The organism is Bacillus sp. RCC_6_1, from assembly GCF_041360755.1.
GTDB classification, from domain to species: Bacteria; Bacillota; Bacilli; order Bacillales; family Bacillaceae_G; genus Bacillus_A; species Bacillus_A cereus.
In genome coordinates this window covers 556806-614476 of record NZ_JBFUPV010000001.1, presented here as the reverse complement: position 1 = coordinate 614476, position 57671 = coordinate 556806, and the positions used below count along the sequence as shown (strand labels likewise).

Genomic DNA, 57671 nt, shown 5'->3' with positions numbered 1-57671 from the left:
AATTTTGATTTGAGAAAAAATAAATAGAATGAATTTTGATTTTTTTGAGAAAACATGTTGACAACGAAAAGAACAACGTCCTATAATACGTGTAACAAATAAAAGTTAATTAAGAATTTTCTAACTTTATATGTTGTATATGCAAAGAAGAGGAAAGTAGATGATTATGATCGTTTCAGAGAGCTACTCCAAGGCTGTGAGGGTAGTAACAATCGAATCATTGAAGATCACCTCGGAGCATCGCTTGCGAAAGGGAAACTGAGTAGAGGGCGGCGGCATCGTCTCCGGTAAAAGGACGGAGGTCTGATTGGACCTACAAAGCTTATATTTCGTGAGAAGTATAAGGAAGCTGAGTGGTAACGCGAAACTCTCGCCTCAGCAATCAAAGCTACTAAATTGTAGTAGTTGATTGCTGAGGCGAGAGTTTTTATTTTTAAAAATAGAAGAAGAGAATGCGTAGAAGAGGAGAGTAAATGATAAAGATTGTTTCAGAGAGCTGCCCCGAGGCTGTGAGGGTGGTAACAATTCACTCATTGAAAATCACCTTGGAGCACTACTTTTGAAAACTAGTAAAAAGTAGCGGGGTTGTTCCCGATAGAAAAACAAAAGTCTAATTGGACTTGCAGAGCTTATATTTCGTGAGAAGTATAAGGAAGCTGAGTGGTACCACGATTCCCTCGTCTCAGCAATGGATTGCTACAAGTATGTAAGTAATCGATTGTTGAGACGAGTATATTTTTAAGGTTTATATACTGAATATTCTGTTAAAATTACTCATCTCAGCAATCGATGTAGAAATAGATTGCAAAAATAGAGAAAAAAGAGGAGCGATGTGAGATGGGAAACCAGTACATTTACATGAATGGGGAATTTGTAGAAAAAGAAAAGGCAGTTGTTTCAGTGTATGATCACGGTTTTTTATACGGAGACGGTGTATTTGAAGGGATTCGTAGTTACGGAGGAAATGTATTTTGTTTAAAAGAACATGTGAAACGATTGTATGAATCAGCGAAATCTATTTTACTAACAATTCCAATGACGGTAGAAGAAATGGAAGAAGCAGTTTTACATACACTCCAAAAAAATGAATACGCTGATGCTTATATTCGCTTAATTGTCTCAAGAGGAAAAGGTGACTTAGGACTCGATCCGAGAAGTTGTGTGAAGCCGAGCGTAATTATCATTGCAGAACAATTAAAGTTATTCCCACAAGAATTTTATGATAATGGGCTAAGCGTTGTATCTGTTGCATCAAGACGTAATACGCCAGACGCGTTAGATCCACGTATTAAGTCAATGAATTATTTAAATAACGTACTTGTAAAAATTGAGGCGGCACAAGCAGGAGTGTTAGAGGCTCTTATGTTAAATCAACAAGGATATGTTTGTGAAGGTTCTGGCGATAATGTTTTCGTTGTGAAAGATGGAAAAGTATTAACCCCGCCATCCTATTTAGGGGCATTAGAAGGTATTACGAGAAATAGTGTTATCGAGCTATGTGAACGACTGAGTATTCCGTGTGAGGAAAGACCATTCACTCGCCATGACGTATATGTAGCGGATGAAGTATTTTTAACAGGAACAGCAGCGGAGTTAATTCCAGTTGTAAAAGTTGATTCGAGAGAAATTGGAGATGGGAAACCAGGAAGTGTAACGAAACAATTGACCGAAGAATTTAAAAAATTAACGAGAGAAAGAGGAGTACGTGTTCCCGGGCTGACGGAAAGCTTAGCATAAATAAGGAGAGGAGTTAATTGAAATGAAGCAGCAGTATACAGCGTATGAGAAGTTACAGTGTGAAGAAATGACAGGCGCTGGGCACGTGATTCAAGGTTTGAAGAAATTGGGTGTAACGACCGTTTTCGGCTATCCAGGCGGAGCGATTTTACCAGTATACGATGCGTTATACGAAAGTGGTTTGAAACATGTTTTAACTCGTCATGAACAAGCTGCCATTCATGCGGCTGAAGGATATGCGAGAGCTTCTGGGAAGGTCGGGGTAGTCTTTGCTACCTCTGGCCCAGGGGCGACAAATTTAGTTACGGGCTTAGCAGACGCTTATATGGATTCGATTCCTTTAGTTGTCATTACCGGCCAAGTTGCAACGCCTTTAATTGGTAAAGATGGATTTCAAGAAGCGGATGTTGTCGGAATTACAGTACCTGTTACGAAGCATAATTACCAAGTTCGTGATGTAAATCATGTATCACGAATTGTGCAAGAAGCTTTTTACATCGCCAAAAGCGGACGACCGGGACCAGTATTAATCGATATTCCAAAAGATGTTCAAAATGCAAAAGTCACCAGTTTCTTTAATGAAGAAGTTGATATTCCGGGGTACAAACCAGAACTTGTACCAGACAGCATGAAACTTAGAGAGGTGGCTAAAGCAATTTCAAAATCAAAGCGTCCACTTCTTTATATTGGAGGAGGTGTCATTCATTCAGGTGGATCCGATGAACTCTTCGAATTCGCAAGGGAGAACCGTATTCCAGTCGTTTCAACTTTAATGGGACTTGGTGCATATCCACCGGGAGATCCATTGTTTCTAGGGATGCTTGGTATGCATGGGACATACGCTGCTAATATGGCGGTAACAGAATGTGATTTACTACTTGCATTAGGTGTTCGCTTCGATGATCGTGTAACAGGGAAATTAGAACTTTTTTCTCCGCACTCGAAAAAAGTACATATTGATATTGATCCTTCTGAGTTTCATAAAAATGTAACTGTAGAGCATCCGATTGTTGGTGATGTGAAAAAAGCGTTACACATGTTGTTACATATGTCTATTTATACACAAACAGATGAATGGCTTCAGAAAGTAAAGGCATGGAAAGAAGAATATCCACTTTCTTATAAGCAAAAAGAATCTGAGTTAAAACCACAGCATGTGATCAACTTAGTAAGTGAATTAACGAATGGTGAAGCGATTGTCACAACAGAAGTAGGACAGCATCAAATGTGGGCTGCTCACTTCTATAAAGCAAGAAAACCTCGGACGTTCCTTACCTCTGGAGGATTAGGAACAATGGGGTTTGGGTTCCCAGCGGCAATTGGTGCTCAGCTTGCAAAAGAAGAAGAACTCGTCGTTTGTATTGCAGGTGATGCTTCTTTTCAAATGAACATTCAAGAACTACAAACAATTGCTGAAAATAACATCCCTGTAAAAGTATTTATTATAAATAACAGATTTTTAGGGATGGTAAGGCAATGGCAAGAAATGTTTTATGAAAATCGTTTATCAGAGTCAAAAATTGGCTCACCAGATTTTGTGAAAGTGGCAGAAGCTTATGGAGTGAAGGGATTAAGGGCGACAAATTCAACAGAGGCGAAACAAGTGGTGTTAGAAGCATTTGCTCACGAAGGTCCTGTCGTAGTTGATTTTTGTGTAGAAGAAGGTGAAAACGTATTTCCGATGGTTCCGCCAAACAAAGGGAATAACGAAATGATTATGAAGAGGTGGGAAGAATGAGTCATACTTTTTCACTCGTTATTCATAACGAGCCAAGTGTCTTATTACGTATAAGTGGAATTTTTGCTCGGCGTGGCTATTATATTTCTTCTTTACATTTAAACGAAAGAGATACGAGTGGCGTTTCTGAAATGAAACTCACAGCAGTTTGTACTGAAAATGAAGCGACATTACTTGTTAGTCAGTTGAAAAAATTAATTGATGTACTGCAAGTAAATAAATTATAAGGGGTGTATGGAGTATGAAAACGTATTATGAGAAAGATGCAAATGTAGAGTTATTACAAGGGAAAACAGTTGCGGTAATTGGTTATGGATCTCAAGGGCATGCGCAGGCACAAAATTTACGTGATTCAGGTGTGGAAGTTGTAGTTGGTGTTAGACCTGGTAAATCGTATGAAGTAGCAAAAGCAGATGGATTTGAAGTAATGTCTGTTTCAGAAGCGGTTCGAACCGCACAAGTTGTACAAATGTTATTGCCAGATGAACAGCAAGCACATGTATATAAATCAGAAGTAGAAGAGAATCTCCGTGAAGGACAAATGTTACTTTTCTCACATGGATTTAACATTCACTTCGGCCAAATTAATCCGCCAAGTTACGTAGATGTAGCAATGGTTGCGCCAAAAAGTCCAGGTCATCTCGTTCGCCGTGTATATCAAGAAGGAAATGGTGTTCCGGCATTAGTCGCAGTGCATCAAGATGCGACGGGAACAGCGCTACATGTAGCATTAGCGTATGCAAAAGGTGTAGGTTGTACACGTGCGGGTGTAATTGAAACGACATTCCAAGAAGAAACCGAAACGGATTTATTCGGTGAGCAAGCTGTACTTTGCGGCGGGGTAACTGCACTTGTGAAGGCCGGGTTCGAAACGTTAACGGAAGGTGGATATCGTCCTGAAATTGCATACTTTGAATGTTTGCATGAATTAAAGCTAATTGTTGACTTAATGTACGAAGGTGGATTAACGAATATGCGCCATTCTATTTCAGATACGGCAGAATTTGGAGATTATGTAACAGGATCGAGAATTGTTACAGATGAAACGAAGAAGGAAATGAAGCGTGTTCTGACAGAAATTCAGCAAGGTAAATTTGCGAAGAAATGGATTTTAGAAAATCAAGCAGGGCGTCCGACGTATAACGCAATGAAAAAAGCAGAACAAAATCATCAATTAGAAAAAGTGGGAGCAGAGCTTCGTGAAATGATGAGTTGGATTCATGCACCGAAAGAATTAGTAAAGAAATAGAGTAAGAGAGTATAAATGAAAAATATGTAAGAGGGGATTTGACAAGATGAGAAGTGACATGATTAAAAAAGGTTTTGATAAAGCGCCGCACCGTAGTTTATTAAAAGCAACTGGTTTGAAAGATGAAGATTTTGATAAACCTTTCATAGCGATTTGTAATTCTTTTATTGAAATTATTCCAGGGCATAAACACTTGAACGAGTTTGGGAAACTTGTAAAAGAGGCAGTTCGTGCGGCAGGTATGGTACCATTCGAATTCAATACAATTGGAGTTGACGATGGTATTGCGATGGGACATATCGGTATGCGTTATTCTCTTCCGAGTCGTGAAATAATTGCAGATTCAGTAGAAACGGTTGTAAATGCACACTGGTTTGACGGCATGATTTGTATCCCAAACTGTGACAAAATTACACCAGGTATGATGATGGCTGCACTACGTATTAATATTCCGACTGTGTTTGTTTCAGGCGGCCCAATGGCAGCAGGAAAAACATCTAAAGGAGAAGTTGTTGATCTGAGTTCCGTTTTTGAAGGAGTAGGAGCTTATCAATCTGGGAAAATTTCAGAAGAAGAATTAAAAGATATTGAAGATCATGGCTGTCCATCTTGTGGCTCTTGTTCGGGTATGTTTACCGCGAACTCTATGAATTGTTTATGTGAAGTGTTAGGTTTAGCTCTTCCTGGTAACGGGAGTATTTTAGCAATTGATCCAAGACGTGAAGAGTTAATTAAACAAGCAGCAGAGAAATTGAAAATTTTAATTGAAAGAGATATTAAACCAAGAGACATTGTAACGGAAGAAGCAATTGATGATGCGTTTGCGCTTGATATGGCGATGGGCGGTTCAACAAATACAGTGTTGCATACATTGGCGCTCGCGCAAGAGGCTGGATTAGATTACGATATGAACCGTATTGATGCCGTTTCAAGACGTGTACCACATTTATGTAAAGTAAGCCCTGCTTCCAATTGGCATATGGAAGATATTGATCGTGCGGGCGGGATTAGTGCAATTTTGAAAGAGATGAGCCGGAAAGAAGGAGTACTTCATCTTGATCGAATAACTGCTACTGGGCAAACATTAAGAGAAAATATTGCTGAGGCAGAGATTAAAGATAAGGAAGTTATTCACTCTCTTGAAAACCCTCATAGTGAGGAAGGAGGATTGCGTATATTAAAAGGCAACCTTGCGAAAGATGGAGCGGTTATTAAAAGCGGTGCAACAGAGGTAAAGCGTTTTGAAGGACCTTGCGTTATTTTTAATTCACAAGATGAGGCACTTGCTGGCATTATGCTTGGGAAAGTGAAAAAAGGAGATGTAGTTGTCATTCGTTATGAAGGACCAAGAGGTGGCCCTGGTATGCCAGAAATGTTAGCACCAACATCAGCAATTGCTGGAATGGGATTAGGTGCTGAGGTTGCATTATTAACGGATGGACGTTTCTCTGGAGCTTCACGTGGAATTTCAGTAGGACATATTTCACCAGAGGCAGCAGCTGGTGGAACGATCGCACTTCTTGAACAAGGGGATATTGTATGTATTGATGTTGAAGAACGCTTGCTAGAAGTAAGAGTGAGTAATGAAGAATTAGATAAGCGTAAAAAAGAATGGAAACGACCAGAACCGAAAGTGAAAGCTGGCTGGCTTGGACGTTATGCACAAATGGTAACATCGGCGAATACAGGGGCTGTTCTGAAAATCCCACATTTTGATTGAGCCAATTTAAAAAAGATAAGGATGATATATAATGGTGCAAAAGGTAAAGGAGAGAGTGAAAATTGAAGATATCTTAATGGCTCATAATTGCATGAAAGATATCGTTATTAAAACACCGTTACAACGTGATACAGTTTTATCTGAGAAATATGATTGTGACGTTTATGTAAAACGAGAAGATTTACAATTAATTCGCTCTTTCAAAATTCGTGGTGCATACAATTTGATTCAAAGTTTACCGAAAGAAAAGTTACAAAACGGTGTTGTTTGTGCAAGTGCTGGTAATCATGCGCAAGGAGTTGCTTATACATGTAATTTATTGAAGATTCCGTCGAAAATATTTATGCCCACAACAACACCGAAACAAAAAGTATCACAAGTACAATTTTTCGGTGGTGATTTCGCAGAGATTGTATTAGTTGGTGATACATTCGATAGCTCTTTCCAAGAAGCACAGTGTTATTGTGAAGAAAATAGAATGACATTTGTTCATCCGTTTGATGATCCGTATGTAGTTGCTGGTCAAGGGACAGTGGCAGTTGAAATTATGCATGATATGGAGAAACCGGTTGATTATATCTTTACGGCAATCGGCGGTGGTGGATTAGCATCAGGTGTTGGTACATATGTAAAAGGTGTTAGTCCTACTACAAAGGTTATTGGTGTAGAACCGATGGGAGCTGCCTCTATGAAAGAGGCTTTTCTTCAAAATGATAATGTCGCATTAGAGAAAATAGATAGTTTTGTTGATGGGGCAGCGGTTAAAAAGGTAGGAAAGTTAACTTTTGAAACTTGTAAAGATGTAATTGATGACATCGTTTTAGTACCAGAGGGGAAAGTTTGTACGACGATTTTAGAACTGTATAAGAAAAATGCGATTGTAGCTGAACCGGCTGGTGCACTCTCTATTGCAGCACTTGATTTATACAGGGATGAAATAAAAGGTAAAACAGTTGTATGTACGCTAAGTGGTGGAAATAATGATATTGATAGAATGCAAGAAATGAAAGAACGTTCTCTCATTTACGAAGGGTTAAAGCATTATTTTATCATTGAATTTCCACAGCGTTCAGGTGCGCTAAGAGAATTTCTTGATAAAGGATTAGGACCAGAAGATGACATTACGCGCTTTGAGTATATTAAGAAACATAATAAAGAAAATGGTCCAGCATTAGTCGGAGTAGAGTTAAAACATAAAGAAGATTATGAGCAATTAATTACTCGCTTTAAAGAAAATAATATTCAATTTATGGAGCTTAATAAAAACCCTGTTTTGTTTGATTTGCTTATTTAATAGAAGGGAAGAATAAGCATCTAAATAAAAAAGATAGATACAAGCAAAGAAATATAGTGCTTGTTCTATCTTTTTTATAGTTAAACTAGATACTCATTAAATTCAAGAAGAATAAAGCTAGTTAACCAAAAAAATATCGCAATGCGAATAATTACATACATAGTAAATTCAAAGGTAGTAAGTTTTCGTTCGCGTTTTATTTTTTTTAGAAATCTAACAGAAAAAACTGAACATAAAAGTAGAACGGCTATAGACATTTTATAAATATTTTCTAACAAACTTACATTTTCTAATAAGTTTTTCAGCATGTTTATCACCTATTCTGTAAAGTAGATTACAGAGAAATAGATCTTGAGCTGTCTAGTTTCGTTTATTTTTTATTTTCCCTGTATCATCAATTTCTACATCAGTTGAAATTGTTTGTAAATATTGAAGAGCTTTTTTCTTTTCTTCCTCATTTACAGGGGAAACTTGGTTGTTGCGAATGATATAAGGATTGAATGACATTTGGACATCCTTTCCTTTAAAAGTTAAAGTTAATACGCCAGTTTCGGCGCTTTTTCCATTCACATAACTTGGGAATAAAAAGTTACCTAATGAGTAAGCGATAGGAACTTTATTATAATACTCAAACCCTTGTAACCAATGTGGATGGCTTCCGACAATCGCGTTAGCTCCTGCTTCAACCATTTTAGGTACATATTGCTTTTGGTATTCTACCGGACGGTTTGATTTTTCAACGCCCCAATGCATATAGACGATTAAATAGTCTGCATCTTGTTTTTGTTCTTTAATTGTTTTTGTTACAAGATTTAAATCATAGCCATTCGCAACGCCAGGTTTATTCTCACCAGCTACCCAATTAGAATCAGGCATAAATCGAACGAAGGAAAGAAATTTAAACTTTTTCCCTTTTACGGTCATTTCTCGTGCTGTATATGTATCTTTCGCATTTTTTCCGGCTCCAATGTAAGGGAACTTTAATTTTTCTACGTGAGAAATCGTATCTAATAATCCATCTTGCCCATAATCAAGTGTGTGGTTATTCCCAATATTTACGATGTCATATCCAGTGTTTTTAATAGCTTGTAGTGTAGATGGATCACTTTTAATCCAAAACAGTTGCCCAGGTGCTTTCTTTTCTTTCGTTGTAAATGCCGATTCTAAATTCACAAAAGAAATATCAGCTTTTTTTATTTCTTCTTTTACATGTTGGAATGGGTAATCAGCCCCATTCTTTTCGATTATAGGACGTAATTGCCAATCAAACATTGTATCACCAGAGAAGGTGAGTGTGATTTCTTGGTCTTCTATTTTCTTTTCGCTTTTTGAAGCGGTTTTACTAGATTTATTTTGTAAATCGGGCTTGTCTTTTGCTTTTGAAATAAAAGAGTAATTGATTAATAAAACAATCGGTGTAATGAAAAAGGCTATTAACAAAAATCGTTTTAGTAAAGTTTTCATATATACCTTCCCTTTTAATATTATCCCGCAATTAAATTAACAATGAATCTATTAAAGGTAATTAAAGTTACAAAAAAACAGCGGGTTATGTAGTGGAAAACATTTGTTAATATTCTCAATATTAAGTTAACATATAGATAACCTGTAAATCAATGTATAAACCAAAATATAGAAATAAAGAATTCGAAGGGTGAAGAATGAGAAATGGTTATATTAGGAGCAGTTGTAAATGGAATTTGCATTATATTTGGTTCTTTACTTGGTAAATTATTTAGTAGGATTCCAGAAAGTATGAAAGGAACGATAATGCATGCAATCGGTTTAGCGGTTACTGTGCTTGGGCTTCAAATGGCATTAAAAAGTGAAAACTTTCTTGTTGTCATACTGAGTTTAGTGATTGGTACGGTAATTGGAGAATGGTTACAATTAGAAGAAAAGTTAAAAAATTTAGGGGATTGGCTAGAAAATAAAGTTGGATCGAAGGGGAAAGGAAGCATATCAGAAGGTTTTGTAACAGCTACTTTAATTTTTGCAATTGGTGCGATGGGGATACTTGGTGCACTTGACAGTGGGATTCGCGGAAATCATAATATTTTATTTACAAAGGCAATTATCGATGGATTTATTTCTATTATATTAACGACAACTCTAGGAATTGGCGTAGTATTTTCGGCGATTCCAGTTGTTTTATATGAAGGTGGTATTGCAGTTTTTGCAACACAAATTAATAGTTTTGTCCCAAAAGAATTAATGAACCAATTTATAGTCGAGATGACGGCTACGGGTGGCATTATGATATCTGCTATCGGATTAAACTTACTCGGATTTATTAAAATTAAAGTGGCAAATTTACTTCCAGGTATATTGGTAGTAGGTGTAATTGTTTCAATTATTTATGGTTACGGTTTGTTAGTAAATTAGTAGAGGGTGGAAACACATATGGAGGAATTTCAATTTACAAAACGTGTGCATAAAATATTGGAGATTGCAGCAGAAGAGAGTGAGTATAACATAATTCAACCAGTCCATCTGTTCATAGGTATGTGTAAAGAAGGTACAGGAGTTTGCGCTGAGTTATTTATGTATTTGTTTCATAAAGTCGGTCCAGATTTTTTAGAAAAACTTTCGTTACGAAAACGATTCGATTTACATCATCAAGAGTATAAAAAAATAGGGCAATATAAACTATCTTATAAGGCGATAGAAATTTTACAAATAGCGAAGCAACGTATGGAACGCTTTCAGCAAGTAGTAATCAATGAAGGACATGTTATGTATGCATTATTTCGTGTAGATACAGATATTGGTGAATTTATACATACACAAATGCAAAAAGATATATTACGTATTACAGCTGCACCGAGAGACTTAGCGGTTGATTTAAATAGTTTTAAATCTATTTATAATACATTATTTTGTCATGTAAGAAGAGCTAGTCCTTCTGATTTTGATAAGTTATCACGATTTGTGGCGGCTGAATTTGGTGAACGGTGGTTACAGTCGGTTGATTACGGATTTCGGACATATAATGAAAAGTTACCTATCTATATTGCACAGCAGGAGGAAGTAATAGTTGGTTTCGCCTGTTACGATGTAGTGAGAGGAAAGAAAGGATTGTTTGGTCCAATGGGCATAGCGAAACAAAATCGTGTGAAAGGTGTAGGAAAAGAATTATTGTATCATTGTTTATATAATATGAAGCAAGATGGATATGAATATGCGATTATTGGACAAGCAGGTCCCATTGAGTTTTACGAGAGAAATTGTAATGCTCGTTTAATACCGATAGATAATAAGTAACCAACTTCATATAGAGGAGTTAGTTTTATTATGAAAATGATGTAGAGATGTAGTGGTTTTTACTAGAAAATAGCGGGTTTTGTAGTAAATCTTGCATAAAAAGCAAATTACTAAACTTTTTACAAGAAAGGGTGTAGAATGGGTATCTAAAGAAAGAAGGTGTGAAAATGGCCAGCTGGAAACGAAATTTAATGATTTGTTGGCTAGGTTGTTTTACCACTGCAGCCGGTATGAGTTTAGTAATTCCTTTCTTATCTTTTTATATTGAGGAATTAGGAGTAACTGGCACTTCAAGTATTGCACAGTGGTCGGGACTTGCATTTGGTGTAACATTTTTAATGGGTGCGATCGTATCGCCAATATGGGGAAAGCTTGGTGATATACATGGACGGAAACTGATGCTTATTCGTGCTAGCCTCGGTATGGCGATTATTATGACGCTTATGGGGTTTGTAACGGATGTATATCAATTAGTCGCACTAAGATTTTTAATGGGAGCAGTATCTGGTTTCCTTTCAACCGCAATGACATTTATTGCAGCAGAAACTCCGAAAGAACATTCAGGTTGGGCAATTTCTACAATTTCAACTGGTGGCGTGAGCGGTTCTTTACTTGGTCCATTACTTGGTGGATATTTGTCTGAGTTAATTGGAATGCGTCATGTCTTTCTTGTTACAGGAGCTTTTTTATTCCTTTCCTTTCTCATCGTTTTTTTCTTCTTGCATGAAGAAAATCACTCTGCTCAAGCAAAAAAAACACAGCCGAAAAAAGTATGGACGATGGTCCCAGCGAAGCATTTAATTATTAGTTTATTTGTAACAACATTTATTATTCAACTTGCTAATATGTCAGTTCAACCAATTGTTACATTGTACGTGAAAAATTTAGTAGGTCCTCATACTGCACATATTGAAACAATTGCGGGAGCAGTTATGTCAGCAACAGGATTAGCCGTTATTTTGGCAGCACCAAGACTAGGAAGATTATCAGATCATATCGGTCCTCAAAAAACGTTAGTTGTAGCGTTATTTGCTGCAGGAATTATTTTTATCCCGCAAGCATTTGTAACCTCAGCTTGGCAACTATTAATTCTTCGATTTTTATTAGGTATCGCACAAGCAGGATTATTACCTTCCGTACAAACTCTACTAAAACAACATACACCAACCCATGTTACGGGACGGATATTTGGATATAATCAATCATTTCAGTTTTTAGGAAATATGATTGGTCCAGTGCTCGGGGGACAAATTGCAGCACATGCAGGCTTCCAATATGTTTTCCTCTCTACATCATCACTATTATTTATTGCGTGTATCTGGGTTTATTTTCATAATAAGAACGAAGAGGTATCAGAGAAACGACATTTGGAAGTTAGTTAACTAAGTGAATAAAAAAAGGATGAAGCAATGATTGCTTCATCCTTTTCTTTAAAATTTAAGACATAGATAGCTTAATGTACCAAGCTCATAACTACGGTGAATGACTTCACCCCTATTTTTACCACTTCCCATAGCGATAAATAAAGGAACAAAATGTTCTGCTCTTGGTACTGCTAATTGTGCATGAGGAGCATTTTTCTCCCAATTAAACAATGCATCTTTATCGTTATGCTGCATATGTTTAATAATCCAATCATCAAATTCAATTGCCCATTTTTCAGGTGTAGTTTGATTCCATTTCAAAGCTCGTAAGTTATGGACGGTAACACCACTCCCGATTACTAAAATATCTTCTTGTCCGAGTCCTTTAAGTGCTTCTCCAATTTTAAATTGTTCTTTTGCAGAAAGGAATGGATTGACTGATATTTGCACGACAGGAATATTTGCTTCTGGATACATGCGGTGCAGGAGTGTCCATGAACCATGATCTAAACCTCTCGTCATATTATGATGGACTGAAATACCTTTGTTCTTAAATTTTGTTTCTAACATAGATGCAATGCTAGAAGAGCCTTTCGCACGATATTTAATTTCATATAACTCAGGGGGAAAACCTCCAAAATCATAAATTGTTTCATACTCGTTATCTGATGAGGAAATCGTTAATACTTCACTTTCCCAGTGAGCAGTGAAAATAACAATTGCTTTCGGTTTATATGTTTCTCCAAGTGTTTTTAAAAATCGTGTATAGTCTGTATCTTGAATAGCGAGCATAGGCGAACCATGTGCTAAAAATAATGATGGCATCATAATAGTAGAAACCTCCTAAAAATTATATAGTTACTTTATGTGAGTAACTATATAATTTTATTTTCGGTTCGTCAACATAATAGTTATTGAGCTAATTGGAAAAGTGAGTCATTTGTCATAATGAAGGCAATTGCATATAATACATAGTAAGAAAAATGAATCGATATTCATTTTTAAAGATACATAATAGAGTTGGGAGCTGACGAAATGAACGTACAGGAAAGTTTCGTTACGGCATTGGATGGATCAGAAATTTATTTACGCAAGTGGTTGCCAGAAGGTAAACCGAAAGGGATTATTCAAATTGCACATGGTATGACAGAACATGCAGGTGTTTATACAGACTTTATTGCTGCGTTATTAGAAGCAGGGTATGGTGTTTATGCACATGATCATAAAGGTCATGGGAAAACAGTGAAAAGAGAAGAAGATTATGGTCATTTTAAACCAAATGTAGGTTGGAATGAGGCTGTGTCTGATGTTATTTTTGTATCAGAAACGGTAAGAAAAGAGCAGACATGCCCGTTATTTTTACTTGGCCATAGTATGGGTTCTTTTTTATCAAGACGTGCTGTGCAACTTAGAGGCGAATTATATGATGGATTTCTGATTTCAGGAACAGGTGGAAATCCAGGGCTTTTAGGAGCTATTGGTCATAAAGTAGCAACAATCGAAATGAAATTGCGTGGTGCAAAAACGAAAAGTCCAATGCTAAACTTTTTATCTTTCGGAAACTTCAATTCGAACTTTAAGCCAAATCGTACAAAATTTGATTGGTTATCTTCAGATAATAATCAAGTTGATAAATATATTGCGGATCCGTTATGTGGTTTCATTTGTACGACGAGTTTTTACCGAGAATTATTTTCTGGTGTATTAGAAGTAAATAAACTAGAAGAATACAAGAAGACGCCAAAGAATCTTCCAATACATATATTTTCTGGTGATCGTGATCCTGTTGGCGATATGGGGAAAGGTGTAAAAGAAGTATATGAAAACTATAAAAAATGTGGTGTGAAAGACGTGACACTACGTTTATATGAAAATGGTAGACATGAAATGTTTCATGAAGTAAATAAGGATGAAGTATTTAAAGATTTAATTTTTTGGTTAGATGCGCATAATAAATGAGAAAGATAATCCCAAACTGTTTGTAGTTTGGGATTATTTATTTTACAGAAATACGGGCAATAAATTCTTAAATTCACTTTACTTAATAAAAAATAAATCTTATTCTATAGTCGTTAAAAAATAAAGAAATATTGTATGAGAGGAAACCTCACTTTTCTGAAGTGAGGCTTTTTGTAGTAACGAAGTAATAGTGAATAAAACTAATTTTAAAAGTAACTTAAAATCAAACTTTTTATAAAGCAACAGATGCTCGTTCATAATAGTAGTATAATAGTGAATGAGGTGTTAATAGAATGGAAGATAGAACATTAGGTTTATTACTAGATGTTGTTGGTGAATTATTTTCAGATGAAATTTCAATTGCTGTTTCGAATACGAAAGAATATATTTACTATCGGCCAAGTAAACGAATTGATTTAAAGATTAGCGCTGGGGATCCTATAAAGGAAGGAACGATTGCTCATAAAGCGATGGTGATGAATCAAAAAACATCTGAGTTTATGAATCGGGATGTTTTTGGTATTCCTTATCATGGAATGGCTGTACCATTTTCAAACAATGGAAAGCTTGAAGGGTGCGTAACGGCAATTTATCCAGCTTTAACGGATGGAAAGTCAGTTGTTACTTTAAAAACAACAGATGGCTGGATTCCGGTTCCTTTTTCAAAGGTTATGTATTTAGAGGCTAAAGATAAAAAGACGTACGTGAATTCAGAAGAGTTATCAGGAACACATAAATACTCTCTGCAAGAATTCGAATACTTGCTTCCTAAAGATTCATTTATTAGATGTCACCGTTCATTTATTGTAAATGTTAATCATATTAAAGCGATTTATCCTGATACCCATTCTACTTTTGTACTTTCGATGGATAATGGTGAGAGAGTACCAGTTAGTCAATCATACGCTAGTTATTTCCGTAAGCTTCTAGGATTCTAAATTTTTCTGCTTTAGAACCTAGATTTGCTGTTCTGTCTGAATTTTCGGCATTGTATACTAAAATCCCTATTTTGATAGTGTAAATGTGTAAAATAATTATGAATATTCAATGAGAGAGGGATTACATATGGAGAATAATTTAGATAGAATCAGAGATCAACGTCTAAAAGATCGGGTAGTTACACCTGAAGAAGCAGCTTCCTGGATTCAAAGTGGAATGACTTTAGGCTTAAGTGGGTTTACACGTGCAGGTGATGTAAAAGCAGTCCCATTTGCGCTTGTAAACCGAGTTAAGAATGATGAATCTTTTAAAGTAAATGTTTATACTGGGGCTTCTTTAGGCTCGGATGTAGACAAATTATTTGCTGAGGCAGGAATTTTAGGGAAAAGATTACCTTTCCAAGCTGACGCGACGATGCGAAAAGGAATTAATAACGGAGACTTTTTATTTGTGGATCAACACTTGTCTCATACAGCAGAGTTACTCCGCGCTGACGTTCTGGATATAGATTTCGCTATTTTGGAAGCAGTTGCGATTACAGAGGACGGAATGATTATTCCAACCACTTCAATTGGAAATTCCTTAGCGTTTTCCTTAAATGCTAAGTCTATTATTATTGAAATGAATATGGCTCAATCCGCGCAATTAGAGGGGCTACATGATCTATATGAACCAGGTAAACAAGGGGAGAGGCTTCCAATTCCGCTTGTGAAAACAGATGACCGAATTGGAACAATCGGTATTCCAATTGATCCTGAAAAAGTAAAGGGAATTGTGTTTACGAATCAATTGGATTCGCCATCGACAATTGTTCCTCCGGATGAAGAAACGGTTATTATGGCACAGCATTTAATAGAATTCCTTCGAGAAGAAGTTAAAGTAGGGCGATTAACAAATCGTTTAGCGCCGTTACAATCAGGAATTGGTTCAGTTGCTAACGCAGTATTGCATGGAATGTTAGATTCCGAGTTCGAAGATTTAGAAGTGTATTCTGAAGTTTTACAGGATGCGGTCTTTGATCTTATGGATGCTGGAAAAGTCAATTTTGCTTCTTGTTGTTCTATCACGCTTTCTGAAGAGAAAATGCAACAAGTATTTTCTAACTTTGAAAAATATCGTGACAAATTAATGATGCGTCCGCAAGAGATTTCCAATCATCCTGAAATCATTCGTCGCCTTGGATTAATCTCAATTAATACTGCATTAGAATTAGATATATACGGAAATGTTAACTCTACTCACGTTTTAGGTACAAAAATGATGAATGGAATTGGTGGGTCTGGTGATTTTGCAAGAAATGCACGCCTAGCTATCTTTGTTACTAAATCGATTGCGAAAGGTGGTAACATTTCAAGTATTGTGCCTTTCGTTTCTCATGTAGACCATACTGAACATGATGTAGATGTTATCGTCACTGAACAGGGGTATGCCGACTTAAGGGGACTTGCGCCAAGAGAAAGAGTGGAACTTATTATTGAGAATTGCGCACATCCAATGTATCGTGAACAGCTACGAGCTTATTACGAAGAAGCAAAAACAAGAGGTGGACAAACTCCTCATATTTTAGAAAAAGCTTTTTCTTGGCATACGAATTATGCTAAAAATGGAACAATGCTTGAAGCGATAGTAGAAACTGTATAGGTTTGTACCGTACAAAATAGTAAAATGAATGAGTGAGTTTGAAGATTAAATTTTAGAAAAAGAGAACGCCAACTTTTAGGGATGGCGTTCTTTTTCTTTAAAAAAATTGTACTGGTTATAATAAAGATTTATAAAAATAACCTCTAATTTATGAAAAAAAGGTTTTTTGAAGTGCTTTCCGAATCAATTTAGTAGTTTACATATCGAAGGTGAGGAAAAAGAATTATGAAGATAAGAGAAGCGTTATTAAGTGAAGCAAATGAATTAAGTGAACTCGCACTACAATCAAAAGCAACGTGGGATTATAGTGAAGAATTCATATTTGCTTGTAAGGAAGATTTAACAATTACAGAAGAATACATAAAAAAAAATTTTGTATATGTTTTAGAAAACGATAATGCGAAGATTGGTTTTTTCTCATTTTTACGTAATGATAAAGCTCTCGATTTCTTGTACATTCATCCTGATTACAAAGGAAAAGGTTACGGGAAAATACTTTGGGAGTATGTAATAGAAAAAGTCAATGAACTAGGATTAAAAAGTTTTACGATTGATAGTGATCCGAATGCAAAAGGATATTACTTGAAAATGGGAGCACAGTTAATAGGAGAGACACCATCAACTGTCTTTAAGGGTCGTTTACTGCCTCTTTTGAAATATGATGTGTAAAACTATTAATAGTAGGGGAAGATTAGAATGGATGATGTAAAGGAAAAAAGAATATATGGAGCACTAATAAAATCGTGGTCGATTGAAACAAGTTCAAAGTGGACAATTGAAAACCCAGCAAAGGGACAGTGTGGTGTAACGGCTCTAGTCGTTCAAGACATATATGGAGGAGAAATTAAAAAGACAAAAGTAAGAGAGGTATGGCACTTTTATAACTTTATAGATGGGCAGAGATTTGATTTTACAGAGACTCAATTCAATGGGAAATTGAATTATATGGATGTGGAATCAAATCGGAAAGAAGCATTTGCAGATACAAATGAAAAACAATATAGCATTTTGAAGGAAAAAGTAACGAAAGAATTCAAATTATCTTTTGACTCTTAATCTTTAATAAGTTACTATAATGGTGGTAACTTATTAAAGGGAACTTCATAGAGTTGAAAGGGGAAATACTTTTGAAAACAACTTATGTAAACGCTACAATTGTAACGATGAATGAACAAAACGAAGTGATAGAAAATGGATATATCATTGTAGAAAATGATCAAATTATAGATGTAAAGAGCGGAGAATTCGCTAATGATTTTGAAGTAGATGAAGTAATTGATATGAAAGGAAAGTGGGTTTTACCAGGGCTTGTAAATACACATACACACGTTGTAATGAGTCTCCTAAGAGGTATTGGCGATGATATGTTATTACAGCCGTGGCTTGAGACGAGAATTTGGCCACTGGAAAGTCAATTTACTCCCCAAATTGCGGTCGCTAGTACGGAATTAGGATTACTTGAGATGGTGAAAAGTGGTACAACATCATTCTCTGACATGTTTAATCCAATTGGAGTAGATCAAGACGCAATTATGGAAACGGTATCAAGGAGCGGGATGCGAGCTGCTGTTTCAAGGACTTTATTTAGCTTCGGAACGAAAGACGATGAAAAGAAAGCGATTGAAGAAGCTGAGAAATATGTGAAGCGTTACTATAACGAAAGTGGCATGTTAACTACGATGGTTGCACCACATAGTCCATATACATGTAGTACAGAATTGTTAGAAGAGTGCGCACGGATTGCAGTAGAGAATCAAACGATGGTTCATATCCATCTTTCTGAAACAGAGCGTGAAGTACGTGATATTGAAGCACAATATGGAAAACGTCCAGTAGAATATGCAGCGAGCTGCGGATTGTTTAAACGCCCAACAGTTATTGCACACGGTGTAGTATTAAATGAAGATGAGCGTGCATTTTTAGCAGAACATGACGTTCGAGTAGCTCATAATCCGAATAGTAATTTAAAACTAGGTTCTGGTATAGCGAATGTAAAAGCGATGCTAGAAGCAGGAATAAAAGTAGGAATTGCAACAGATAGTGTTGCATCTAACAATAATTTAGATATGTTTGAAGAAATGCGCATAGCGACTTTACTACAAAAAGGTATTCACCAAGATGCAACAGCTTTACCAGTTGAAACAGCTCTTACACTTGCGACTAAAGGGGCTGCTGAAGTAATCGGGATGAAACAAACAGGATCACTTGAGATTGGAAAATGTGCTGATTTCATTACAATTGATCCGTCTAATAAGCCTCATTTACAACCAGCGGATGAAGTGTTATCACACCTTGTATATGCTGCTAGTGGAAAAGATATAAGCGATGTAATTATTAACGGAAAACGTGTCGTTTGGAATGGCGAATGTAAAACGTTAGATGAAGAGCGTATTATATTTGAAGCAAGTCGTTATAAACGAGGTTTGCAAAGATAACTAATTATGTGGCAGTTGAAAAAGCTATCCTTTTAAAAGGATAGCTTTTTTCTTGAACGAATAAATATTCAAAAGAATGTCGCATCTTTCTGTTCATATTTCTGCTATAATATATTACGCTTTATAATATTTTATATTTAAGGAGAACAACTCATGAAGCGAAAAAAGAGCCATTTAATGGTAATGGCACTTGTTACATTTTTATTATTAACAGCTTGTAATAATAAAGCGAATAAAAGTGATACAGAGGTTAAAAAACAAGTGTTAAATGTAACAGTATCAGAAGAAATTCCTTCTCTGGACACTGCGAAAACAATGGATGGTACATCAGCCCACGTTATGCAGAATATATTTGAGGGGTTATATGTATTAAATGATCAAGATCAGTCTACTCCAGCCATAGCAAAATCGTTTAAAAGAAGTGAAGATGGTAAGAAATATACATTTGACTTGCGTAAAGATGCAAAATGGTCAAATGGGGATAGTGTAACAGCAAATGATTTTATATTTGCGTGGAAACGTGCAATTAACCCTGAAACAGCATCTCAATATGCGTCCATGCTCTTTTATGTGAAAAATGCGAAAGAGATCAATAAGGGAACAATGCCTCTTGATGCACTTGGGGTTAAAGCAATAAATAATTATACGTTAGAAGTTGAACTCGAACAGCCGGTTCCGTATTTTTTACAGTTGTTAGCACTACCTATATACTTACCACAGCATGAATCATTTTTGAAAGAACAAGGAAACAATTATGCATTGGAACCTAGTAATCTCATATATAACGGGCCATTTGTATTAGAAAAATGGAAGCATGAACAAGAGTTTCAATTAAAGAAGAATGCTACATATTGGGATCAAAAGAAAGTGAAATTAGACGAAATAAACTTTCATATCGTAAAGGATACAATGACAGCTGTAAATTTATATGAAGCCGGAGATTTGGATCGAGTACCTATTAATTCGCAAATTGTAGACAAGTATAGAGGGAATAAGGAATTACATATGTCGAGTGATCCTGGAATTGCCATGCTTCGTTTTAATGAAAAAAATACCGCGTTAGCAAATAAAAAGGTGCGTCAATCTATTTCATTAGCGTTAAATAAAGATGATTTTGTTGCTCACTTTATTAATAACGGAGCAAAACCTGCAAGCGGGCTTGTACCAGTTGGTCATGTAAATGAAGTGACCGGTAAAGATTTTAGAAAAGAAAACGGAGATCTTTCTTCATATGATTTGCAAAATGCGCAAAAGATTTGGAAAGAAGCGAAAAAAGAGCTTGAAGTAGAGCAAGTAAACCTCGAGTTTTTAACGTTTGAACAAGATAATGCAAAACGGATGGCAGAATATATAAAAGGTGATTTAGAAAAGAATTTGCAAGGAATCGCGATACAAATTAAACAACAGCCATTTAAGCAAAAATTACAGTTAGAACAAACAGGTGATTACGATATAACTATGGCAAATTGGGGACCTGACTATAAAGACCCAATTAGTTATTTAGAGTTATTTATGACAGGGAATCCGAATAATAAAATGAATTATTCTAATGTTCATTACGATGAATTAATAAAGAAAGCGAAAACGGATTTTGTACTAGATACGGAAAACCGATGGGAAGCGTTGCGAGAAGCCGAGCAGGTATTATTAGAAGATGCTGCGGTAGCGCCGCTTTATCATATTGGCTCAGCATATGTACAAAAGGATTATGTAAAAGGAATTGAAAAGCATCAATTTGGTGGTATTTATACTTATAAGAATGCTTATATTGCTAATGAATAAATACAAAAAACCTTACTTTTTAAAAGTAAGGTTTTTTACACATGAATTCTATTAAACCGATTTTAATAAAGCGTAAAAATTCGTATCATATGGGACATCATCTTGATACATATAATTTTTTAGAACGCCTTCTTTTTCAAAGCCTAATTTTAATAGTACTTTATTGGAAGCTTCATTTTCAAGAAATACAATTGCTCCAATCCGCTTTAAATGAATCGTATGGAAACCGTATGATATAACCTCAGAAACAGCTTCAGTCGCATATCCTTTTCCCCAGTGTTCAGGCAAAAAGGCATAACTTATATTGGCTCGTTTATGCTCAGAAGACCAATCGTGAAAACCAATGGTACCAATGAGTTCTTTCGTGTCTTTTAATTCGATTCCCCATTTTATACCGCTTCTTGCATTGTAACTCAACTTAAAGTTATGAATGATTTGTTTCACTTGATCAACATCTTGTAACGGTTTTTGGCCATAATAGCGCAGTACATTAGTATTAGAAAAGCATTGTAGTATACGCGGTGCATCTTCTTCGGTAAGTTCTCTTAAAATGAGTCGGTCTGTTTTCAATATAGGAAACATGCTTTCACTCCATTTCTTTTGAAACTAGAATGTGTTGTTATTATATAATCTAGTCTGAAAATAAAGATTATTCAAGAGGGGAGTATGGTTTTAATTTATGATAAAATTGATTGTGGAATATATTTCAAAAAGAGGTTTGTATATGGAGAAAAATTCAATTTTAATTGTAGATGATGATCAAGATATTGTTCAATTTATAAAAGTGAATCTAATGCAAGAAGGTTTTAAAGTTTTTAGTGCTCATAACGGAGAAGAGGCTTTAGAAATAATAAATAATAACAGTATTCAACTTGCTATTTTGGATATTATGATGCCACAAATGGATGGGATAGAATTGTGTAGAAGGATTAGAGAGAAACATAGTTTACCAATTATGTTTTTAAGCGCGAAATCATCGGATGTCGATAAGGTAATTGGATTTAGTACTGGGGCAGATGATTATATTGTGAAGCCGTTCAGTACAATTGAATTTATCGCAAGAGTGAAAGCTCAATTAAGAAGGTATACATATTTCAACCAAAATGCTGTCCAAGTAATGGAAAAGAAAATAAATATTAGAGGTTTAGAAATAGATGAAGTGTCGAGAACTGTAATGTTATATGGAGAAACAATGAATCTTACGAAAACTGAATATGATATTTTACACTTAATGGCAGCCGCAAGGAATCGTGTGTTTACAATTGAAGAAATATATGAGAGCGTTTGGAACGAAAGAGCCTATGAAAGTAATAATACAGTAATGGTTCATATTGCAAGATTGAGAAATAAAATTGAAGAGAATCCAAAAGAACCGAAGTTTATACAAAATGTTTGGGGAGTCGGATATAAAATTGAAGATTAGGTCTTTACAGGGTATTAGGGCGAAATTTTTTTTAGCTTTCATATGTAGCATCTTGTTAGCGACTGTAAGTATAATAGTGCTTCAAATTTTAGTTGGAAATATATATAGTCATGTTAATGCATTAGAGGAAAAATATTCATTTTTATACTTTATAGTTTTTTTGATTTTTACTACGACATACTTTGCATGTATGACAAAAACAATGATGAAAAGATTGTCTGAAATTAATAAGAACGTGAAGGAAATAAGTAATGGTAATTTTGAAGTACATATACCTATTTCAAAAAATGACGAGATTGGTGAATTAGCGACGAATGTAAATAGAATGGCCAAAAGTTTAAAAGAGTCTATCGAGAATGAAAAAAAATCACAGGAAATGAAAAATGAAATGATTAGTAATATTTCTCATGATTTACGAACGCCAGTAACATCTTTAATCGGTTATGCGGACCTGTTAGGAAATAAACTCCATTCGAATGGAGAAGAATGTGAACAGTATGTAAGTATATTAAAGCGAAAAAGTTATGAATTAAAACATCAAGTAGATGATTTATTAGAATACTGTCAAATAAATTATAGAGAGATTGAATTACATAAAGATGAAGTAGATATGAAAGCATTAATTGAACAAATCATGATTGGCTTTGTACCACAATTAGATGATGCTAATATGAGCTTTTATATTAAAAGTGATGAAGTGCTGTATGTAGAAGTTGATGTGGCACTTATAGTGAGACTATTTGAAAATATAATAGGTAATAGTATTATGTATGGAAAAGATGGAAAGGAAATTGCAATTGGAATTTCCAATAAAACAATGAATGTTGAAGTAGAAATTAAAAATTTTGGACAATGTATTCCGGAAGAGGACCTTCCTTACGTTTTTGAGAAATTTTATCGTAGTGAAAAATCACGTAGTTCTTATACTGGTGGGAAAGGAATGGGGCTTGCAATTTCAAAAAGTATAGCCGAGCTCCATCAAGGGGATCTAACTGTACGTAGTAACGATAAAGAAACAGTTTTCACTGTGAAATTACCGCAGTATAAAAAAGTAAGAAAGTCGTAAGTATTTCTTTTATATGTCGTAATTTTTACTTTGTATCATTGAGAAAAAGGATATGAGAGTAGGGATGCGACATGTGGAAGAAATTTTTATTAGTGATTATAGTTTCTTTTTTAATTATAAGTTGGATCTTAGTTTATGTAGCTAATGGTGTTACATCAGTTTTTGTTTGGTGGAGTATTCAGGCTTTTAGTTTTATTTCAGTTTTCCTCTTGGTAGGATCAGTAATAATATTTTTTTGGAAAGGCATTTTTAGAAAGCGGATAGATAGAACGCTATTTTTAATCATTCTGTTTTCTATCATTGGAGCTTGGCCTGTCGGTTGGTTTGCTAATATAGGTAGAATTGCTTACCCAGCAGATATACAATCTATGAGTCCTAAAGCAGTAGTTCGTGTTCCTTTGAATGAACGAGCATTAATAGGCTGGGGCGGTGATCAGTTAGAAACGAACTATCATGTTATAAAGCCAAATGAAAGGTGGGCATATGATATCCTCATTCCACCTGCTGAAGTGAAAAGTAGTAAGTTAGAGGATTACGGAATATATGGAGCGAAAGTAATGGCACCAGCTTCTGGGACGGTTGTATCAATCAATAATGATGAAAAAGATTTAATTCCCGGATTGGATGATTTTCAGTCAATGGCAGGGAATTACATATATTTACGGATAGATGAAACAGAGACATTTTTGATTCTTGCCCACTTAAAGAAAGGGTCCATTAAAGTTAGAGAAGGACAACGTGTAAATGAAGGAGAATTTCTTGCTCAAGTCGGTAACTCAGGAAGTTCAAGTGAGCCACATTTACATATCCATCATCAAAGGCAAAATCCGTCCAAGGTAAGTATGTTTTTTGCGGAAGGATTGCCACTTTACTTTCGAACTGAAAATGGTGTCATGATGCCAGAAAGAGGGACATACATAAGTGGTAACTAGAAGAAAATCATTTCATCCAAAAAGGGTATTCCAAATTAAAATTGGAATACCCTTTTTCATTATCCTACAAATGTTTGATACAGTAAGAAGATATTTAAAATGATAACGAGTGCTGCAATTATCCAAGCGATAAATGTTGTTATACGGTGGTTAACGAGTGCACCCATAATCTTTTTGTTACTTGTAAACATAATAAGTGGTACTAGCGCAAATGCAATACCGAATGATAAGACGACTTGGCTCATGACTAGAGCGTAAGTTGGATTTACACCTAAAGCGATAATAACTAATGGTGGAATCATTGTAATAAATCGGCGTAAGTATAACGGAATATGCATGCGAATGAAACCTTGCATAATAATATCACCCGACATTGTACCGACAGAAGAGCTAGATAGTCCTGCTGATAAAAGTCCAATCCCAAATAATGCAGCCGATACAGGACCTACTAAATTGGTAAATTGAGTGTAAGCAACATCTAAATCTTCAACGTGCAAGCCGTTTTTAAAGAATAGTGCAGCAGCAACAATTAACATACTTGCATTAATTGCTCCAGCAATAACCATTGCAATAATAATATCGATAAATTCGAAACGAAAAATCTTTTTCTTTTGTTCGTCAGTTGTTCCGACCACGCGGCGTTGTGTTAATGCAGAATGCAAGTATATTGCATGTGGCATAACTGTTGCACCTAAAATCCCTGCTGCAAGTAATATACTGTCTACACCTTGGAATTTTGGAATAAATAGTCCTGAAAGAAGGGGACTTAATTCTGGTTTTGCATAAAAAACTTGAATCCCAAAAGCAATTACTACAATGAAAATCATTCCTGTAATAATAGCTTCTAGTGGACGAAATCCTCTACGTTGAAACTCAAGAATAATAAATGATCCGGCTGCAGTAATTAAAGCGGCAGGTAGCATCGGGATTCCAAATAGTAAGTAAAGCCCCAAAGCAGCTCCAATAAATTCCGCTAAATCTGTAGCCATAATAACTAGTTCACCTTGTATCCATAAGCCGATAGACACAGGCTTTGGAAAGTTTTCACGAGCTATTTCGGGTAAATTGTTTCCTGTAGCAATTCCTAATTTAGCTGATAAAGTTTGGATTAATACAGCCATTAAGTTAGAAGCGAGTATAACCCATAATAGTAAATATCCATATTGTGAACCAGCTGCGATATTTGTAGCAAAGTTGCCAGGATCAATATAAGCAACGGACGCGATAAAAGCGGGTCCTAAAAATGGTAACAGTCTTTTCCAGCCTTTTGTTTCTCCACTTAAAGCTAAGTGAGCTGATTGTACAGTTGTACTTTCAGAAGGGAGATGTTCATCTTTTGTTATATCTTTATTCATAGTAGTTTTCCCCTTTAAAATGTTAACTTGATGAAATTATTGTATTTATTCTTACTCATTATTTCAATACATTTAAATATATTATATGGTAATTTCATTTGAACACGAAAGTTTCCTTAATGCAAATTATATGCCTTTATGCAATGGATGGTGTGATAACGTAAAATGAATTGGGAGTTTAAGGTGTGATGACGTGGGGAAACATAGTGAATTAAAGGGCTGTTTTTGAAATTTATGTGAACATAAAGCCGATAATACAGCATATTAATTGATGGAATTGCATTTGTATGATATATAATATATTGGGATTACAACATAACCATAGTGTTTTGGTGTGTAATCTTGTTTTTTATTTTTGTTAACTGATAGAAAATAGTATAAAGAAAAGAAAATGGGATTCATTTTCTTATTATATATGTTTTGATATGAACGTTAACTTATACATGATTTAAAAAATTAGATAGGTGGTAGAAATACATTGGCAACTACAAAACCATACAGAGTATTACTATATTACATGTACACAACAATTGAAAACCCAGAAGAATTCGCGGCAGAGCATTTAGCATTTTGTAATTCACTTGAATTAAAAGGAAGAATTCTTGTAGCAAAAGAAGGTATTAACGGAACTTGTTCTGGAACTGTAGAACAAACAGAGAAATACATGGAAGCAATGAACAATGATCCACGTTTTGACGGTATCGTATTTAAAATAGATGAAGCTGATGGTCATGCATTCAAGAAAATGCACGTGCGTCCTCGTCCAGAGTTAGTTACACTTCGTCTAGAAGATGACATTAACCCGCACGAAATAACTGGGAAGTATTTAGAGCCAAAAGATTTTTATGAAGCAATGAAACAAGAAGATACAGTTATCATTGATGCACGAAATGATTATGAATTTGATTTAGGTCACTTCAAAGGTGCGATTAAACCTGATATCGAATCCTTCCGTGAATTACCAGATTGGATTCGTGAAAACAAAGAAGTACTTGAAGGTAAAAAGATTTTAACTTATTGTACAGGCGGAATTCGTTGTGAGAAGTTTTCTGGTTGGTTAGTTCGTGAAGGCTATGAAGATGTAAGTCAGCTTCACGGCGGAATTGTAACGTACGGAAAAGACCCAGAAGTACAAGGTGAGCTTTGGGATGGACAATGTTACGTGTTCGATGAGCGTATCGCTGTACCAGTAAACCAAAAAGAACATGTTATCGTTGGTAAAGACCACTTTACAGGTGAACCTTGTGAGCGCTATGTAAACTGTTCAAATCCAGAATGTAATAAGAAAATCTTATGTTCTGAAGAAAACGAAGCGAAATATTTACGTGCATGTTCTCATGAATGTCGTGTAAGTCCACGTAACCGCTACGTAATACAACATGAATTAACGGAAGAGCAAGTAGCTACTGCATTAGAGCAAAGCGAAGCAGGGAAGTAAACTGAATTCGTATAATAAAAGGGGTACTCCAAGTTTAATTTTGGAGCACCCTTTTTTTATTATCCGGCCCTTTTATTTGTCGGTTTTTGTCGGTAAGTCGATATATTAAAAAAATCGCTGATATATTTTGAGTTGCGCTGATATATTTCGAGTTGCGCCGATATAATCGGAAAATCGCTGATAAAAATTTCACTTACTGCAGCGCACCAAGAATTTGAAAATAACTTTCTTTAATTTTTATCTTCTTTCTCTTTAACGGCAGAAAGTACAGTTTGTTTTACCCAAGCTTTTCTTCGTTTATGCTGTAAACCCCATTGGTATAAACTTTGGGCTCCTAAAATAAGTGAAATGACAATGCCGCTAATCGCGATTAATAGAGCGAAAAATTCAAGAGGTGACGATATTTTGTTTGAATCGGTGTTTCTTAAAAGGTCAATCATAGTAAACCCTAACATTTGGCCCACTACAGAGTAGAGCGTTAAAATTAATAATAAAAGGCTATCTTTTTTAGAGGCGACATTTTCTTGATATTTAAACAAACTATCAAGATTTTGTTTCGCGTTCGAGTATAGAACCTCAATATTAAAAAGTTTTCTTAAGCGGAAGAAAATATCTTCACTTTGTGATTGGGATACTAATTCTAAAGAAAAATAATTAGCAGTGAACGAATTGATCGAATAAATTAATTTCTCTATTTCATTAGTATCTTTTTCAATGTTTAGCTCAGCATAGGCGTTTGCCATTTTTAATAAAACAATTTTATGGAATAGGTTTAATAATAAAGCGTAATAAAATTCTCCATACATTTGACTAGCAAGTTTAGCGATTTCGCGTTCTCCTTCATTTGTTACACATGTAAAAATATGTTCTTCCATTATGAAATAACGATTTGGAGCCCATCTCTGGTAAGCGTGTTTTTTTAAATAGTCATGAATGTAAGGAAGGTTATTTGCACTCACATATGGCTTACCATCACTTGTTAATCCGGAAAGACTAGAAGTACGATAAACATCCACTTCATTAAGTTCCATACCTTCTTTTAGTGACAATAAAGTTTGGACGTACATTCTTTGGTCTTCGAAGAATGGGAAGGTTTGAAAGTATGAACTTCGTAATCTCTTCTTTTCAAAGAAATCAGTTACGCCATGAAATAAATAACCAAAAATGAATTTTTCAACTTGGGAATACTTTTTTCCGTTACATTCAATACAAATAGTCTCATTTGTATCATTTTTAGTTTCAAGTACACGGAAGCGAGCAGCGAATTCGATTGCTTCAGATAAAGTCATGCTTGGAGCAGTGTTTACTTCTGTTCGAATTGTTAAGAAGCCAAGTTCATAAGGACAAAGTGTTACATCAATAGAGTGTATCTTGAATGGGATTGAAATAAGGTTTGTTGTTAAATGTCCAGTTAAGTTAAGGTCCTTTGAATAACGTTGCAAGCCCTTTTGATGCTCTGAGTGAGGAAAGAGAATTTTATTTGTAAATGAAAGATAGTATGCTTCCATATTTTGATGTGAAACTTTAAACTCCCCATAATATGTATTTTCATCATAGAGATGATCGAGCCGAAAAGGACGGAAATCGTTTTTTTGTAAGAAAGGGAACATATTTTGTTCATATCCAGCTTTAAACGAAAACGGGAATATAAATTGAAATATAGCTGTTGCTACATCTTTTTCCTCAATTGCTTGTATGGCCTCCATCTACATTGTTTCCTTTCCATATATGCTATAGAAACAACATGCCCAAATTTATTTGAAAATAACCACTGTTTTATACTCGATTGAGAGTGAAAATTCAGCTTATTTAGCAGAGGACATGTATAATGTTATGTATACTAAAAGTTATAAAATTGTATTTTGAAAAGGGGGATGCTGTATGCGGATTTTAGTATTAGGCGCTGGTGGAGTCGGAGGATTTTTTGGTGGCAGATTAGTCGAAAAGGGAGAAGATGTTACATTTCTTGTTCGTAGTAAACGGAAAAAACAATTAGAGGAAAGAGGACTTGTAATCCGAAGTGTTAACGGGGATTTTTCCTTTCAACCGAAATTAATAACGAAGGAAGAGAGAACTTCTCCATTTGATGTCATTTTATTTTCAACAAAAGCGTATCACTTAAACGAGGCAATTCAAGATTTGAAGCCGTTTGTTGGCGAAGGTACTGTAATCATTCCATTGTTAAATGGTATCGCTCATTTATCACTATTACAAAAAGAATTCGGCGAAGAAAAAGTACTTGGCGGTTTATGCTTTATCGAGACGACGTTAAACGATCAAGGAGAAATTGTACAAACTAGCGCTGCCAACAGACTTGTGTTTGGAGAAATTAAGTCTCAAAATTCAGAGAGAGTAAAGCATATTTCTAAAGCATTTGCAGGTACGAAATCTAGTTTTGTTTTAAGTGAAAATATTACGCAAGATATGTGGCATAAATATTTATTTATTACTGTAATGTCCGGTGTGACAACGTTAATGCGTGCACCAATTGGACCAATTCGTGAAAGTGAAGGCGGCCGTGATTTTATCCGTAATGTATTTGAGGAATCTGTACAAATTATGAAAGTATTAGGAGCTCCAATAAAGGTTAATATTGCCCAGGAACATATGAAAACAATTGATAAAATTTCGTATGATATGAAGTCATCGATGCAACGTGATATGGAGAAGGGTTCGTTTATTGAAGGGAAGCACTTGCAAGGATATTTACTGGATGTAGCAGAGCAATTTTCTATAGCGGCACCATTATTAGGCACTATATATCAAAATTTAAAGGTGTATGAAGAGATGACCTTTAACAGATCTGTAATAGAATTAGATGTATGAAAAAATAAAAAAGATAGCAATATATAAGTGTATTGCTATCTTTTTTATTTTTTTGTATGACAAATTATTTATTTCTTTTCGTTCTATCTGTCAAATTTATTTCCTGTTCACGTTTACCATATAACTGATTAATTTCATTTGCTACTGCATCTAAATATGAATCGGAAAAAATAGGCTTCTTTTCTTTAGACATAGGGGTCTCCTTTGCGGATTTTTTAGTATTCATTATGTATATTTCTCAGTGGATTATGCACAATCATTTTAATTTTTTTCTTATTAAAAATTTTTGTTTACTTTTTGAAAATAAAGGAGTATTATAATCCACAGTTTCAATTTTCTAAATCGCTGAAACCGCATGGTACGGGGGACCCGTTTTTACGGATTAGTACATAATCCGATGGGGTGAATCCTTAAAAAAGGTAGGGCTACTCATAGGCCCGAATCCGACAGCTAACCTCGTAAGCGTTATATTGAGAAGGAAGGTGGAGCTTGTGCGACAAAAAAAATAATGTCTACAAGTCTATTTCGCTATGGCTTGTAGACATTTTTTGTTTTCTGAGTAAATAGTTTACTGGCTGCAACAAGCAGAAAAGTTCGTACAAAATTATTGGAGAGTGGACAGCATTGGTTTCATCTATTAAAAGATTTTTAATTGGAAGACCGTTAAAATCAACGGAGCTTGGAGAACAAAAGCTTAATAAAACGAAAGCTTTAGCTATTTTATCTTCTGACGCATTGTCATCAGTTGCTTACGGTCCAGAGCAAATTTTAATTGCTTTAGCAGGTGTTGGAGCGATCGCTTATTGGTATTCCATTCCGATCGCTGTTGGGGTATTAGTATTATTGACAGCCCTTATTTTATCTTATCGTCAAATTATTTTTGCTTATCCGCATGGCGGGGGAGCGTATGTTGTATCAAAAGAAAATTTAGGGATGAATCCAGGCTTAATTGCTGGAGGATCTTTATTAGTTGACTATATTTTAACTGTTGCGGTAAGTGTGTCCGCTGGTACAGATGCAATTACGTCTGCGTTTCCTAGCTTACATGCACACAACGTAATTATTGCGGTTATATTTGTTATATTAATTACGATATTAAATTTAAGGGGAGTAACGGAATCAGCTTCCGTTTTAGCATATCCTGTTTATTTATTCGTTTTAGCACTATTTATATTAATTGGTGTGGGCATATATAATATTTTAACTGGTCATGTTTCACCCACTTTACATGCGCCAATTGGTACACCAGTTGCAGGGATTAGTTTATTTTTATTACTAAGAGCATTTGCATCAGGTAGTTCTGCTTTAACAGGTGTTGAAGCAATTTCAAATGCAATTCCGAACTTTAAAGATCCTGCGCCAAACAATGCTGCAAAAACATTGCTTGCAATGGGTGCATTACTTGCTGTGTTATTTTCAGGAATTGTATTTTTAGCTTATTATTACGGAGTGACTCCGAGTAAAGAAGTAACAGTTGTTTCTCAAATTGCTGAACAAACATTTGGACGTAATTTCATGTACTATTTCATACAAGGTACAACAGCTTTAATATTAATTCTTGCTGCTAATACAGGTTATTCTGCATTTCCTTTATTAGCGGTTAACCTTGCAAAAGATAAATTCATACCGAGAATGTTTACGATTAGAGGAGACCGCCTAGGTTACTCAAACGGTATTATTATACTTGGAGTTGCTTCGATTATTTTAATTGTAGCTTTCCAAGGACAAACAGAACATTTAATTCCACTATATGCAGTAGGTGTATTTATTCCATTTACACTTTCTCAAACAGGGATGGTATTAAAATGGCTTCGCGAAAAGCCTGAAGGATGGGCTTTAAGATTAACGGTTAATTTAATTGGTGCAGTTATTAGTTTTATCGTAATGAGCATGTTCTTTTTAACTAAATTTGCACAAGTTTGGTCGATTCTTATTTTCTTACCAGTTATTATCTTCTTATTCCATCGAATTAAGAAGCATTATGATGCAGTGGGTGATCAATTAAGTTTAAAAACTTGCGAGCCTCTTATTCCAATTGAGGGGAATGTAATTGTCGTTCCTGTAGCAGGTATGACGCATGTAGTAGAAAATTCATTGAACTATGCGAAATCGCTTTCGGCAGATCAAGTTATCGCAGTATATGTTGCTTTTGACAGAGAAGAGGAAAAGAAATTTGAGGAGAAATGGAAGAAGTGGCAACCTGAAGTAAGGCTTGTTACATTACATTCTCATTATAGAAGTATTATTCAGCCGCTAACGAAGTTTATCGATACAGTGCAATATAAGGCAAGTGAATCGAATTACCGTGTTACGGTCGTTATACCACAGTTCATTCCGAAAAAAGGTTGGCATAACATTCTTCATAATCAATCCAGTTTACTTATACGTGCGTATTTACTTTATAAAAGAAATGTTGTTATTACGACAGTTCCATATCATTTGAAAAAATAAGAAAATTTTTTAAGGATAGCTTCGCGAAAATGAAGCTATCCTTTTTGTGTATATGCTATGCATAATTGCATATGGGGTTAAAAATTATACTAATATAACTTCATTGGTTATTTGAAAGTAGTGTTTTCTGTTGTGATATGTAGATATTTCAATCGATAAAGTGAATCGGATTATATTTTGAAATAAGGACATGAAAGCTTGAAAATAAAGGGAATGAAAATACTTCTTTACGATATATAAACAGCTGTGTTTAAATGACCTTACAGTACAAAACTTAGATGAAAACAAAATGAAATTTCATATTTACGTATGTTGTTTAGTTTAAAATGAATAATATTTTTATGTAATATATTCACTGTGTGAATGTGGGAATTTCGATGAAATAGAAAATTTATACAATATTATTCATACTAAACACATATGAAAAATAATAAAATGTTTTGTGACGATAAGTAAGTACTGTAGCAATACGAGAGAGGTGGTTCATACATAGATCACGTTGAGAACGTTCTCTATTTTAACCATCTCAAATTATGGGCAAGAAAATAGAATAATAAAATGCGATAGTAATAGTTGCTAATACATAGGAGGAGTTAAAGTGAAAAAGACTTTAATTACAGGGTTATTGGTTACAGCGGTATCTACGAGTTGCTTCATTCCTGTAAGCGCTTACGCTAAGGAGGGGCAAACGGAAGTGAAAACAGTATATGCGCAAAATGTAATTGCTCCAAATACATTATCCAATTCAATTAGAATGTTAGGATCACAATCACCGCTTATTCAAGCATACGGATTAATTATTTTGCAACAGCCAGACATTAAGGTAAATGCGATGAGTAGCTTAACGAATCATCAAAAGTTTGCAAAGGCGAATGTACGAGAGTGGATTGATGAATATAATCCGAAGCTAATTGACTTAAATCAAGAGATGATGAGATACAGCACTAGATTCAATAGTTATTATAGTAAGCTCTATGAACTAGCAGGAAATGTAAATGAAGATCAGCAAGCAAAAACAGATTTTATGAGTGCATATGGAAAATTACAATTGCAAGTACAGAGCATCCAAGAGAGTATGGAGCAAGATTTATTAGAGTTAAATCGATTTAAAACAGTATTAGACAAAGATAGTAACAACTTATCAATTAAAGCCGATGAAGCAATAAAAACACTGCAAGGATCAAGTGGAGATATTGTGAAATTAAGAGAAGATATTAAAAGAATTCAAGGGGAAATTCAAGCTGAACTAACTACTATTTTGAATAGACCTCAAGAAATCATTAAAGGTTCTATTAATATCGGTAAACAAGTATTTACAATCACAAATCAAACTGCACAAACGAAAACAATCGATTTTGTTTCTATCGGTACTTTAAGTAATGAAATTGTAAATGCTGCAGATAGTCAAACGAGAGAAGCAGCTTTTCGCATTCAGCAAAAGCAAAAAGAGTTATTGCCACTTATTCAAAAGTTATCACAAACTGAAGCAGAGGCGACTCAAATTACATTCGTTGAAGATCAAGTAAATAGCTTTACAGAATTAATTGATCGTCAAATTACAACTTTAGAAACGTTATTAACGGATTGGAAAGTTTTAAATAATAATATGATTCAAATTCAAACAAATGTTGAAGAAGGCACGTATACAGACAGTAGTTTACTTCAAAAACATTTTAATCAAATTAAAAAAGTAAGTGATGAAATGAATAAGCAAACAAATCAATTTGAAGATTACGTTACAAACGTTGAAGTACATTAAATAGAAAAATAATTAGCGATATAGGGAGAGAAGAAAAATGACAAAAAAACCATATAAAGTAATGGCTCTATCAGCACTTATGGCAGTATTTGCAGCAGGAAATATTATGCCGGCTCATACGTATGCAGCTGAAAGTACAGTGAAACAAGCTCCAGTTCATGCGGTAGCAAAAGCTTATAATGACTATGAAGAATATTCATTAGGACCAGAAGGCTTGAAAGATGCAATGGAAAGAACAGGTTCAAATGCTTTAGTAATGGATCTGTATGCTTTAACAATTATTAAACAAGGTAATGTTAACTTTGGAAATGTATCGACTGTTGATGCAGCTTTAAAAGGAAAAGTGATTCAGCACCAAGATACAGCTAGAGGAAATGCGAAGCAATGGTTAGATGTATTAAAGCCACAGCTTATTTCAACGAATCAAAACATCATTAACTACAATACAAAATTCCAAAACTATTATGATACTTTAGTTGCTGCGGTAGATGCAAAAGATAAAGCGACTCTTACGAAAGGCCTAACTAGATTATCAAGTAGTATTAATGAAAATAAAGCGCAAGTGGATCAGTTAGTAGAAGACTTGAAAAAATTCCGAAATAAAATGACGTCGGATACGCAAAACTTCAAGGGTGATGCAAATCAAATTACATCTATATTAGCTAGTCAAGATGCAGGAATTCCGCTTCTACAAAATCAAATTACAACGTACAATGAGGCAATTAGTAAATATAATGCAATTATTATCGGTTCATCTGTTGCGACAGCTCTAGGACCAATTGCAATTATTGGTGGTGCAGTAGTTATTGCTACGGGCGCAGGAACACCGCTAGGAGTCGCATTAATTGCAGGTGGTGCAGCAGCTGTAGGCGGTGGTACAGCTGGTATCGTATTAGCGAAGAAAGAACTTGACAATGCACAAGCTGAAATTCAAAAAATAACTGGACAAATTACAACTGCTCAATTAGAAGTAGCTGGGTTAACGAACATTAAAACACAAACTGAGTATTTAACAAATACGATTGATACTGCAATTACAGCGTTGCAAAACATTTCAAACCAATGGTATACAATGGGATCAAAATACAATTCTTTACTTCAAAATGTGGATTCAATTAGTCCAAACGATCTTGTTTTCATTAAAGAAGATTTAAACATTGCGAAAGATAGCTGGAAAAACATTAAAGACTATGCAGAAAAGATTTATGCTGAAGATATTAAAGTAGTAGATACGAAAAAAGCATAATCGAATACGAATCGTTAGGGCGTTAAGTGTTGATGAATGATTTGAAGCTCCTGTTCAGTTGTGAGCAGGAGCTTTTGATATCCTTATAAAGAGAATAGGTGAAAAATATGCAGAAACGATTTTATAAAAAATGTCTTTTAGCGGTAATGATTGCTGGGGTGGCAACGAGTAACGCATTTCCTTTACATCCTTTTGCAGCAGAACAAAATGTAACGGTGCTACAAGAAAATGTGAAAAACTATTCTCTTGGACCAGCAGGATTCCAAGATGTAATGGCACAAACGACATCAAGCATATTTGCAATGGATTCATATGCAAAATTAATTCAAAATCGACAAGAGACGGATTTAAGTAAAATAAGTTCGATTAATAGTGAATTTAAAGGGAGTATGATTCAGCATCAAAGAGATGCAAAAATTAATGCAGCATATTGGTTAAATAATATGAAGCCTCAAATTATGAAAACAGATCAAAATATTATAAATTACAATAATACTTTTCAATCGTATTATAATGACATGTTAATAGCGATTGATCAAAAGGATAGTGGAAAATTAAAAGCGGATTTAGAAAAGTTGTATGCGGATATTGTAAAGAATCAAAATGAGGTAGATGGATTATTAGGAAATTTGAAAGCTTTTCGCGATAGAATGGCGAAAGATACAAATAGTTTCAAAGAGGATACAAATCAGTTAACAGCGATATTGGCAAGTACGAATGCTGGTATTCCAGCTCTAGAGCAACAAATAAATACATATAACGATTCGATTAAAAAGAGTAATGATATGGTCATTGCTGGTGGCGTACTTTGCGTAGCTCTAATAACATGTCTTGCTGGCGGGCCGATGATTGCGGTTGCGAAAAAAGATATCGCAAATGCAGAAAGAGAAATCGCCAATTTAAAAGATAGAATTTCAGGAGCACAAGCAGAAGTCGTAATTTTGACTGATGTAAAAAATAAAACAACAAACATGACAGAAACAATTGATGCAGCAATTACAGCACTACAAAACATATCAAATCAATGGTATACAGTAGGTGCAAAGTATAATAATTTATTACAAAACGTAAAAGGAATTAGTCCGGAAGAGTTTACGTTTATAAAAGAAGATTTACATACAGCGAAAGATAGCTGGAAAGATGTAAAGGATTATACAGAAAAATTACATGAAGGTGTGGCAAAGTAAACAGTGGACTAGTTCTGCTGTTTATTTTTTATCCTGTTTTTTGTGAGAGTTGAGCTTGCAATTATATATAAGTTTGTCATGTGTTTTATCAATGTGGCTATTGGGTAATAGTTAATCAAATTGATACGAATAACCTAAATAAATTTCTGATCAAGTCTTTTATATGTAATGTTTTAATGAAAAAAGCTATACTGTAAGCAAAACTAAAAATTGGAGAGGAAATACTACAACATGGAAAATTATTTGTTATTTATCCTTACAGCAATGTTAATCATAATCATGCCTGGTCCTGGTTTTGCGCTAGTTACAAAAAATACTATCTCGCATGGTAAAAATGGCGGGATAAAGACTGTTTTAGGAACGATATCTGGAATGATGATTCACACAATAATGGCTACGTTAGGACTTTCTGCTATCTTAATGAAATTTGCTATGTTATTTACATTTATAAAATATGCTGGGGCTGTTTATTTAATTTATTTAGCTGTAAAGTCAATTAAAAGTGCCTTACATAAAAAAGAAGATATGTCAGGTTCAGCAGAAATGGACTCTAAGGATATTGGGGCAATTAAAAGCTTTAGACAAGGATTTACTACGGCAATTTTAAATCCAAAAACCGCTGTATTTTTCCTTAGTTTTTTACCCCAATTTATTGTGAGTAATCAAAATCATTTCTTCCAATTTCTTTTGTTAGGACTCACATTTACGACTTTGACAGCAATATGGTATTTACTTTACATCTCACTCATACGTCAATTCAGAACTTTTTTAAGAAAAGAAAGAGTGAACCGTACAATAGAGGGTATTACAGGCGCCGTATTATTAGTATTTGGAGTTAGATTGTTTTTCCAAAAATAAATATGTAGATAAAACGAGAAATAAAAAAGTTGATTATTTCTCGTTTTATTCTTTAAAATCTGCAACAGAATCAGGATTTCCCCTCAAAGTATAAATTCCAAGAGGAACCGTTTTTTTATTTACTTATATACGCACAGCTGTACCACTGACAGCAACCATTAACATTCCATCACGAACAACTTCGTAATCTACGTCAATACCAACGATAGCGTTCGCACCTTTTTCTTTTGCAAGTTCTTTCATTTCGCCCATTGCAATATCACGAGCGTCTTTTAGTTTACTTTCATAAGCACCAACACGGCCACCTACAACATCACGAACGGAAGCGAATACATCGCGGACAATATTTGCACCCATAATAGCTTCACCATTTACAATATCAATATACTCAATAATCTCTTTACCTTGAATTCCAGAAGTTGTTGTTACAATCATGACTGACACTCTCCTAATATTTTATAATTTTTGATTAGCTTTCTTATGTCATAGAAAAAGTAGTTCTGGTGCCAAAAATGCTTGATAGAAACATAGAATATTTTTGGCATCAGAAACAAGTCTAGTTTCTTACAGAATGAAAGCAAGGCAATTGTTTAACATATGTATCGCTATAACATATGCAATGGATCTTTTAGAAATAAGATAAGCCGCAGTAAGTATCAACGATCCAGGTAAATAAATAGCAATATCCGAAAGTTGGTTCGTATGAAGAAGTGTAAAAATCATAATCGAAATGATAGATGCAATAGCAGTACCAATATGGTAAGAAAAACGATTTATTAATATGTGGCGAAACACAATTTCTTCAAGTATTGGACCCAGAATACCAAATACAAGCAATGTAAATACAAGAGGTACCTCTGCACCCGTTTCAAGGAGCTGCTCTTGGTTCTCTGGTTGACCAGTTGCTAGAAAATGCATAACACACTGTTCCACAATTAACGTAAATAAAACTACCATAGGAATACTTACTATTTTCAAAATTGTCTTCTCTTTAAAATAAGTAAAACTTTCAATAATTTCTTTCCTAAAGTAAATGATTCCTACAATAGCAGGTACAGTAAAACCGATGGCACTAAGAACAAATTCTGATTCAACTAAATTGACATTAGCTAAAAGTGATATGCCAAATAGTATGTACAAGCCAATTTGAAATGGTACAAACAGTGTAAAGATTATTAGCATAATGATTTCTTTTTTATTCATTTTTATAAAGTTCACTGTATTGCCCCCATAATTAAATTACCTATAATTTTTGATTTTTCTTTCTGCATAACGCTCTCCTTCTAAATATATTTATATAAGATTATAAACCGGACGGTTCGGTCCGGATCGAAATCTAATGATACTACAAGTTTCTAGTTTTTTAAACCCTTTTTATAAAGTATTAACAAAATCAAAATGGAAAAAAGCAAATATATTTATATTTTGGTTGCTTTGTTACAATTTAATTCCAGTAATCATTAATGGTTAATCTTTTATAGAATGAAGTGAAAGTGGGAGTAGTTCAAACACTTTAGCTAAACATATTGATAAAAATTATATATAATAATCATATGTCTATACATTAAAATTAACTATATATTTTTACACCTCTACGATTTTAGATAAAATTAGTTGTATAATATGACTGAATTAAACAATTGGTCATGTTGTTTTAACGGAAAATTCACTTAATTTATGTAGGTAATACAATTTGATTAACTTCTTTTCAAACTGTATTCTTTGAGGTTTCCATAAGATAGGGATTGATAAGATATTTCTGTTCCAAACTTATTTATACTTACAAAAAAATTAAGAAAATAGAGGGTAAACATTACCTAGAATATTAGGATCGTTTTCATTAGGAGGATTACAAAGCATGACTAAAGTTGATAAGGTTAAAGAAAAAATTATTGAAACATCTTTATATTTATTTAATACTAATGGGATAACTCGCACATCCATTCAGGATATAATGACAGCTACTGAACTACCTAAAGGATCTATTTATCGTAGATTCAAAAGTAAAGAAGAAATTGTCCTTGCTGCCTACGACAAAAGTGGTGAGATTATGTGGAGTCATTTTCATAAAGCAATGGAAAATAAAAAGACAGCAATTGATAAAATCCTTGCAATTTTCCTTGTATATCAAGATGCAGCTAATAATCCTCCTATTGCTGGAGGCTGTCCATTACTTAATAGTGCCATTGAAAGTACTGGAGTATTTCCAGAATTACAAAAAGCAGCAGCAAAAGGTTATGATGATACAGTAATGTTAATGGCTTCTCTCATAAAAGAAGGAATAGAGAAACAAGAATTTAAAGAAGATATAGAGGTTATATCACTCGCTTCCTTTCTTGCCTCTGCAATGGAGGGGGCTATTATGGCAAGTCGAGTATCTAACGATAATATACACCATCATTATTTTATTGAACAAATAAAACATCATCTTTTCACTTATTCTAAATAAGTGAGAACTTGCATTGTTTCCATCCAATTTTTATAAAATTAAATTGAGTAAATACCCCTTATAAATAGTAACTTCTGTTTATAAGGGGTATTTGAATAGTTTTTAGATGATGTTTCATGTTTCTTATTGAACGGCTTTGTTATCGTTACTACAGAAAAAATGTGAATTAAATGTTAATTGATTTACATGTTTCAAGCGTATCTATATTGAGTTTGTAAATCTACACAATAAGTTTTCATTATATATTAAGTGTAGTAGAAGTTCAGATAGATAAAATTCGGTAGTCGAATTTTTTTGCATAAAGCTGTATAATGCTTGTAACGAAAGGGAAATACAGGAAGGGATTTGTAATGAGTTACTATGGAAAAAGATAAACAACAATTAAGCGTTGAAGTTGCAAGATTATATTATCAATCAGATTATAGTCAGCAAGAAATTGCTAACAAATTAAATATTTCAAGACCAACAATTTCTAGATTGTTAAAGTACGCGAAAGAAAAAGGGTTTGTTCAAATTAGCATCGCTGATCCATTTGCGGATTTAGATAACGTCGGGAATTTACTGAAAGAAAAGTATAACTTATTAGAGGCACATGTTGTATTTTCTCCAGTTCCGGAATATGCAACGATTACAGAGTATATTAGCAAATATGCAGCTGAGTATATGGAAAAGACGGTTAAAAACGGTGATATTGTTGGTGTAAGCTGGGGAATGACGATGTATGAAATCGCTAGAAAAATCGTACCGCAACATGTAAAAGGGGTAGAGGTTGTTCAGTTAAAAGGTGGTATTAGTCATTCGAGTGTAAATACATATGCGAATGAAACAATCGCTTTATTTGCAGATGCTTTTCAAACGACGCCAAGAAATCTCCCCCTTCCAGTTATATTTGATAATGCAGTGACGAAAGAATTAGTAGAGCAGGATCGACATATTCATCACATTATCGAAATGGGGAAACAAGCGAATATTGCAATTTTCACTGTAGGAACAGTGCGAGACGAAGCGCTATTATTCCGATTAGGTTATTTCGATAAGGATGAAACGAGTTTACTCAAAAAACAATCGGTCGGTGACATTTGTTCACGATTCTTTGATGGGGACGGAAATATTAGTAGTGAAGAAATTAATAAGCGGACCATTGGAATTGAGTTAGAAGAACTGAAATTAAAGAAACGCTCTATTTTAGTTGCAGGTGGTAATAGAAAAATCAAAGCAATTGATGGTGCGTTACGTGGCGGGTATGCAAATGTATTAATTATCGACCAGCATACAGCGAAAGAATTGTTACATTATCAAAAAGATTAGAAATAAAAGGCGTTCTCAAGATGTTAATTTTGAGAACGCCTTTTATTTTGTTATGTATGAATGATAGGAGTTTTTTTGAACACAAATTGCCTTTTTAAAAATAATTATGGATATGGAGATACATACTACCATTGTTAACATAAAAATTTTGATTATATATTTGAAATGTTCTTTGTTAGAATGCGCTTTATTTACTACAAGAAAATTCCTTTTAAAAAAGAATGAACAAAATTTCAAAAGTGTATTTACATTTGTTCAACTAAGAGTTAGAATGAAGTTGTTAAAAGATATGAGGAGTGAAGATAATGAACATTGCAAAGTTAATTGACCATACAATTTTAAAAGCTAATACTACTAAAGAAGATGTTATGAAAGTAATCGAAGAAGCAAAGGAATATAAATTCGCTTCTGTTTGTATTAACCCAACATGGGTAAAATTAGCGGCTGATGAACTAGCTGGACATGATGTAGACGTTTGTACTGTAATCGGTTTCCCATTAGGAGCAAGCACGACTGAAACAAAAGCATTTGAAACAAAAGATGCTATTGCAAAAGGTGCAACTGAAGTTGATATGGTAATCAACGTAGGCGCTTTAAAAGATGGTGACAACGAACTTGTTGAAAAAGACATTTATGAAGTAGTACAAGCAGCAAAAGGAAAAGCTCTTGTAAAAGTAATCATTGAAACTTGCCTATTAACAGATGAAGAGAAAGTACGCGCTTGTGAATTATCAGTAAAAGCTGGTGCTGACTTCGTAAAAACTTCAACTGGATTCTCAACTGGCGGAGCAACTGCTGAAGATATCGCATTAATGCGTAAAACAGTAGGACCAAACGTTGGTGTAAAAGCATCTGGCGGTGTTCGTACACGTGAAGATGCAGACAAAATGGTAGCTGCTGGAGCTTCTCGCGTTGGAGCAAGTGCTAGTGTTGCAATCGTATTAAATGATGCAAAAGGTGCTACAGATAACTACTAATCATTAATGAAGTGAAGAGCAATAGATACACAAAGTAAAGTGTATCTATTGCTTTAATAATTGAAAAAAATGTAAGCGGATACGAATGGGAGGAGACGGCTTATGAAATACTTAATTGGTATTTTTGGCCTCGTATTGATTTTAGGTATCGCTTGGCTTGCTAGTAATAATAGAAAGAAAGTCAAATATCGCCCAATCATAACGATGGTTATATTACAATTTATTTTGGGGTTTTTATTATTAAATACAAGTGTAGGGAATATATTAATTAGCGGAATAGCAGATGGTTTTGGAGAGTTATTAAAATATGCCGCTGATGGTGTGAATTTCGTATTTGGTGGATTAGTAAATCAAAAAGAGTTTTCGTTCTTTTTAAGTGTATTAATGCCAATCGTATTTATATCAGCTTTAATAGGTATTTTGCAACACATTAAAGTATTACCTATTATTGTGAAATCTATCGGTCTAGCATTAAGTAAAGTAAATGGAATGGGGAAACTAGAATCATATAATGCAGTTGCTTCTGCGATTTTAGGACAATCTGAAGTGTTTATTTCAGTTAAGAAACAATTAGGGTTATTGCCAGAGAAAAGAATGTATACATTATGTGCATCTGCAATGTCTACCGTTTCAATGTCTATCGTCGGATCATATATGGTGTTATTAAAACCGCAATATGTTGTAACCGCTTTAGTGCTTAACTTATTCGGTGGCTTCATCATTGCTTCTATCATTAACCCGTATGAAGTTACTGAGGAAGAAGATATGTTAGAAGTACAAGAAGAAGAGAAAAAGACTTTCTTTGAAGTATTAGGGGAATACATTATTGATGGATTTAAAGTTGCGATTACAGTAGCAGCTATGTTAGTCGGTTTCGTTGCTCTTATCGCATTCATTAATGCAGTATTTAAAGGTGTAATCGGTATTTCATTCCAAGAAATTCTTGGTTATGTATTTGCACCATTTGCATTTATTATGGGTGTACCTTGGCATGAAGCAGTTAATGCCGGAAATATTATGGCAACAAAATTAGTATCGAATGAATTTGTCGCTATGACAGATTTAGCACAAGGAAACTTTAATTTCTCAGATAGAACGACAGCGATTATATCTGTATTCTTAGTTTCATTTGCAAACTTCTCTTCAATTGGGATTATTGCAGGGGCGGTTAAGAGCTTAAATGAAAAACAAGGGAATGTAGTCGCAAGATTTGGTTTGAAATTACTATTCGGTGCAACATTAGTAAGTTTCTTATCAGCAACAATCGTTGGCTTATTATTTTAATAGATTCGTATCATATAAAAAGGAATGGTGATTGTAATGAGAATGGTAGATATTATTGCAAAAAAACGTGACGGCAAAGAATTAACGACTGAAGAAATCAAATTCTTTATTAATGGATATACAGACGGAAGTATTCCTGATTATCAAGTGAGTGCGCTTGCAATGGCAATCTTCTTTAAAGATATGACAGATCGCGAACGTGCAGATTTAACGATGGCGATGGTTGAGTCTGGTGAAACGATCGACTTGTCAGCAATTGAAGGAATTAAAGTAGATAAACATTCAACTGGCGGTGTTGGTGATACGACAACATTAGTATTAGGACCATTAGTAGCTGCTTTAGATGTACCAGTAGCAAAAATGTCTGGTCGTGGTTTAGGACATACAGGCGGAACAATTGATAAATTAGAAGCGGTAGAAGGATTCCACGTTGAAATTACGAAAGAGCAGTTCATTGATATTGTAAACCGTGACAAAGTAGCTGTTATTGGACAAACAGGAAACTTAACACCTGCAGATAAAAAGATTTATGCATTACGCGATGTAACAGGAACGGTTAACTCAATTCCTTTAATCGCAAGTTCAATTATGAGTAAAAAAATTGCAGCAGGTGCTGACGCAATCGTACTTGATGTAAAAACAGGTGCTGGTGCATTTATGAAAACAGAAGAAGATGCAAAAGAATTAGCACATGCAATGGTACGTATCGGAAATAATGTAGGACGTCAAACTATGGCTGTTATTTCAGACATGTCACAACCGCTTGGTTTTGCGATTGGTAACGCTCTAGAAGTAAAAGAAGCGATTGATACGTTAAAAGGTGAAGGTCCAGAAGATTTAACAGAATTAGTACTTGTATTAGGTAGCCAAATGGTCGTACTTGCGAAAAAAGCAAATACGTTAGAAGAAGCTCGTGAAATGCTAATTGAAGTGATGAAAAACGGAAAAGCAACTGAGAAGTTTAAAGAGTTCTTAAGCAATCAAGGCGGAGATAGCTCAATTGTAGACAATCCAGAAAAAATGCCACAGGCGAAGTATGTAATTGATGTACCTGCAAAAACTTCAGGTGTTATTTCTAACATTGTTGCAGATGAGATTGGTATTGCAGCTATGTTACTTGGTGCAGGTCGTGCAACGAAGGAAGATGAAATCGATTTAGCAGTAGGATTAATGTTACGTAAAAAAGTTGGCGATGCAGTAAAAGAAGGCGAGCCATTCGTAACAATCTACGCAAATCGTGAAAATGTAGAAGATGTAAAAGCAAAAATTTATGAGAACATCTCTATCGCTGAAACAGCAGTGGCTCCTAAATTAGTTCATACAGTTATTACTGACTAATCATCATTTCGTTTACTTTGAGGGGGAAATAATATGGGTAAGAAAAAATATATTGAAGAAGCAAACAAGATGTTATCGAAAGCGTATATTCCGTATTCTAAATTTCCTGTTGGCGCAGCGTTAGTTACGAAAGAAGGGAAAATCTATACTGGTTGTAATATAGAAAATGCTTCTTACGGTTTATGTAACTGTGCAGAAAGAACAGCAATATTTAAAGCAGTATCAGAAGGTGAGCGCGATTTTAGTTACTTAGTTATTACAGGAGAAACTGATGGACCGATTTCACCATGTGGTGCGTGTAGACAAGTAATTGCTGAATTCTGTGATCCGAAAATGCCTGTATTATTAACGAATGTAAAAGGTGATGAAAAAGAAGTGACTGTTGAGCAGTTACTGCCAGGTGCTTTCTCAATAGAAGATTTAAAATAAATTGAAAAGCCATTCTACAATTATTATTTGTGGAATGGCTTTTTTATTTTCAAAAATTGAATGTAATATTTTGTTCATACTCCGTTCATAAACTTTGCTTAAAATAATTGCAGCGAATATAGAAAGTTTACAACAGGAGGAATAGAATGAAGAAATTATATAATGCGGCATTTATTTACTTAATTATTGGTTTATTATCAGGTGTATTTGCAAGAGAGTATTCGAAAGCACAAGGAATTAAAGGATCCACAATGTTGCAATTAGTGCATACACATGTATTAGTGCTCGGTTTTGTATTCTTTTTAATTGCTTTAGCCTTATGTAAAGTGTTTCATGTACAAGAAACAAAGAGCTTTTGTGCATGGTTTGTTGTTTATAATGTAGGAGTAATCTTTACTATTGCTACAATGCTATGGAGAGGTCTTCTACAAGTAAATGGAACTGACTTTTACGGTTTAAGCCATATGGCTGGATTAGGTCATGTTATTATAAGTGTCGGGCTCGTTTGGTTTATGATTTTGCTCAAAAAGTCTTTTAAATAGATAGGAGTGGGAAGAGTATGATAGCACTTTTATCAAGTATTTTAGCGGTTTGTATGGCTGTTGGTGTCATGTTTCTGCGCTTTAAAGCAGCGAAAAAGCCGGTAACGAAAAAGAAAATTATATTGCCGCCAATTTTTATGAGTACAGGCGCAACGATGTACTTTTTACCAGAGTTTCGATTAACATCGTTAGAAATAGTTGAGGCAATTAGTATAGGGCTTATCTTTTCTATTTTTCTTATTAAAACAACTAAGTTCGAAATAAAAGGCGAACATATATTTATGAAACCGTCAAAAGCATTCATATTTATTTTAGTAGGCTTATTAGCTGTACGCGTGGCATTAAAGTCATATTTAAGCCAATCAATTGATTTGGCAGAGTTAAGCGGCATGTTTTTCTTACTTGCATTTGCGATGATTGTGTCGTGGAGAATTGCGATGTATCGCTCGTTTACTAAATTAAAAAAGACAATAAAAAGAGCTGGAATTTCTATATAGGAAATCCAGCTCTTTTTATGTTTTATTAGAATTCTTTAGCGCGGAACTCATTTGCTTAATTTTAAACGTATTTGAGCATCTTGTAATGCAGCAGGTGTAACGTTAAGACCATTTTGATCAACAATTTTTGTGTTTAATAAAATGGAATCTAAGCTTCCACGAAATGTTTGTGTATAGTTTTGGCGCAACATTTGTTGTTCTTGTTTTTCATCAACTGTTAATCCATTCGCTTTTTCTTTTTTTGACAATTCGTTAATACGGAATAAAATGTTTTTCATTTGTTTCACCTCTAGTTAGATGTAATTACATTAGCTACTTACTAATGTATAGTTATTGTAACCTATCTTTTAATAAGTGTCAATGTCTATAAAATGCTTTGTTTTGTATGTGTATGGATGAGAGAGGATGTAAATGAATACTAATACTTGAAATAGAAAAGATGCTAATATACAATACTATGGTAGGGTATAAAGAGTTGTTGTTTTACATTATGAAAGTAATAAGTAAAAAGGAGTATGCAATAATGAATGCAGTAATTTCAAAGAAAGAAACAATCATCTCATATACGATTGCTATTTTATTTATTTTAGCTATGGTAACAGCTGGTGTGTTATTAAATGATCCGGAAGTCATTTTGCCGGAAATAGCAGCGATGGTAATTGCTTTATGGGCGTATCGCGAGCCAGGATGGTTAAGACAACCAGAAAAAATCTTTATTGCACCGTCAATAACAGCTGTTATTGGTTTTGCAGTGAATCAAATGGATATTTCCTATATAGGAAAAGTTAGCTTAACACTTATATTAATGATGTTGTTTTTATGTGTTATTCAATCCAATTTAGCACCATCCATTGCGACAGGTTTATTACCGTTAGTAACAAATGCGACGGAATGGTCATTTGTTATCGCGGTATTTGCTTTAACATTTATTTTAATGATAGGTGTTCTTATATTTAAATTGAACAACGGTATTGAGCGAAAAGTGCAAATACAGTATAAATATATGACTGTATTTCTAATACTAAATTTCGTATGGATCAGTTTATGCTGGATAACTGGTTATGAACAATTAGCAGTTATTCCACCAATATTAGTTGTTGTGTATGAATCACTTCAAAAGCCGATGTATAATGAAAAAATGGCTTTTAAACAAATATTAGTATTAACTGCATCGGCAACTGTTGGAACTTTATTGTATTTTGCAATTGATTCATGGATTGTAGTCACGTTATTAAATATGATATTAATGGTTATTTTATTAAAAATCGTTGGAGTACGTATTCCAGCAGCGTATGCATTTCCATTATTGCCACTCGTATTTCCTGATGAAATGATAAAAATGTTACCAGTAGCTTCATTTGTTGCGGGAGTATTTTTATTTGGTGCAGTACTACTGTATAAAAAGTGGGAGATGAAGCAAAAGGACATGTAGAAGAGTTAAATATAATTTTTAAAAAAGGTAAGTTCAAATGAATTGAACTTACCTTTTTGTATGTATTACCAATATAGAGCAGTATCATAAAGTCCGATTAAAATAAGGAGAACACCGGCTATACGTTGAATGTTTTTTCCTATTTTTCGGCTCTTTTTAAGTAGTGCCCCATTTAATCCTAGATAGGAGATGATGGACATTAATACGACGATAGGCAGAGCAGTTCCTATCGAAAAGAATGTAGGAAACAAGTACCCGTAATTATAGGGTAAAGATAAAGGGAGTAACGTTCCGAAAAATAGCACAAACATAGTCGGACAGAAAGCTAAAGAAAAGAAAAAACCAAGTAAAAATGAGCTGACTTCATTTTGTTTTCGAATAAATTTAATAGGGAAAAGGGTAGAGAAGAAATTTCTTCCTCTTATAATATCTGATAATATTAGACCTATTATTATTAATAAAGGTCCGATCAGTTTGCGTAACCATGGGAAATACAAAGTTAATGTTTGTTGAATTTCTTTTCCTAATAACCAGACTAAAAGTCCAAGTGTCGTAAAAGCTATTACTTTTCCTAAAATGAATAACAGTATATGTTTCCAGGTATGTCCCTTTTGTAAAGATTGATTTCCATAAAGTGTAATAGCGCTAATGTTTCCTGTTAATTGGCAAGGAGCAAGTGTACCTACAATGCCTAATAAAAACGCAAATAAAAGAGGTACTGATTTCGTAGCATTCGCGACATCTATTAAAGGAGACATGAGTTGATAGCTCCATTCACTAATTATTGAAAACACGTTATATTCACCCTTCTAATTAATTTGGAATGTTCCTTCTTTAGTAAGCTGCTTCCATGTTTTACCCTCATCCGTAGAAAGGAACACATTTGCTTTCATTGTAGCAAATACAATTTCAGCTGAATTTTGAGGGTTTTGTGATATATACATAATTGTATCTTTAGGATCTAAAGGTGGAATTTGTATGTTTGTCTCCTCATTTGTAGCAATTGATTTCTTCGTTACGATTTGCTTATTGATAGGCGCGTAAATAACATCTTCATTACTTAATGTAATTGCGGTCGATTCAAGTGATTTAGCGAATATTTCAAACGTATTTCCGTAATCTGTAGATAAGTAAACACCGTCTTTGGCACTTACTGCGACTACACTAGATTGATTCGGATGTACGGAAAAGGAATGAATCGTACTTGAAAGACCTTTTAACTTACTATTTTCCCAATCTTGTCCGTTGTTCGTACTGAAATAAAAACCTTGTTGTAATTTAGAATTTGGACGCTCATTGTATAAATAAATTGCTTCTGTATTATATCCGACAGCAAGGTTATGAAAATCAGATTCTCCGTAAAACGCTAGCTTTTCAAGTGTATTACCGCCATCAGAACTTTTCATTAATCCTAAAGGATTTTTTAAATCTGCTCCTGGTTCAGGATGACCGCTGGCAAAGAACCCGTTCTTCGTTGCCTGAAACCCCATATAATCATGTAATCCAGTCTTAGTTTCAAGCCATTTTCCATCTTGATAAACTTTTATCCCGCTATGAGTGGCGATAGAAACCCCAGATATATTTCCTGCATAGCCAATTCCGTGAATGTGCTCGATTTTTCCAGATGTAATTTCTTTATAGAAGTCTTGCGGACTCGTATTTGCTGTTTCTATATTTTTTGACTCAGATTGCACCGTTTCTTTCTTCACGGGTGCTGTTTCGGTGTTGCTAGAACATCCAGTAATTATGAATAAGGAAGTAATTGCTAACCCTGTTGCTACATAATGTTTCAAAGTTGTGGCTCCTTTCCTATATATGAGATTTTAAGTATATGGAATAAATGTCAAGAAATTGTGGAGTGGTATGCATAATGTAGATTAGATGGGCACTAGTAAGGGGGGATTTTCCTTTTTCTATGAGTACTATTAATTGACGAAAAATTGTAACAATAATAAAATGAATTGATTAGATCATTAGTTTTTTAATCATACATAGAACGCTAGGGGGATTATCATGAAATCAACATTTTTTGCTCAAAATAGAGAACGATTAGCAAACACATTACCAGAGGGATCTATTACGATTTTATTTGCGGGACAAGCACCGCATATGTCAGCTGATGCACATTATAAATTCGTACCGAATCGTAATTTTTACTACTTAACGGGAATCGATGAACCAAATGTTATTTTTATGCTGAAAAAGGTTGGAAGTAGTGTTGAAGAAACACTTTTCATTGAAAAGTCAGATTCAGTAATGGAAAAATGGGTCGGTAAAACAGTTTCTAACGAAGAAGCAGAGAAAATTTCAGGTATAAAGAAAGTTGTATATTTAGATAGCTTTGAAAAGACAATGTCAAATATACTTTTTACAGAAAATGCGAAGCATCTATATTTAGATATAGAACGTCGTGATTGGAATGGTATGGAGACAAAAACATTAGCATTTGCTAAACATGTAAGAGAAAAATACCCACACGTAACAATTGGTAATGTATATCCGAACATTTGTGAATTACGAGTATTTAAAACAGAGGAAGAAATTGAAATTATTAAAGAAGCGATTGCTATAACGAAAGACGGTATTTACAACGTACTTAAGCATGCAAAAGCAGGCATGATGGAGTATGAATTAGAAGCACAATTTGATTTTACACTGAAGTCATCTGGCATTAAGTACCATGCGTTCAATACAATTTTGGCGAGTGGGAAAAATGCTACAGTTCTTCATTATGAAGATAATGATGCACAAATTCAAAATGGTGACTTAGTATTACTAGATTTAGGTGCTCAAAAAGACTACTATAACGCTGATATTAGTTATACATTCCCGGCAAATGGAACATTCTCTAGTCGCCAAAAACAAATTTATAATATTGTATTAAAAGCATTAAAAGAAACAACAGAGATTATTAAGCCAGGATTAAAGTTCGCTGCATTAAATGAGCATACAAAAAAGGTACTGGCAGAAGAGTGTAAAGCAATTGGTTTAATTCAAGAAGATGAAGAGTTATCAAAATACTATTATCATGGTGTCAGCCATTTCCTTGGTTTAGATACACATGATGTAGGAACATATAAAGATAGAGTGTTAGAAGAAGGTATGGTTATAACAATTGAACCTGGTCTTTATATTGAAGGAGAATCAATTGGAATTCGTATTGAAGATGACATTCTTGTAACGAAAGACGGGTATGAAAACTTGTCAAAAGATATCATTAGGGAAGTTGAAGAAATTGAAGAATTTATGAGTGTAAATAATGAACATGTAAAAGGAAACCAAGCTGTAGTTAAATAATAAAAGAGTCATCACTAATTTATTTGAACTTTATCTCGAATCGTGGACAATTAAAAAATCCATGATTCGGGATAGGGTTCTTTTCTTCGAAATACTAATCTTTAATTATTAATCCTAATAAAGTAGCAAACTGAACAGCTTGATATGTCGATACTTTACATCCTCTTAAATCGTTCACTGAAACTGTAAGTGTATCAAAGGTAGAAGAACTAATATCTATCCCCTTCAGTGATGTCTGATCAAAATTAGCTTCATCAAGACTACATAATTGGAATTCAACTTTTTTAAGTTTACAGTCAAAAAAATCTGCATTATTTAATGAAGTTTCATTGAAGATGATTTTTTCTAGTTTAGAATTTCCAAATGCCGCTAAATTCAAAATTGAATTCTCAAATTTAACATTTCCTAAGCTAGATCCTGTGAAATTTACTCCGATTAATTTACTGTTTTTAAATTCGACTCTGTGAACAGAAGAATTGCTTAAATTAACATTTGATAAATCACAGTTTTCAAAACAAACATCTGTAATATCAATATTGCTAAAGTCTGTATTAGTAAACTTACAGTTTTTTATCACCGCATCATATAACCGCACTCTATCTACAGATTCATTTTCGAAAGTGGAGTCTATAATTTCACACACTTCCAATGTTGGATCTTCTTCATAAAAAATATCTTGAAAATTCTTTGAAGATAACTCTGGTGAAATTTTTGGTCTATCAATTTTCATCGTATATCAATCCTCTTCTATTTGATATATTTGTGTAATTTGAGTCCATTGTCTGTGAGGAACATTAGTTCTTATTATACAAAAATCTAAGTTCTTTTGTGAAGAGCATTTTAGCTACATTTTTCTTATTTAATAATAGCAGTGTTATTGTTTCTTAAGAAATAACGTCAAAACAAATACGAGAACGGCTAATATAGTCGCTACAAGGAAAGCATTTTGTATTACTAAAATATTCGTCTCTTGTAATGTCTCCGCTTTTAGTAATTTTCCAATTAGCTTACGTAAGATCTAATTACATCTCCTTATTTTCTTGAAAATCAACTTCTATAATGATTTTGAAAAAGAATAAGGAGGGATTGTCCATGAAGCGATTTGTATTAGCAGCCGTTACTGTCTCTGTAATATTTTTAATTGCTGCCTGTTCTGTGACGACAAATACAACAAATGATCATAAAAATATGAATGATAACAAAACACTACAGACTGAAACAGCTACAACACCATTGAAGGTTGAAAAAGGACCAGAAGTTACTTTAATAGCGAAAGAAGAGAAGCAAAAATTAAGTAACGGTGTTATTGTTCCAGTCTGGACATTTAATGGCTCATCTCCTGGTCCAGAAATTCGGGTGAAAAAAGGTGAAAAGGTGAAAGTGACATTAAAAAATGAATTATCTGCACCAGTATCTATTCATTGGCATGGATATCCTGTCCCAAATAACATGGATGGAATTCCGGGCGTGACACAAGATGCAGTTGAACCAGGAAAAAGTTTCACTTACGAATTTGAAGCGAACGTACCAGGAACGTACTGGTATCACTCGCATCAAGATTCTGTAAATCAATTAGATAGAGGTTTGTATGGAGCGCTCATTGTAGAAGATACAAAGGAAAAATATGATAAAGATTACACATTAATGTTGGATGAATGGGTTACAGATAAAGAAGAAATTAAAAAGCAGTTAAAAGAAATGACAAAAGGGCAAATAGGTAATAAATCTAAAGGTGATGAAAATACGAAAAAGAATGATGATAAGAACGGCATGGATCATTCTGGTATGGACATGGGCAGTGATCAAAAAGACTCTGGCAATATGGCAGGAATGGACCATGGAAATATGAAGATGGAAGGGCATGATATGAGTATGTATGATTTATTCACAATCAATGGAAAAAGCGGTGATTTAGTAGTGCCATTGAAAGTGAATAAGGGAGATAAAGTTCGTCTTCGACTTGTTAATGCTGGTTATCTATCACATGATATACATGTTCACGGTCATGATATAAAAGTAATTGCGACAGATGGTCAACCAATAAACGATCCAAAAGTTATAAAGGATAAAGTAATTTCAATCGCACCGGGTGAACGTTATGATATTGAATTTACTGCTAATAAAACTGGGAAATGGTATGTTGAAGACCATTCGAAAAATAAAGGTGCAAAAGGAATGAAAGCTGTTATTGAATATGATGGCAGTAAAGAGATGAAAGATAAAGCAGACGAAAAAGAAAAATTACCGAAAGTAGATATAATGAAATATGGTACTAAAAAATTAGGAAGTTTCACGTTAAATCAAGAGTATACTGCTACATATAATATGGACTTAAATACGCAAATGAATGAAAATGAAATGGTATATACAATTAACGGAAAGGTATTTCCGGATATTGACCCAATTCAAGTAAAAAAGGGTGATTTAGTAAAAGTGAAATTGGTAAATCGTTCTAAAATGGATGATCACCCAATGCATTTACATGGTCACTTCTTCCAGGTGTTGAGTAAAGATGGAAAACCGATAGAAGGTTCTCCAATTGTAAAAGATACATTGAACTTAAAACCAGGAGAAGAATATGAAGTAGCCTTTGTAGCAGACAATCCCGGTGAGTGGATGTTCCACTGTCACGACCTACATCATGCTTCAGCAGGGATGGTAACGGAAGTGAACTATACAGATTATAAATCTGACTATGTTCCAAACCAAAACATTCCTAATAAGCCAGAATAATAGGAAGCAGTTATCCTATGGATAGCTGCTTATTCATTTTTGTTGCAAGTACTAATTTATATGTTGATTATGCCCAGGTGAAGGTGCAGGAGTATGATCTGGGAATGTCGCGAATACGGCAACGATAATTACTACACTAATTGAAAGTAATAACAAAAAACGCTGTTGGATAAAAGTAGAAAAGTTCTCCGATAACAATTGAATCACACAGGACATAGTAATCGTTATAGTAAGTAAAAGGCTAATGAACAATATACTATGAGCTTGTTGAGCGTTTAACATTTCTGTAATCATTGCTCCCATCATACTTGCCATTAATCCAGAGAACAGTCCTTCTAAAGCAGTATATAGGTGAAAACGTAGACCCACTAAAAAACCGATAAAACCACTAATTAAAATAGCAAGTAAAGTAGAATATAGTAATTCCCCCTTAAAGAGAATGCCTAAATAAAAACCAATACTTAAACCGATACTCATACTAAAAGACATAATAAATACCATATACTCCATTAGGGTACCCTTACGTTTAGAAATATTGGATGCAATAAGAATTGAGGTACAGCAAAGTGTTAAGGTAGTTAACGTATAAGCAAACATTATGATACCTCCTTGTCCTATCGTTCATTTCATCATATGTGTACTTATGATAATTTATATCTGCATATTATCTGCACAATTTCATAGATGTAAGCAAAGGAACGCTTGATTTTTTAGGGCGTCTTTTTTAATTGTAAGCATGTGAAAGAAATTGTTATATTATGAGTTTCTATTGTGAAGCCATAAAGAATAAGCGTATAATATTATAGGTCTCACATTTGCGAGACAAACCGCGAATGATAAATAAGATTGTTGTTTTATCATCGCTTCTAAACATATAGACAATGAAAGTAACACTGGAATACAGATAGGGAGTTATAAAATGAAATTAATTATTGCCGAGAAACCAGATCAAGGGTTGGCTCTTGTTTCACAGTTTAAATATCGCCGGAAAGATGGATATTTAGAAGTAGAAGCAAATGAGTTATTTCCAAATGGAGCGTACTGTACATGGGCAATTGGTCATTTGACGCAGTTATGTAATCCAGAGCATTATCACGCAGAGTGGAAAAAATGGTCACTTAATACATTACCGATGATTCCAGAGCGTTTTCAATTTGAAGTAACAAAGTCAAAGTATAAGCAATTTAACGTTGTGAAACAGCTGTTACATAATCCACAGGTAACAGAAATTATTCACGCAGGCGATGCTGGGCGTGAAGGGGAACTAATCGTACGAAATATTATTAATCTTTGTAATGTGCAAAAGCCGATGAAGCGTCTATGGATTTCGTCTTTAACGAAGCAAGCTATTTATCAAGGGTTTAAAAATTTACTTGATGAATCAGATACAATTAATACGTATTACGAAGCATACACAAGATCTTGTGCTGACTGGGTTGTTGGTATGAATGCATCACGTGTGTTTAGTATTTTGCTAAAGAAAAAAGGAATGAATGATGTATTTTCTGCTGGTCGTGTCCAAACACCAACGTTAGCATTGATTGTAAAGCGTGAGAAAGAAATTGAAAACTTTAAGTCAGAGCCTTTCTGGGAAGTGTTTGCAACCTTTAATATAGAAGGAAAGAAATATGACGGGAAATGGGAGAAGGATAATGAATCCCGCTTAAAAGACCCTGATATGGCGAATAAAATTGCGGCATTTTGCCAAGGGAAACCGGCTGTTGTGAAGGAAATGAAAACGGAGCGTAAAGAGTTTCAGCCGCCGCTTTTATTCAACTTATCATCACTGCAAGCAACGGCAAATAAAGCCTTTAAGTTTTCACCGAAAAAGACGCTTGATATAACGCAAGCACTCTATCAAAAAGGGATTGTTTCTTATCCACGTTCAGATTCTAACTATGTTACTCAAGGAGAAGCAGCGACTTTCCCTGATATTTTACAGAAGTTAAGTCAGTTTGATGAATATAAAGGTTTATTACCGGCTCCGGTTGAATCCATTATGAACAATAAGCGTTATGTAAATGAAAAGAAAGTAACAGATCACTACGCGATTATTCCGACAGAGCAAGTTACAAACCCAAGCAGACTATCAGGTGATGAAAAGAAAATATACGATATGATCGTAAGAAGGCTTATTGCAGCTCATTATGAAGTTGCAATCTTTGACTATACAACGATTGTAACGCTTGTAGATGAACGTGCTGAATTCATTTCAAAAGGAAAACAGCAAATTCAAGAAGGTTGGCGTAAAGTTATTTTCCAAGACGATAAAGATGATGAAACCATTCTTCCAATTGTAGCTGAAGGTGAAGAAGGAAAAGTTGTAAAGGTGAAAGTGAAAGAAGGAAAAACACAGCCACCGAAGCGTTATACAGAAGGACAACTTATTACGTTAATGAAAACAGCCGGTAAGTATTTAGAGAATGAAGAGCTAGAGAAGGTATTGAAGAAAACAGAAGGTTTAGGTACGGAAGCGACTCGCGCGGGTATTATTACGATGCTGAAAGACCGTAAATATATAGATGTAAAGAAAAACCAAGTGTATGCGACTGATAAAGGAAAAGTATTAATTACCGCAATTGGTGACAAAATACTAGCTTCACCGGAAATGACTGCGAAATGGGAACAACGTCTTGCGGAAATTGGTGAAGGTACAGCATCACCAGCAACTTTTATGGAACAAACGAAAAAGCTATCAGCTAAAATTATTGAAGATGCAGTGGAAATGTCTGAGAAGTGGGATTTCACTGGACTACATGTTGAATCGATTGAACGAAAAGGATCGAAATTTACAACGGGTAAAAAGGTTGGTAGCTGTAAAAAATGTGATGGCGATGTAATTGATAAGTCAACGTTTTACGGTTGTTCTAACTATAATACAACGCAATGTGATTTCACCATTTCAAAGAAGATATTAAGTAAAACAATTTCGCAAAAGAATATGACAAAGCTCTTAAAAGGTGAAAAGACTGATTTAATTAAAGGCTTTAAAAAGGGCGAGAAAACGTTTGATGCGAAATTAGAGTGGAAAGATAATAAGATTAATTTTGTATTTGAGAATTAATTTGTTAAAAGAGCATGACATAAAACTGTCATGCTCTTTTGTTTTTTCTTTTATATAAAATTTAACGATAAAAAAAATCCTTTAAATAATAATTTTTTATTGTAAAACAATAAATTTTGTATTAAAATCAAAATCATAATAAATGAGTGAGGTGCTTTTGTTAAAAGGTAACAACCTTATTTTTAAAATTAGAGGAGGTATAACTATGAATATTAACAATTTGATTGTTAAACATATGGATAACCCCCATGAGTTGGAGAAGATGTATAGAAAAGATCCGAAAGCTTTTAAAAAAGCATTCTCACAAGCATGGGACCAAAACCCTGATTCTCAAATTCTAGGTGCTTGGTATGAAAGGTTGCATTTCAAGGAGAAAGTAAATAAAGAAAAAACATCTTTGTTTCAAAAAGGTTTCTTATTCATGGGCCTTTTAGCTATTTTGGCCGGCATAAGCACCAGGATCATTTTCCACTTTGTTGAGCAGGAAGCAATTGCTCCAATAAACTTGGCTTTTGGTGTAATTCCCTTTATTGCTGCTTATTTTGTTTACAATAATAAGCCGAAAAAAAGTATTATTTATTCCCTTATAGCGTTATTCCTAGTTTCCGGGGTGTATCTTAATACATTGCCAATAAATTATAAAGACAGTACCATACTT

General features: G+C 34.3%; 53 protein-coding genes, 1 riboswitch and 1 other annotated feature (1 of these 55 only partly in view). Of the genes, 39 read left to right on the top strand and 14 right to left on the bottom strand.

The genetic code is table 11. The features are described 5' to 3' along the window. The first annotated feature begins 448 nt into the window (after nucleotides 1–448). Nucleotides 449–688 (top strand) — a binding site (T-box leader). Between the two features lie 149 nt (nucleotides 689–837). From ilvE to ilvA, 6 genes are read left to right on the top strand one after another with little or no spacing between them, the layout of a single operon-like run. After that, entirely contained in the window at nucleotides 838–1737 is a 900-nt protein-coding gene (ilvE, locus tag AB6801_RS03030) for a branched-chain-amino-acid transaminase (protein WP_000528156.1), read from the top strand. A gap of 22 nt (nucleotides 1738–1759) precedes the next feature. After that, a complete protein-coding gene (ilvB, locus tag AB6801_RS03025; RefSeq protein ID WP_000813474.1) occupies nucleotides 1760–3475 on the top strand; it encodes an acetolactate synthase large subunit in 1716 nt (571 codons plus the stop codon). Continuing rightward, the gene (locus tag AB6801_RS03020; RefSeq protein ID WP_000019916.1) at nucleotides 3472–3702 is read left to right on the top strand and encodes an ACT domain-containing protein; all 231 of its coding nucleotides are present in this window, start codon (nucleotides 3472–3474) and stop codon (nucleotides 3700–3702) included. Before ilvB ends, AB6801_RS03020 begins: the two co-directional genes overlap by 4 nt. A gap of 14 nt (nucleotides 3703–3716) precedes the next feature. Beyond that, a complete protein-coding gene (gene ilvC, locus AB6801_RS03015) occupies nucleotides 3717–4724 on the top strand; it encodes a ketol-acid reductoisomerase (protein WP_097999006.1) in 1008 nt (335 codons plus the stop codon). A gap of 46 nt (nucleotides 4725–4770) precedes the next feature. Continuing rightward, on the top strand, nucleotides 4771–6444 hold the full coding sequence (gene ilvD / locus AB6801_RS03010) for a dihydroxy-acid dehydratase (protein ID WP_047385909.1): 1674 nt from the start codon (nucleotides 4771–4773) through the stop codon (nucleotides 6442–6444). A 31-nt stretch (nucleotides 6445–6475) separates the two neighbouring features. Beyond that, nucleotides 6476–7738, top strand: coding sequence for a threonine ammonia-lyase IlvA (gene ilvA / locus AB6801_RS03005; protein ID WP_000250323.1), 1263 nt, complete (start codon nucleotides 6476–6478; stop codon nucleotides 7736–7738). Nucleotides 7739–7818: 80 nt separating this feature from the next. Here ilvA and AB6801_RS03000 read toward each other — a convergent pair whose 3' ends face one another. Together AB6801_RS03000 and AB6801_RS02995 are read right to left on the bottom strand one after the other, a co-directional pair. After that, nucleotides 7819–8046: a hypothetical protein gene (locus AB6801_RS03000; protein ID WP_000916802.1), complete on the bottom strand. Its 228-nt coding sequence runs from the start codon at nucleotides 8044–8046 to the stop codon at nucleotides 7819–7821. Nucleotides 8047–8098: 52 nt separating this feature from the next. Then, on the bottom strand, nucleotides 8099–9202 hold the full coding sequence (locus tag AB6801_RS02995; protein WP_000854542.1) for a CapA family protein: 1104 nt from the start codon (nucleotides 9200–9202) through the stop codon (nucleotides 8099–8101). 204 nt (nucleotides 9203–9406) lie between these two features. On the opposite strand from AB6801_RS02995, the gene AB6801_RS02990 reads away from it, so the two are divergent. From AB6801_RS02990 to AB6801_RS02980, 3 genes are all read left to right on the top strand, one after another. After that, a complete protein-coding gene (locus AB6801_RS02990) occupies nucleotides 9407–10123 on the top strand; it encodes a DUF554 domain-containing protein (protein ID WP_097999007.1) in 717 nt (238 codons plus the stop codon). A gap of 18 nt (nucleotides 10124–10141) precedes the next feature. Next, on the top strand, nucleotides 10142–11002 hold the full coding sequence (locus tag AB6801_RS02985; protein ID WP_097999008.1) for a GNAT family N-acetyltransferase: 861 nt from the start codon (nucleotides 10142–10144) through the stop codon (nucleotides 11000–11002). A 167-nt stretch (nucleotides 11003–11169) separates the two neighbouring features. Further along, complete coding sequence (locus tag AB6801_RS02980) at nucleotides 11170–12384, top strand: multidrug efflux MFS transporter (RefSeq protein ID WP_000179303.1); 1215 nt, start codon at nucleotides 11170–11172, stop codon at nucleotides 12382–12384. A gap of 48 nt (nucleotides 12385–12432) precedes the next feature. On the opposite strand, the gene AB6801_RS02975 is transcribed toward AB6801_RS02980, so the two are convergent. Next, nucleotides 12433–13194, bottom strand: coding sequence for a DODA-type extradiol aromatic ring-opening family dioxygenase (locus AB6801_RS02975; RefSeq protein WP_000982912.1), 762 nt, complete (start codon nucleotides 13192–13194; stop codon nucleotides 12433–12435). A gap of 207 nt (nucleotides 13195–13401) precedes the next feature. Between AB6801_RS02975 and AB6801_RS02970 the strand changes: the two genes are divergently transcribed. The 7 genes from AB6801_RS02970 (at nucleotide 13402) to AB6801_RS02940 (ending at nucleotide 21122) form a co-directional block, all read left to right on the top strand. Further along, complete coding sequence (locus AB6801_RS02970; protein ID WP_048568880.1) at nucleotides 13402–14325, top strand: alpha/beta fold hydrolase; 924 nt, start codon at nucleotides 13402–13404, stop codon at nucleotides 14323–14325. Nucleotides 14326–14618: 293 nt separating this feature from the next. Next, a complete protein-coding gene (locus AB6801_RS02965) occupies nucleotides 14619–15263 on the top strand; it encodes a LytTR family DNA-binding domain-containing protein (protein ID WP_000390207.1) in 645 nt (214 codons plus the stop codon). Between the two features lie 127 nt (nucleotides 15264–15390). Beyond that, entirely contained in the window at nucleotides 15391–16905 is a 1515-nt protein-coding gene (locus tag AB6801_RS02960; RefSeq protein ID WP_097999009.1) for a succinyl-CoA:acetate CoA-transferase ScpC, read from the top strand. 225 nt (nucleotides 16906–17130) lie between these two features. After that, nucleotides 17131–17574, top strand: a complete 444-nt coding sequence (locus AB6801_RS02955) for a GNAT family N-acetyltransferase (RefSeq protein ID WP_097999010.1) — start codon at nucleotides 17131–17133, stop codon at nucleotides 17572–17574. A gap of 27 nt (nucleotides 17575–17601) precedes the next feature. Continuing rightward, complete coding sequence (locus tag AB6801_RS02950; protein WP_097999011.1) at nucleotides 17602–17961, top strand: YunG family protein; 360 nt, start codon at nucleotides 17602–17604, stop codon at nucleotides 17959–17961. Between the two features lie 53 nt (nucleotides 17962–18014). Next, nucleotides 18015–19340: a bifunctional S-methyl-5'-thioadenosine deaminase/S-adenosylhomocysteine deaminase gene (locus tag AB6801_RS02945; RefSeq protein ID WP_118043437.1), complete on the top strand. Its 1326-nt coding sequence runs from the start codon at nucleotides 18015–18017 to the stop codon at nucleotides 19338–19340. 153 nt (nucleotides 19341–19493) lie between these two features. Beyond that, nucleotides 19494–21122, top strand: a complete 1629-nt coding sequence (locus AB6801_RS02940; RefSeq protein WP_097999012.1) for a peptide ABC transporter substrate-binding protein — start codon at nucleotides 19494–19496, stop codon at nucleotides 21120–21122. 51 nt (nucleotides 21123–21173) lie between these two features. Here the strand turns inward: AB6801_RS02940 and AB6801_RS02935 are convergent, their stop codons facing one another. Then, on the bottom strand, nucleotides 21174–21704 hold the full coding sequence (locus tag AB6801_RS02935) for a GNAT family N-acetyltransferase (protein WP_000483976.1): 531 nt from the start codon (nucleotides 21702–21704) through the stop codon (nucleotides 21174–21176). 142 nt (nucleotides 21705–21846) lie between these two features. On the opposite strand from AB6801_RS02935, the gene AB6801_RS02930 reads away from it, so the two are divergent. The 3 genes from AB6801_RS02930 to AB6801_RS02920 all read left to right on the top strand — a co-directional run bounded on the left by AB6801_RS02930 (nucleotide 21847) and on the right by AB6801_RS02920 (nucleotide 24543). Beyond that, nucleotides 21847–22545, top strand: coding sequence for a response regulator transcription factor (locus tag AB6801_RS02930; RefSeq protein WP_000414526.1), 699 nt, complete (start codon nucleotides 21847–21849; stop codon nucleotides 22543–22545). Beyond that, nucleotides 22511–23611 (top strand): HAMP domain-containing sensor histidine kinase, encoded by a 1101-nt coding sequence (locus AB6801_RS02925; RefSeq protein WP_114160070.1) that lies wholly within the window; start codon nucleotides 22511–22513, stop codon nucleotides 23609–23611. Before AB6801_RS02930 ends, AB6801_RS02925 begins: the two co-directional genes overlap by 35 nt. A gap of 71 nt (nucleotides 23612–23682) precedes the next feature. Continuing rightward, entirely contained in the window at nucleotides 23683–24543 is an 861-nt protein-coding gene (locus tag AB6801_RS02920) for a M23 family metallopeptidase (RefSeq protein ID WP_000265535.1), read from the top strand. 59 nt (nucleotides 24544–24602) lie between these two features. On the opposite strand, the gene AB6801_RS02915 is transcribed toward AB6801_RS02920, so the two are convergent. Continuing rightward, entirely contained in the window at nucleotides 24603–25898 is a 1296-nt protein-coding gene (locus AB6801_RS02915) for an Nramp family divalent metal transporter (RefSeq protein ID WP_001030677.1), read from the bottom strand. A gap of 478 nt (nucleotides 25899–26376) precedes the next feature. On the opposite strand from AB6801_RS02915, the gene trhO reads away from it, so the two are divergent. After that, entirely contained in the window at nucleotides 26377–27336 is a 960-nt protein-coding gene (gene trhO, locus AB6801_RS02910) for an oxygen-dependent tRNA uridine(34) hydroxylase TrhO (RefSeq protein ID WP_097999013.1), read from the top strand. Nucleotides 27337–27566: 230 nt separating this feature from the next. Here trhO and AB6801_RS02905 read toward each other — a convergent pair whose 3' ends face one another. Continuing rightward, nucleotides 27567–29042, bottom strand: a complete 1476-nt coding sequence (locus AB6801_RS02905; RefSeq protein WP_097999014.1) for a hypothetical protein — start codon at nucleotides 29040–29042, stop codon at nucleotides 27567–27569. Between the two features lie 175 nt (nucleotides 29043–29217). Between AB6801_RS02905 and panE the strand changes: the two genes are divergently transcribed. Continuing rightward, nucleotides 29218–30162, top strand: a complete 945-nt coding sequence (gene panE / locus AB6801_RS02900; protein ID WP_001221896.1) for a 2-dehydropantoate 2-reductase — start codon at nucleotides 29218–29220, stop codon at nucleotides 30160–30162. Between the two features lie 64 nt (nucleotides 30163–30226). Here the strand turns inward: panE and AB6801_RS02895 are convergent, their stop codons facing one another. Next, nucleotides 30227–30355, bottom strand: coding sequence for a hypothetical protein (locus AB6801_RS02895; RefSeq protein ID WP_000031873.1), 129 nt, complete (start codon nucleotides 30353–30355; stop codon nucleotides 30227–30229). A 140-nt stretch (nucleotides 30356–30495) separates the two neighbouring features. Beyond that, nucleotides 30496–30642: riboswitch (cyclic di-AMP (ydaO/yuaA leader) on the top strand. Nucleotides 30643–30786: 144 nt separating this feature from the next. Here AB6801_RS02895 and AB6801_RS02890 point away from each other — a divergent pair. The 5 genes from AB6801_RS02890 (at nucleotide 30787) to AB6801_RS02870 (ending at nucleotide 37663) form a co-directional block, all read left to right on the top strand. Next, complete coding sequence (locus AB6801_RS02890; protein WP_000254887.1) at nucleotides 30787–32613, top strand: APC family permease; 1827 nt, start codon at nucleotides 30787–30789, stop codon at nucleotides 32611–32613. 598 nt (nucleotides 32614–33211) lie between these two features. Next, complete coding sequence (gene nheA / locus AB6801_RS02885; protein WP_000751832.1) at nucleotides 33212–34372, top strand: non-hemolytic enterotoxin NHE subunit A; 1161 nt, start codon at nucleotides 33212–33214, stop codon at nucleotides 34370–34372. Nucleotides 34373–34409: 37 nt separating this feature from the next. Next, a complete protein-coding gene (gene nheB / locus AB6801_RS02880; RefSeq protein ID WP_000162975.1) occupies nucleotides 34410–35618 on the top strand; it encodes a non-hemolytic enterotoxin NHE subunit B in 1209 nt (402 codons plus the stop codon). A 107-nt stretch (nucleotides 35619–35725) separates the two neighbouring features. Next, the gene (gene nheC / locus AB6801_RS02875) at nucleotides 35726–36805 is read left to right on the top strand and encodes a non-hemolytic enterotoxin subunit C (protein ID WP_097999016.1); all 1080 of its coding nucleotides are present in this window, start codon (nucleotides 35726–35728) and stop codon (nucleotides 36803–36805) included. A gap of 231 nt (nucleotides 36806–37036) precedes the next feature. Further along, nucleotides 37037–37663 carry a LysE family translocator gene (locus tag AB6801_RS02870; RefSeq protein ID WP_097999017.1) on the top strand — a complete coding sequence of 209 codons (627 nt, stop codon included), beginning with the start codon at nucleotides 37037–37039 and terminating at the stop codon, nucleotides 37661–37663. Nucleotides 37664–37786: 123 nt separating this feature from the next. Here the strand turns inward: AB6801_RS02870 and AB6801_RS02865 are convergent, their stop codons facing one another. Both AB6801_RS02865 and AB6801_RS02860 read right to left on the bottom strand, forming a co-directional pair. After that, on the bottom strand, nucleotides 37787–38098 hold the full coding sequence (locus AB6801_RS02865) for a heavy metal-binding domain-containing protein (protein ID WP_000637518.1): 312 nt from the start codon (nucleotides 38096–38098) through the stop codon (nucleotides 37787–37789). Between the two features lie 129 nt (nucleotides 38099–38227). After that, the gene (locus AB6801_RS02860) at nucleotides 38228–38881 is read right to left on the bottom strand and encodes a CPBP family intramembrane glutamic endopeptidase (protein WP_001009302.1); all 654 of its coding nucleotides are present in this window, start codon (nucleotides 38879–38881) and stop codon (nucleotides 38228–38230) included. 640 nt (nucleotides 38882–39521) lie between these two features. On the opposite strand from AB6801_RS02860, the gene AB6801_RS02855 reads away from it, so the two are divergent. The 8 genes from AB6801_RS02855 (at nucleotide 39522) to AB6801_RS02820 (ending at nucleotide 46487) form a co-directional block, all read left to right on the top strand. Next, entirely contained in the window at nucleotides 39522–40112 is a 591-nt protein-coding gene (locus tag AB6801_RS02855; protein ID WP_000169647.1) for a TetR/AcrR family transcriptional regulator, read from the top strand. A 360-nt stretch (nucleotides 40113–40472) separates the two neighbouring features. Then, the gene (locus AB6801_RS02850; protein ID WP_000409782.1) at nucleotides 40473–41420 is read left to right on the top strand and encodes a DNA-binding transcriptional repressor DeoR; all 948 of its coding nucleotides are present in this window, start codon (nucleotides 40473–40475) and stop codon (nucleotides 41418–41420) included. A gap of 305 nt (nucleotides 41421–41725) precedes the next feature. Next, nucleotides 41726–42397, top strand: a complete 672-nt coding sequence (gene deoC / locus AB6801_RS02845; protein WP_001017441.1) for a deoxyribose-phosphate aldolase — start codon at nucleotides 41726–41728, stop codon at nucleotides 42395–42397. Between the two features lie 102 nt (nucleotides 42398–42499). After that, nucleotides 42500–43681 (top strand): NupC/NupG family nucleoside CNT transporter, encoded by a 1182-nt coding sequence (locus tag AB6801_RS02840; RefSeq protein ID WP_000876173.1) that lies wholly within the window; start codon nucleotides 42500–42502, stop codon nucleotides 43679–43681. A gap of 36 nt (nucleotides 43682–43717) precedes the next feature. Then, nucleotides 43718–45019 (top strand): pyrimidine-nucleoside phosphorylase, encoded by a 1302-nt coding sequence (locus tag AB6801_RS02835; RefSeq protein ID WP_001983022.1) that lies wholly within the window; start codon nucleotides 43718–43720, stop codon nucleotides 45017–45019. 33 nt (nucleotides 45020–45052) lie between these two features. Further along, nucleotides 45053–45448 (top strand): cytidine deaminase, encoded by a 396-nt coding sequence (locus AB6801_RS02830; protein WP_000516778.1) that lies wholly within the window; start codon nucleotides 45053–45055, stop codon nucleotides 45446–45448. A 146-nt stretch (nucleotides 45449–45594) separates the two neighbouring features. Next, entirely contained in the window at nucleotides 45595–45990 is a 396-nt protein-coding gene (locus tag AB6801_RS02825) for a DUF2871 domain-containing protein (RefSeq protein ID WP_000737863.1), read from the top strand. Between the two features lie 17 nt (nucleotides 45991–46007). Beyond that, the gene (locus tag AB6801_RS02820; RefSeq protein ID WP_000561046.1) at nucleotides 46008–46487 is read left to right on the top strand and encodes a CcdC family protein; all 480 of its coding nucleotides are present in this window, start codon (nucleotides 46008–46010) and stop codon (nucleotides 46485–46487) included. Nucleotides 46488–46534: 47 nt separating this feature from the next. Here the strand turns inward: AB6801_RS02820 and AB6801_RS02815 are convergent, their stop codons facing one another. After that, nucleotides 46535–46765, bottom strand: coding sequence for a DUF896 domain-containing protein (locus AB6801_RS02815; RefSeq protein WP_000789773.1), 231 nt, complete (start codon nucleotides 46763–46765; stop codon nucleotides 46535–46537). A 245-nt stretch (nucleotides 46766–47010) separates the two neighbouring features. Between AB6801_RS02815 and AB6801_RS02810 the strand changes: the two genes are divergently transcribed. Beyond that, the gene (locus AB6801_RS02810; protein ID WP_097861380.1) at nucleotides 47011–47919 is read left to right on the top strand and encodes an HPP family protein; all 909 of its coding nucleotides are present in this window, start codon (nucleotides 47011–47013) and stop codon (nucleotides 47917–47919) included. 65 nt (nucleotides 47920–47984) lie between these two features. On the opposite strand, the gene AB6801_RS02805 is transcribed toward AB6801_RS02810, so the two are convergent. Then, nucleotides 47985–48713, bottom strand: a complete 729-nt coding sequence (locus AB6801_RS02805) for an urease accessory protein UreH domain-containing protein (RefSeq protein WP_002061125.1) — start codon at nucleotides 48711–48713, stop codon at nucleotides 47985–47987. A gap of 15 nt (nucleotides 48714–48728) precedes the next feature. Continuing rightward, nucleotides 48729–49712, bottom strand: a complete 984-nt coding sequence (locus AB6801_RS02800; protein WP_061654543.1) for a F510_1955 family glycosylhydrolase — start codon at nucleotides 49710–49712, stop codon at nucleotides 48729–48731. A 220-nt stretch (nucleotides 49713–49932) separates the two neighbouring features. Between AB6801_RS02800 and AB6801_RS02795 the strand changes: the two genes are divergently transcribed. Further along, entirely contained in the window at nucleotides 49933–51216 is a 1284-nt protein-coding gene (locus AB6801_RS02795; RefSeq protein WP_097999018.1) for an aminopeptidase P family protein, read from the top strand. 94 nt (nucleotides 51217–51310) lie between these two features. On the opposite strand, the gene AB6801_RS02790 is transcribed toward AB6801_RS02795, so the two are convergent. Further along, nucleotides 51311–51946, bottom strand: coding sequence for a pentapeptide repeat-containing protein (locus AB6801_RS02790; protein ID WP_000687273.1), 636 nt, complete (start codon nucleotides 51944–51946; stop codon nucleotides 51311–51313). 362 nt (nucleotides 51947–52308) lie between these two features. On the opposite strand from AB6801_RS02790, the gene AB6801_RS02785 reads away from it, so the two are divergent. Next, the gene (locus AB6801_RS02785; RefSeq protein WP_087948436.1) at nucleotides 52309–53949 is read left to right on the top strand and encodes a multicopper oxidase family protein; all 1641 of its coding nucleotides are present in this window, start codon (nucleotides 52309–52311) and stop codon (nucleotides 53947–53949) included. A gap of 51 nt (nucleotides 53950–54000) precedes the next feature. On the opposite strand, the gene AB6801_RS02780 is transcribed toward AB6801_RS02785, so the two are convergent. Continuing rightward, nucleotides 54001–54546 (bottom strand): hypothetical protein, encoded by a 546-nt coding sequence (locus AB6801_RS02780; RefSeq protein WP_058839445.1) that lies wholly within the window; start codon nucleotides 54544–54546, stop codon nucleotides 54001–54003. A 322-nt stretch (nucleotides 54547–54868) separates the two neighbouring features. Between AB6801_RS02780 and topB the strand changes: the two genes are divergently transcribed. Next, entirely contained in the window at nucleotides 54869–57013 is a 2145-nt protein-coding gene (topB, locus tag AB6801_RS02775) for a DNA topoisomerase III (RefSeq protein WP_000766771.1), read from the top strand. Between the two features lie 205 nt (nucleotides 57014–57218). Next, nucleotides 57219–57671, top strand: the 5' portion of a protein-coding gene (locus tag AB6801_RS02770) for a DUF4153 domain-containing protein (protein ID WP_097999020.1). 795 nt of this gene lie beyond the right edge of the window; the window shows 453 of its 1248 coding nt (coding positions 1–453); it begins with the start codon at nucleotides 57219–57221; its stop codon lies off the right edge, out of view.

Excerpts from the sequence above, each read along its gene's own strand:
- ilvA (WP_000250323.1), top strand. The coding sequence starts at position 6,476 with ATGGTGCAAAAGGTAAAGGAGAGAGTGAAAATTGAAGATATCTTAATG.
- AB6801_RS02795 (WP_097999018.1), top strand. The coding sequence starts at position 49,933 with ATGAAATCAACATTTTTTGCTCAAAATAGAGAACGATTAGCAAACACA.
- AB6801_RS02810 (WP_097861380.1), top strand. The coding sequence starts at position 47,011 with ATGAATGCAGTAATTTCAAAGAAAGAAACAATCATCTCATATACGATT.
- AB6801_RS02985 (WP_097999008.1), top strand. The coding sequence starts at position 10,142 with ATGGAGGAATTTCAATTTACAAAACGTGTGCATAAAATATTGGAGATT.
- ilvC (WP_097999006.1), top strand. The coding sequence starts at position 3,717 with ATGAAAACGTATTATGAGAAAGATGCAAATGTAGAGTTATTACAAGGG.
- AB6801_RS02940 (WP_097999012.1), top strand. The coding sequence starts at position 19,494 with ATGAAGCGAAAAAAGAGCCATTTAATGGTAATGGCACTTGTTACATTT.
- AB6801_RS02970 (WP_048568880.1), top strand. The coding sequence starts at position 13,402 with ATGAACGTACAGGAAAGTTTCGTTACGGCATTGGATGGATCAGAAATT.
- AB6801_RS02790 (WP_000687273.1), bottom strand. The coding sequence starts at position 51,946 with ATGAAAATTGATAGACCAAAAATTTCACCAGAGTTATCTTCAAAGAAT.
- AB6801_RS02975 (WP_000982912.1), bottom strand. The coding sequence starts at position 13,194 with ATGATGCCATCATTATTTTTAGCACATGGTTCGCCTATGCTCGCTATT.
- AB6801_RS02855 (WP_000169647.1), top strand. The coding sequence starts at position 39,522 with ATGACTAAAGTTGATAAGGTTAAAGAAAAAATTATTGAAACATCTTTA.
- AB6801_RS02965 (WP_000390207.1), top strand. The coding sequence starts at position 14,619 with ATGGAAGATAGAACATTAGGTTTATTACTAGATGTTGTTGGTGAATTA.
- AB6801_RS02960 (WP_097999009.1), top strand. The coding sequence starts at position 15,391 with ATGGAGAATAATTTAGATAGAATCAGAGATCAACGTCTAAAAGATCGG.
- AB6801_RS02870 (WP_097999017.1), top strand. The coding sequence starts at position 37,037 with ATGGAAAATTATTTGTTATTTATCCTTACAGCAATGTTAATCATAATC.
- AB6801_RS02895 (WP_000031873.1), bottom strand. The coding sequence starts at position 30,355 with ATGTCTAAAGAAAAGAAGCCTATTTTTTCCGATTCATATTTAGATGCA.
- panE (WP_001221896.1), top strand. The coding sequence starts at position 29,218 with ATGCGGATTTTAGTATTAGGCGCTGGTGGAGTCGGAGGATTTTTTGGT.
- AB6801_RS02825 (WP_000737863.1), top strand. The coding sequence starts at position 45,595 with ATGAAGAAATTATATAATGCGGCATTTATTTACTTAATTATTGGTTTA.
- AB6801_RS02820 (WP_000561046.1), top strand. The coding sequence starts at position 46,008 with ATGATAGCACTTTTATCAAGTATTTTAGCGGTTTGTATGGCTGTTGGT.
- topB (WP_000766771.1), top strand. The coding sequence starts at position 54,869 with ATGAAATTAATTATTGCCGAGAAACCAGATCAAGGGTTGGCTCTTGTT.
- AB6801_RS02840 (WP_000876173.1), top strand. The coding sequence starts at position 42,500 with ATGAAATACTTAATTGGTATTTTTGGCCTCGTATTGATTTTAGGTATC.
- AB6801_RS02980 (WP_000179303.1), top strand. The coding sequence starts at position 11,170 with ATGGCCAGCTGGAAACGAAATTTAATGATTTGTTGGCTAGGTTGTTTT.
- AB6801_RS02930 (WP_000414526.1), top strand. The coding sequence starts at position 21,847 with ATGGAGAAAAATTCAATTTTAATTGTAGATGATGATCAAGATATTGTT.
- deoC (WP_001017441.1), top strand. The coding sequence starts at position 41,726 with ATGAACATTGCAAAGTTAATTGACCATACAATTTTAAAAGCTAATACT.
- nheC (WP_097999016.1), top strand. The coding sequence starts at position 35,726 with ATGCAGAAACGATTTTATAAAAAATGTCTTTTAGCGGTAATGATTGCT.
- AB6801_RS03000 (WP_000916802.1), bottom strand. The coding sequence starts at position 8,046 with ATGCTGAAAAACTTATTAGAAAATGTAAGTTTGTTAGAAAATATTTAT.
- ilvB (WP_000813474.1), top strand. The coding sequence starts at position 1,760 with ATGAAGCAGCAGTATACAGCGTATGAGAAGTTACAGTGTGAAGAAATG.
- AB6801_RS02785 (WP_087948436.1), top strand. The coding sequence starts at position 52,309 with ATGAAGCGATTTGTATTAGCAGCCGTTACTGTCTCTGTAATATTTTTA.
- nheB (WP_000162975.1), top strand. The coding sequence starts at position 34,410 with ATGACAAAAAAACCATATAAAGTAATGGCTCTATCAGCACTTATGGCA.
- AB6801_RS02920 (WP_000265535.1), top strand. The coding sequence starts at position 23,683 with ATGTGGAAGAAATTTTTATTAGTGATTATAGTTTCTTTTTTAATTATA.
- AB6801_RS02830 (WP_000516778.1), top strand. The coding sequence starts at position 45,053 with ATGGGTAAGAAAAAATATATTGAAGAAGCAAACAAGATGTTATCGAAA.
- AB6801_RS02950 (WP_097999011.1), top strand. The coding sequence starts at position 17,602 with ATGGATGATGTAAAGGAAAAAAGAATATATGGAGCACTAATAAAATCG.
- AB6801_RS02935 (WP_000483976.1), bottom strand. The coding sequence starts at position 21,704 with ATGTTTCCTATATTGAAAACAGACCGACTCATTTTAAGAGAACTTACC.
- AB6801_RS02850 (WP_000409782.1), top strand. The coding sequence starts at position 40,473 with ATGGAAAAAGATAAACAACAATTAAGCGTTGAAGTTGCAAGATTATAT.
- AB6801_RS03020 (WP_000019916.1), top strand. The coding sequence starts at position 3,472 with ATGAGTCATACTTTTTCACTCGTTATTCATAACGAGCCAAGTGTCTTA.
- AB6801_RS02865 (WP_000637518.1), bottom strand. The coding sequence starts at position 38,098 with ATGATTGTAACAACAACTTCTGGAATTCAAGGTAAAGAGATTATTGAG.
- AB6801_RS02925 (WP_114160070.1), top strand. The coding sequence starts at position 22,511 with ATGTTTGGGGAGTCGGATATAAAATTGAAGATTAGGTCTTTACAGGGT.
- ilvD (WP_047385909.1), top strand. The coding sequence starts at position 4,771 with ATGAGAAGTGACATGATTAAAAAAGGTTTTGATAAAGCGCCGCACCGT.
- AB6801_RS02835 (WP_001983022.1), top strand. The coding sequence starts at position 43,718 with ATGAGAATGGTAGATATTATTGCAAAAAAACGTGACGGCAAAGAATTA.
- AB6801_RS02995 (WP_000854542.1), bottom strand. The coding sequence starts at position 9,202 with ATGAAAACTTTACTAAAACGATTTTTGTTAATAGCCTTTTTCATTACA.
- AB6801_RS02780 (WP_058839445.1), bottom strand. The coding sequence starts at position 54,546 with ATGTTTGCTTATACGTTAACTACCTTAACACTTTGCTGTACCTCAATT.
- AB6801_RS02955 (WP_097999010.1), top strand. The coding sequence starts at position 17,131 with ATGAAGATAAGAGAAGCGTTATTAAGTGAAGCAAATGAATTAAGTGAA.
- AB6801_RS02905 (WP_097999014.1), bottom strand. The coding sequence starts at position 29,042 with ATGGAGGCCATACAAGCAATTGAGGAAAAAGATGTAGCAACAGCTATA.
- ilvE (WP_000528156.1), top strand. The coding sequence starts at position 838 with ATGGGAAACCAGTACATTTACATGAATGGGGAATTTGTAGAAAAAGAA.
- AB6801_RS02915 (WP_001030677.1), bottom strand. The coding sequence starts at position 25,898 with ATGAATAAAGATATAACAAAAGATGAACATCTCCCTTCTGAAAGTACA.
- AB6801_RS02815 (WP_000789773.1), bottom strand. The coding sequence starts at position 46,765 with ATGAAAAACATTTTATTCCGTATTAACGAATTGTCAAAAAAAGAAAAA.
- AB6801_RS02990 (WP_097999007.1), top strand. The coding sequence starts at position 9,407 with ATGGTTATATTAGGAGCAGTTGTAAATGGAATTTGCATTATATTTGGT.